Below are 57,671 nucleotides of genomic sequence, written 5' to 3' on the forward strand. Positions count from 1 at the left end.
ATGCGTCCGACCGTCTCTCCAGCCCGTCCCGCCGTCTCGCCAGCGTGTCAGCACCACCTCAGCAGCGCCGGTGAAGGGGGTTCTAAGGTTTACCGATCCCAGCCGCAAGCAGAAAAACCCAGAAACTTGCAAAAAACCGCAAAACCAAACTTTCATAAATTAAAACAGATAATTAGCTGGCATCGAATTGAACCAATCACGTATCTCCGCACAGGCTTCACCCCGAATCTTGGCATTTACACAGAGTTACCCACAGACTCAGCGGCGAGTCAGGCGGAATCGGCCTCATGTGGCCGAGTCAGCAGACCCACAAACGGAATACGAAGCAGCAACAGGCCAACAATCAGGGACAAATAGACCAGCGGTTCGATCTGAAAGCCCTTGGCCAGCATGACATAGTGCAGCCCTCCCAGGATCGCCGCCGGGAAGACAAGACGTTGCAGGCTGCGCCAACGAGGCCCCAGCTTGCGCACAGACAGATTGTTGGACGTCACCGCCAGCGGCAGCATCAGGACAAACGCGGCCATGCCGACCGTTATGTAAGGGCGTTTGACGATATCCGCCCAAATCTGGCCGGGCACCTGCACATCGAGTACCAGCCACACCAGCAGATGCAGACCGACATAGGTAAATGTCAGCACGCCAAGCGCTCGGCGGAACTTGAGCAGGTTCAACCCGAGGAACCGCCGCAGCGGAGAAATCGCCAGCACCGCAATCAACAGCTGCAGCGCCAGTTCCCCGTAACGGTGTTCCAGCGCCTCGATCGGCTCTACGCCCAGGCCACCGGTCAGCGCCTGAAAGAACAGCCAGGGCGCGGGGAGGGCGCCCAGCGCGTAGACCGCCCAGATTGGAACCCGCCGAAAGACTAGACTTAACCGATCCATGATTTTTCCTGATACCAATTCCAAATTAGCTCCAGTTCAAGGGGTTGCTTGTCAAAATTCTGCCTGACTTCTGGGGCATTATACCACTGACAACATTCAAAAATCACCAATCCTGACCATACAAAAAATTGCGCGGAGTAACTTCAGTGTCCCACGATGAGTTAATGACAACCGTTCTGTTGAGCTTTGGCATCGGTATATTCGTAAGCTGGGGGCTGACCCGCTGGCGCAACAGCAAGGGGCGCACATCTGTTTTCGCCAATGACGAAAGCCTGGAAGAGGTTGGAATGTCCTTCATCTCTTCACTGTTCAACTCGTTTTCACCGAACCGGGTGGACGGGATAACTGAATTGCGCCCACCGTGGGGATTGCGTGTTCTGGCCCCCATACTTGCGTTGGCCCTGTTTCTGACAACCGATATGTCTCCGCTGTGGGATTCAGTCGGCGTCCATGACCCGTTGATCCGCAAAGGAGCTCTTATCGCTCTCTGTCTGTTTTTCGGATATTCCTGGTTCATGTTGCTCTTTGTCCAAAAGGTCGTCTACGACGGGTCATTCATCGAGTGCTACGGCGTTGATGCTAGCAAACAGGAACGTAATCTGTCTGATCTCGTCGACATCCGGGTTCACGAGAAACGTCCGGCGCTGGTTCTTTCGTTTGCTCAACAAAAGCCTCTCTATATCCCGAAATTCCTCTCTCACCGGGCAGAGTTCGTCTCCCGTATGGAAGCCATCGCACAGCAGAACCGCAGCAACGGGCTAGCGGCCTCGGCACCCACACTGGCAAACAGGTTCGGGTTTTAAGGCCCGAACCGCCGGGAGTTTCAATAATTCGCGGTCAGATCCATACCATCATAAAGCCCGGCGACTTCCTGTTCATACCCGTTATACATCAGTGTCGGGATGCGCTTGGCGAAGAGACCTCCGCCAATCTGCCGTTCTGAGGCTTGCGACCAGCGCGGGTGATCCACATCAGGGTTCACATTGCTGTAGAAACCGTACTCGCGGGGGTTGGACATGTTCCAGCTGGTGGGCGGCTCATCTTCTGTCAGAGTGATCCGCACAATCGACTTGATTGACTTGAAGCCGTATTTCCACGGCACAACCAGCCGCAGCGGCGCACCGTTTTGGTTCGGGATCGGGCGGTCATAGATACCGGTCGCCAAAATTGTCAGTGGATGCATCGCCTCATCCAATCGCAGGCCTTCGCGATAGGGCCATTCCAGTACCGGGTATTGGACACCCGGCATTTCGTCCGGTCGATAGGCCGTCTCAAATGCCACATATTTCGCCCCTTCCTGAACGCCTGCCATATTCAGCAGGTCGGCCAATTCGAACCCGTTCCACGGTATCACCATCGACCACGCTTCAACACAGCGGAACCGGTAGATACGCTCTTCGATCGTCATCTTGGACATGATGTCCTTGAAGTCATACTCGCCGGGCTCGTCGACCAATCCGTCGATCTTGACACTCCAGGGATCGGTCACCAGCGTATGGGCATATTTTGCCGGATCATCCTTCCGCGTCCCGAACTCATAGTAATTGTTATACGAGGTGATCTCTTCCCAAGTGTTCGGCTCCAGAGCTTCCTGCGCTTCAGAACGTTTAGCCAATCCCGCCAGCCCGACACCGACCAATCCGGCCATCACTTGCCGCCGGTTCAGAAACGCCGCCCTTGGGGTAACGTCGGCATGTGTCAGTGTATTGGTCCAGCGATGCGCCATTTGGGTCTCCGAAAAAAGTTCACCTCGGCAATGAGGTAATGTCTGATAGCACAGAGCCAAGGAAACAGGCGTCACGATTGAGCGAAGTGATTGTAACGAAATCGGCGAACTCTGTTCTGTACGCGTCTGCAGGGACAAATTGTGCGCTGCGCACAGTATCTATCTGGGGCCCATTTGTGTAATGGGCAGCTCGCCAACCATGATCAATAGCCCAAATTTCAAGTAATTGCCCTCTGAAAAAAGGCTCGCTATGGTCCGCAAATGGTTTGGCCCAAGAACACACTTCCAAAATTGGAAAGCGACGCAGACGCCGGTATCGAAGTCACCGACGGGTTTGAACGCTTCACCCAGCGGAATGATATTTTCACCCGAGCATTCTGGGACGAACGCGTCAGAACCAAGGCAACGGACAAGTTCTTTGCCTCATACCGGATGGAGGCAGCGCCGCGAAAAGGCGAAGGTTTTGCACTGCGAGATTTTGCACTGCGCAATGCTGCCTGGCTAATTTCGGATGTCGTTTCGAACCGCAGCGCAGAGAGTGGAAAACGAGAGGGGTTTCAGGCATCGATCCAGCCGGATACCCCAGTGGCCAAGGATGCGCTGGCTATCGACGATCCGGAAAGGATGTCGTCCGAGATCAAGCGTATCGCAAAGTTTTTCGGCGCTGACCTCTGTGGGATCACTGACCTGGATGAACGATGGATCTATACGGCGCGTGTAGACACGCGGGACATGTCTGACGCACCGCACGATCTACCGGAAGGGCTGAATTCTGTTATCGTGCTGGGTCATGAAATGGATCAGGAATTGGTTGCCACCTACCCGTCGGCTCTGGCAGGCGCCGCCACAGGGCGGGAGTACAGCCATGAGGCGGCAATCGTCATGCAACTGGCAGCGTATATCCGCAATCTGGGCTACGAAGCCGTTGCGTCGATGAACGACACCGCTCTGGTCATTCCTTACGCAATAAAGGCGGGCTTGGGCGAATACGCCCGTAACCAGATGGTGATCACACCTGAATACGGGCCGCGCCTGCGGTTCTCAAAGATATTTACAAACCTGCCACTAACGCATGACACCCCCAAACCATCGGGCGTGCGCGCTTTCTGTGACATATGCACTAAATGCGCTGACGCGTGCCCCGTGAAAGCGTTGCCCTACGGTCCGCCGTCGACGGACACGGCCAATATCTCGGCGATCAGGGGGGTTCGCAAGTGGACCTCGGATGCCGAGAAGTGTTTTTCTTTCTGGGCTAAAACTGCGTCTGATTGCGCAATCTGCATGAGGGTTTGCCCGTTCAATCGGGACTTTGGGGCGCTACCGAACCGGCTGTGGTTGAAACTGGCGCTCAGCCCAGCGCGGAAGCTTGCACTGTGGTTGGCCAGAACACATGGCAAAAGACAAAAGCCCGGGGAATGGTGGAAACAAACTCCGTGACTTGCCCCGCCAAAGCCGTCTGCTATACCTCTAGGCGGCATCGGCAGAAGAGACCCGCCAATCGGCGGATCTCTTCGTGAACACCTAAGCTATCAATGCACTACGGCATCATCCGGGCGTGGGCGCTCTGACGTTCCCAACCGGTCGCCAATGATCAGGCCATCCGTTCCAGCGGTCACCGGAACAGTCTCGCCATCCTTGATCTCACCGGCCAACAGCGCTTCGGCCAGCGGGTTCTGCAATGCGCGCTGGATCACGCGCTTGAGCGGGCGGGCACCAAAAACCGGGTCATAGCCTTCATTGGCCAGCCATTCCTTGGCGCCATGGTCCAAAGCAAGCTCGATCTTACGGGCGGCCAGACGTTTCTGCAGACGTGCCATCTGAATATCGACGATGCCATCCATATCGGCCCGCTTGAGCCGATCAAAGATGATGGTCTCGTCCAGACGGTTCAGGAATTCGGGCCGGAAATGGGCCCGGACCGCGTCCATCACATCGCGCCGCGCCTGCGCGCTGTCAGCACCATCGGGCAACTGGCTGAGTGCTTGGCTCCCAAGATTCGACGTCAGGATGATCAGCGTCTGCTTGAAGTCCACAGTGCGGCCCTGACCATCGGTCAGCACGCCATCGTCCAGAACTTGCAACAGCACGTTGAACACATCCGGATGCGCCTTTTCGACCTCGTCAAACAGCACGACCTGATAGGGCCTGCGCCGCACAGCTTCGGTCAGCACACCACCTTCGTCATAACCGACATAGCCAGGAGGGGCACCGATCAGTCGAGCGACCGCGTGTTTCTCCATGAACTCGGACATATCGATGCGCACCATCGCGTTGTCGTCGTCGAACAGGAAATTCGCCACGGCCTTGGTCAGTTCGGTCTTACCTACGCCGGTCGGTCCGAGGAACAGGAACGAGCCCAGCGGGCGGCCTTCGTCGTTCAGACCCGCGCGCGCGCGGCGCACGGCGTTGGCCACGGCAGTGACCGCCGCATCCTGACCGATCACGCGCGAATGCAGATCGTCTTCCATCCGCAGCAGTTTCTCGCGCTCGCCTTCCAGCATTTTCGAGGTCGGGATACCGGTCCAGCGTTCAACCACAGCAGCGATCTGGGTCGGACGCACCGTTTCCTCAGCCATCATGGCGTTGCTTTCGGCGTTTTCAGCCTCGGTCAGCTTTTTCTCAAGTTCAGGGATGACACCATAAGACAGCTCACCGGCCTTGGCGAGGTTGCCTTCGCGCTTGGCGATCTCCAGATCAGCACGCGCTTTGTCGAGCTGTTCTTTCAGATCACGCGCACCCGCGAGCTTATCCCGTTCGGCCTGCCACTGGGCGGTCATCTCGGCGGACTGCTCCTGCAGATCAGCCAGATCCTTTTGCAAGGTTTCCAGACGATCTTTCGATGCCGCATCGTCTTCCAGCTTCAGCGCCTCTTCCTCGATCTGCATCTGCAGGATCTGGCGATCCAACTGATCGAGTTCCTCGGGCTTGCTGTCCACCTCCATCCGCAGACGCGACGCCGCTTCATCGACCAAATCGATGGCTTTGTCGGGCAGGAACCGGTCGGTGATATAGCGATGCGACAGGGTCGCCGCCGACACCAGAGCCGAGTCGGAAATCCGCACGCCGTGGTGCAGCTCGTACTTTTCCTTGATGCCGCGCAGGATGCTGATCGTGTCCTCGACGGTCGGCTCAGTAACCATCACCGGCTGGAACCGACGCGCAAGGGCCGCGTCCTTTTCAACGTATTTGCGGTACTCGTCCAACGTGGTTGCGCCGATACAATGCAACTCACCCCGGGCAAGCGCTGGCTTGATCAGGTTGGCGGCATCCATCGCGCCGTCGGACTTCCCGGCACCAACCAGCGTGTGCATCTCATCGATGAACAGGATGATCTCACCGGCGGCCTCGGTCACTTCGGTCAGAACCGCCTTGAGGCGTTCTTCGAACTCACCGCGGTATTTCGCACCGGCAATCAGCGCGCCCATGTCCAGCGCAAGCAGCTTCTTGTCCTTCAGCGATTCCGGCACGTCACCGTTGATGATGCGCAGGGCCATGCCCTCGGCTATCGCGGTTTTACCGACGCCGGGTTCCCCGATCAGAACCGGGTTGTTCTTGGTCCGGCGTGATAGAACCTGCATCGAGCGGCGGATTTCCTCGTCCCGCCCGATGATCGGGTCGATCTTGCCCTCGGCCGCAGCCTCGGTCAGGTCGCGCGCGTATTTCTTCAGCGCGTCATAGCCTTCTTCCGCCGACGCGGTGTCCGCGGTGCGGCCCTTGCGGATGTCGTTGATCGCCTCATTCAGTTTCTGTGCAGATACGGCACCGGCCTCCAAAGCGTCCTTGGCTTTGGACTTCACAATGCACAGCGCCATCAGAACGCGTTCAACCGGCACAAAGCTGTCGCCCGCCTTGGTGGCGATCTTTTCGGCCTCGTCCAGAACCTTGGCAGTCTGACCATCCATGTAAATCTGGCTCGCGTCGCCGCTGACCTTCGGAATCTTTCCCATCGCGGCATCCAGCGCCTCGACCACGCGGTTCGGAGCGCCGCCCGCGCGTGTAATCAGGTTGCTGGCCAGCCCCTGATCATCATCCATCAATGCTTTCAAAATATGCTCGGGTGTCAGCCTCTGGTGCCCCTCACGCAGCGCAATCGTCTGCGCAGCTTGCACGAATCCCCGTGCCCGCTCGGTGAACTTGTTCAAGTCCATAATTTTCTCCTTCGTCTTAAGCGCCCTGAATGTGATGCACCCGCTTGGCGGCACGCGTCGGTCTGGGCCTCACATTCAATCTGGGAAATATCTTCGCTGCTTCAAGAGGCTAAGGCCCGGAATCCACGATTATCTGCGGGGGACCGAGTAGACGCCGTAACCTCCCGTCTCGGCAACCTTGCGCGCGCCATACATATCCACCAAAGACTGCGCCGCATCGCCACCGGTCGGGCAGGAAACCAGGTCAGCTGCGTCATCCAGAAAATCAATGGTGAACGCTGTTTCTCCGGTCAATTGACACTCATCATCGGTTGCTCGATAGCCGCCCACAAACCTCAGGTCATCATTGGGAGCGGTGACGGCATCTGCCGCCGTCTCCGAGTGTGTTTCCTGACATGCGGCCAATGCAAGACAAAGTACAAAGAGCTTTTTCATTATCCGTCCCTTTCGAAGAATGCCGCGACTTTAGCACAGGAAACGCGCATTGCATGGACAGACGCGCCGCAACCCGTTAGGACGCAGACGTTTGCCAAAAAGGAGCACCCCCATGTCTGACGACCGCCTGATTGTTGCCCTAGATGTCCCGAATGCCCTTCAAGGTCTGGCCATGGCCGAACGGTTGGGCGATTCCGTGTCGTTTTACAAGATTGGGCTTGGCATGTTGACGGGCGGCGGTCTGGCGTTGGCCAATGAGCTGAAACAGGATCACGGCAAGCGCATCTTCCTGGACATGAAGCTGTTCGACATTGGCAACACGGTGGAAAACGCCGTGCGAGGGCTGGCGCAGTTCGATCTGGATTTCCTGACAGTCCATGGAGATCCGCACGTCGTACGGGCAGCTAAAGAAGGCGCTTCAGGTAAGGATTTGAAGATTTTGGCCGTAACAATCCTGACCTCGCTGAACCGCGACGATCTGGATGCAAGCTTGCTGAAGGAAGGCGACGTGCAGGACCTGGTCGTCGAACGCGCGGCCAAAGCGCTTGAGGCCGGGGCAGATGGGGTTATCGCCAGCCCGCAAGAGGCCGCCCTGATCCGCGCCCTGCCCCAAGCCGAAGGCCGGTTGATCGTCACCCCTGGCGTGCGTCCGGCGGGAGCAGCTCTGGGAGATCAGAAACGCGTCGCCACCCCGGCCAGCGCTATTGGAGACGGGGCGGATCACATCGTCATAGGCCGCCCGATCTACCAAGCCCAAGACCCCAAAGCAGCGGCTGAGGCGGTTCTTGCCGAGTTAAATTCTTTGACCCTTCAGTGATCAAACTGACGGAATCACCGAGATTTTCGGTCAGATGTGACGGACAAGCAGTTGACCGAGCGTCAATTTTCACAGAATCCGCGCCAAATCGTCCCTGTGCCCGAAAACACACATTATTTAGGCGAGTTTTAATCGAAGGGCCTAAGCCCTATCGAAAACGACGGATTCGCGCGATTCTTTGGGTGAAACACTCCCCAACGGGCCACTTCTTCCTGAGGTCCGTTACCTCCCCCCGCCGAATTGCGGGGGGTCTTCTTTTCAGACATCCTCAAAAACCGGTGGGCCTTTGATCACCTGCAAAGGGTGCTATAAGGAACTTCCTGTACAAACGCAGAACGCGTGAGGACGCAGATGCCCGGTCTTTGCCGAGATTGCCTGACCCGTCTGACCGACGAACGACGCTGCCCGTCCTGTGGCAGCCCCCGTGTGAAATTGCATCCGGAACTCTTTGACCTGACCATTGCTCATATGGATTGCGACGCGTTCTACGCCTCGGTTGAAAAGCGTGATAATCCTGATCTGGCAGACAAGCCCGTCATTATCGGGGGTGGCAAACGCGGCGTTGTATCGACGGCCTGTTATGTGGCGCGCATTCGCGGTGTACGATCCGCCATGCCGATGTTCCAAGCTCTGAAACGATGCCCGGAAGCAGTGGTAATCAAGCCACGTATGTCGGTTTATGCCGAGGTTTCGCGGGAAATCCGCGCGATGATGGATGAACTGACCCCCGACGTGGAACCCTTGTCGCTGGACGAGGCGTTCATGGACCTGTCGGGCACTCAGCGCCTTCACGGCGCACCGCCTGCGCTTATGTTGGCACGGCTGGTTAAGCGGATGAAAGACGAGCTGGGCCTGACGGGCTCTATTGGTCTGAGCCATAACAAGTTTCTGGCCAAAGTCGCCTCAGACCTCGACAAACCACGCGGATTCTCGGTTATAGGCAAGGCAGAAACGGCAGAATTCCTGTACGACAAGCCGGTGCGCCTGATCTGGGGCATCGGGCCTGCGGCGCAAGAATCGCTGGACCGCGCAGGCATTCGCGCTTTTTCGGACCTTCTGCGTTGGGAGCAGGAGGCGCTGACAGCACGATTCGGCGCGATGGGCTATCGGCTTTGGCATCTGGCACGGGGCCAGGACAAGCGGCGCGTTTCTGCACACGAACCGATGAAGTCGATCAGCAACGAGACAACGTTTTTCGAAGACACCGCCAATCTGGACATTCTGGATGGACATCTGTGGCGCATGTCCGAAAAGGTCGCAGACCGGGCCAAGGCAAAGGGCCTGGCCGGACGAGTCGTAACGCTCAAGCTGAAGCGGGCTAACCATAAGACCATTACGCGGCGTGTTTCTCTGCGGGATCCCACCCAGATTGCCGATCGGATTTACCGCACCGCGCGCGGATTGTTCGACCAAGTGGGCGATCAGGGACCATATCGTCTGCTGGGTTGCGGTTTGTCCGATCTGTGTTCCGAGGAACAAGCCGATATTTCGGGCGACTTGCTGGACCCTGGCGCGGCGCAACGGTCCAAAGCTGAACAGGCCACAGACGAAATCCGGCGCAAATTCGGGACGGATGCTATCGTCAAAGGTCGCGCATTGCGGTGAACTTATTCGGCAGCCAGCGGCAGTTGCTCCCGCCCGATGCAGGCTATGTCTGAGATGACCCGACGCAGAGTTTCCTGAAATTCCCGGAAATTCGCGCTCGGCTCTATCGTGTCTTCATTCATGTAAAGCGCCCGATCTATCTCGATCTGGACCGCATGCTGATACCGCGCGGGCCGCCCGTAGGTCTGCGTTACGTAAGCACCGGCAAATGGAGTGTTGCGGGCAACTTTCAGCCCAGCTGATGTAAATGCCGCTTCGATCTGGTCGACGATCACGCCTGAGGCCGATGCCCCAAAGCGGTCGCCAAGAACAATTTCGGGCCGCTTGGGCTGCGTGCTACTTGCCAGCGACACTGCCTCATGCGGCATCGAATGACAGTCAATCAGAATCGCCTGCCCAAACATTGCGTGCGATTCGGCTAAAAGTGACTTCAAACGCACGTGATAGGGCCGCCAATAGGTATCGATGCGCAGGCGGGCCTCGTCCATTGTCAGCTTTCCGCGGTAAATCGAACGTCCGTTCGCCACAACTCGCGGAATAACCCCCAATCCGGAGGCAACGCGCGGATTATGCCCTTGTCGCTTCGCACCTTGTATCAGTGCCGGATCCAGCTCGTCTGCGCTGCGATTGAGGTCCAGATACGCGCGCGGCATCGCCGCAGCCAGCATCGGCGCGCCAAAGTCCGGAGCCGCGGAAAACAACTGATCTACAAACGCATCCTCTGACGAACGAATCATGCTGCGGTTCAGCACCGAGCGCTGTAATAGAGAATCCGGATACTGCCGACCGCTGTGAGGAGAAGAAAACACCACGCAAGAACTGCGGTTTGCGGGCATTTCCAATGCGTAGGCTGCGTTCGACATGGTCTCTCCTTGCTCAAGACCAACATAGACCGGAAAATAGTTCTTCCAAACCCCTTGATCCCCCAAACGACTCCTTTTATAGACCCCGCTACCGGCGCGGGGTTCCGCGCCCCATTTCGTTATGGGGCAGGACAACGCAAAGGTTCGTGGGCGGTTAGCTCAGCGGTAGAGCACTTCGTTGACATCGAAGGGGTCACAAGTTCGATCCTTGTACCGCCCACCATCGTTTCACTGTTTCGGGTCTGACCCGGGACACCCGCTAACCCAGGCGCTGGCCACGTCCTTGATGAAGGCGCCGCAGATTGGAGACAGACCAATGAAGGTCAAGAACTCGCTCCGCTCGCTCAAGAACCGGCACCGTGATTGCCGGGTTGTGCGTCGCAAAGGCCGCGTCTACGTGATCAACAAGACGCAGCGTAAGTTCAAAGCTCGCCAGGGCTGAGAACGGCACGTGCCGATTTGAAAGAACCGCGCCTTTGGGCGCGGTTTTTTTTCGTCTGGAGATATGCGATATTCGCTTAGCGGACAAATCTGCCTTTGGCTTGCTAAGATAGACTAGCGACCGCGCCGACAAATTCGGTCCACCGCTCGCGATCCACAAACCCATAGTGTCCTGCGCCCGGCCACTCATGCGCTGTGCAGTTGGGAAGCTCTGAGCATAGGTGTCGTGGCATTTCCGGTGAGATAATGTCGTCCGCAGTACCATAAAAAATTTCCACGGGTTGCGCGATATCACTCGGCGAGAAGCCCCAGTCCCAAAGAGCCATCGTCATTTCGAAAACGCCTTCCTCTTGTTGCAGGTAACCAAGGCGAAAGTTCTCTTCGAACAACGCTTGTTGCTCAGGATTGCGGAGTATTGTTTTGGCCTCATTGGGCATTTGGTCAGCTACCGACTCCACATATGAAGGGATGTCTTTCAATGCACTTTTCGCACCGACACGCTCTGCCCAGCGGATCAGTAAGGTCAGATGGCGCAGTTTCGCGATAGTCTTCAGGTCCTTCATTACTAGCATTTTGGTAACGCCGGGCTCATCGAATGGAGCCACAGGAGAAGCGAGCGCTACCTTGCGCACACGTTCGGGCATGTGAAATGCCACCGCTAAAGCGTGGGGTCCGCCTCCGGAATGGCCCGCTACATTGAAGGCATCAAGGCCAAGATGGTCAGCCAAATCCTCCATATCAGCGCCCCAATCGACCATTCTCCGATCCTTCTTCGGACTCGACCCTCCGACACCTGGTTCGTCGGCTGCAATCCATCGCACACCAAGCGAAGCAGTTAGATTGTCGTCGGGTTGACGAAGTATGTGAGAGTCGGAAAACCCATGGCTAAAAATCACTGGTGTTCCATTTGGGTCACCGTATGTGCTGAATGCGAGCGTTCTACCGTCCCTTAGAGTTATATGTTTGGTCAAGTTTTTCTCCTAAAGCGAAATAACATCGAGTCGTGAGTTCATCAGGCTGCTGGAATAAATTTATTTCAAAGATACGAGCCGCACTCGTTATTTCTGTACCATAACTTTTGATCCGCACAATGAAACGCGGATATCAGTTTGGGTTCAGACCTGACATTGCGTGGTGGAGCGGTTAGCGTGATGCGCACATTAACCAAGAAACAAGACAAGAGGGCTCCATGCGTTCCTTCGTTGCCATTTCACTCAGCGACGAGGCAAAAGCGGCTCTTGCACCATTCCAGCGCGCGTTGCCGGCCGGCCGGCCGGTATCGCCTGAAAACCTGCATCTGACACTGGTTTTTCTGGATGATCAGCCCACAGAGGCCTTGGAAGCTTTACATGAAGAGCTTCTGACGCTTACAGGCTCGCGCTTCAGCGTCGCATTTTCAGGGATCGAGTGTATTGGGCGCGTGCTGGCAGTCGGGGTAACCGATTGCGCTTCTCTTATTGCCCTACATCGTAAAGTCCAGACCGCAGCGCGACGAGCCGGGATCGTACTGCCCCGCCGGCGTTTTCGCCCGCACGTAACTATCGCTCGTTTAAAGCCGGAGCAACACGGTGCGATTCAGCCTGTTCTGAGCACCGGCATGACAGTTGCATTGCCGGACATGTTGGTCACCGGCTTCACCCTTTACCAATCCACCCTACGTCCCGAAGGCGCCCGGCACGACGCATTGGCGCATTATGCACTTGGATGAACGGCCACCAGAGCAACCTAACCCGGCCTTCCCTCTTGATTGAGCAAAACGTCTGCACATCGACTTGTTCTGTTAAGCGCTCTTGGAAGTCGCCAGTGCCAAATTCAGGGGAAAGCGGGAATATTCAAATCACTCACGGGTCGCAGCAGCGACCATTTGGCCGACTAAATTTGTCGGATTTCCTTGCATCCACCTGAGAATCGTTTAATTGACCAAATCAGTCGGGTTCCAACCCGTGCGAATTCTTAGTTTGGGAAACATCATGCTGAAATCCTCCTCCTGCATTGCCGCCGCCCTGACGGCCCTGATCGCGACTTCTGCCGCCGCCGAAGGCGAGCTGAACCTGTATTCCTCGCGCCACTACGACACGGATGAGCGTCTCTACTCCGATTTTGAAGAGGCCACCGGCATCACGATCAACCGTATCGAAGGCAAGGCCGATGAGCTGATTGCCCGCATGGAAGCCGAAGGCGCGAACTCGCCCGCCGACATTCTGCTGACCGTCGACACCTCTCGTCTGGCGCGCGCCAAGAATGCAGGCATCCTGCAATCTGCGGAAAGCGCCGTTCTGGAAGAACGCATCCCCGCCAACCTGCAAGATGTAGACAACCAGTGGTTCGGCTTTTCGCAACGCGCACGCATCATCTTTTTCGACAAAGCTGAAGTGGCGAACCCGCCCGCGACCTACCTGGACCTGGCCAAGCCGGAATATAAAGGTCTGGTTTGCATTCGTTCGTCCAGCAACACCTATAACCAGACCCTGCTGGCCTCGATCATCACCAACCACGGCGCTGAGGCTGCCAAAACATGGGCCGAAGGTGTTGTGTCCAACATGGCGCGCGAACCGCAAGGCGGTGACACAGATCAGCTGCGCGGCATCGTGTCGGGTGAGTGCGAGATCGCCGTTTCGAATTCCTACTACTTTGCGCGCGCTCTGCGCAAAGACGTCAAAGGCCTGAGTGCCGAGATCGACATGATCGGCGTGCAATTTCCGGCCCAGGACGCCGAAGGTGCACATATGAACTTGTCGGGCGCAGGTGTCGCGGCTAATGCTCCCAACCGCGAAAATGCCGTCAAGTTCCTGGAATATCTGGCCAGCGATCAGGCGCAGGTTTACTTTTCGAACGGCAATGACGAATTCCCCGCGGTTGAAGGTGTCGCCCTCGCCGAGAACGTCGCTTCTCTGGGCGAGTTCAAGGCAGATGACGTGAACCTGTCCGAGGTTGCCAAGAACATCCCTGAAGCGCAGAAAATCTTTAACGAAGTGGGTTGGAAGTAATTCCACCATATATTCGGGCAGTCGAAGGGCGCAGAGTTTTCTGCGCCCTTTTCTTGTTGCAATTCGTTAAAAATTAATCAATGCTCTCTTATATGAATTTTATTCCCAAATTTGAACGATGCTAGATGACCTTTCGAACCGCCTCGCCAGCCGCCTGAACGAACTACGTCAGGGACGCGGCTGGTCGCTGGATCAACTGGCTGATCACAGTGGCATCAGCCGAGCGACCCTGTCGCGGATGGAGAAGGGTGATGTCAGCCCGACAGCTGAAACTCTGGGTCGACTCTGCGCTGCCTACGGGTTACCCATGTCCCGTCTGCTGATGATGGTTGAAGACAGCTTTGACCCAAAGGTCCCGTTTGAACGCCAGCCGGAATGGAGCGACCCCGAGACCGGATTCACTCGCCGGTCAGTCTCTCCCCCGGCTGCCGGTCTGAGTGGAGAGGTAATGGAAGGTCACCTGCCGCCCGAAACCGTTATCTCCTACGACACGCCGCCAAAACCCGGGCAGGAACATCATCTGATCGTACTGGACGGCGCGCTGACCCTGACAGTCGACGGGGTCGACCACTCGTTAAGTGGCGGCGACTGCCTTCGATATCATTTGTCCGGGCCCACACGATTTGAAACCGGGCGTATGCGCGGCGCGCGGTATCTTCTGGTGTTGATATGATCACGCGATTGACCGATGCCTGTTTTGACAACGCAGTGGATGACCTGACCGGTATCCTGCATTGCTGTGTTCACGCCGGAGCCAGTATCGGCTTCATTCTGCCCTATTCGCCCGAAGACGCGCGCGTCTATTGGCAGGACCGGGTTCGGCCTGACCTGCGCGCAGGAAAGTTAGACCTGTTCGTTGTAAATGATGAGGAGCGTATTCAGGGTACCGTGCAATTGGTCCCGGCTGCGATGCCAAACCAACCCCATCGCGCCGATGTGGCCAAACTGTTGGTTCACCCCGAAGCCCGACGGCGGGGTTTGGGCCGTGCCCTGATGGGCGTTCTTGAGGCGCGCGCATTAGAGCTGGGAAAAACATTGCTGGTACTGGATACGCGCAGTTCTGATCCATCCCGCACGCTGTACCAGTCGCTTGGATTTCAGATTGCCGGAGAAATCCCGAACTACTGCCGCAACCCGTTCGAGGACAGGCTGGAACCCACCACCTACATGTTCAAAGACCTCAGCTAGTTTGCCATTTTTCGAACGTTGGCGGCAAAGCAATAGCCGATGCCGTGTATGGTCTTGATAAACGTGGGTGCAGCGGGATCGGGCTCGATCTTTTTGCGTAGACGCAAAACATGCACGTCAATTGTTCGGTCTCCAACGATGGTTTCGCGACCGCGCGCCTTATCCAGCAACTGATCGCGGGAAAAGACCATATGCGGGCTGGTCACGAACGCGTGCAGAACGTTGAATTCTGTCGTGGTCAGAGGAGTTGCCTCAATGCCACCCTTGGTCGTCAGAGTGCGTTCGTTGACGTTCAGAACCCAATCACCGAAAGCGATCAGTGGCATGTCAGCGCCCTGCAAGGGTTTGTCATCAGGTCGCGCGCGGCGCAGGACCGTGCGGATGCGCGCCAAAACCTCGCGCGCTTCAAATGGTTTGGTGATGTAGTCATCCGCGCCGAACTCAAGTCCGACGACCCGGTCAAATATCTCGTCCCGGCCCGACAACACGATAATCGGAATGCTCGAATTGACCCGCAACTCGCGCGTGATGTCAAAGCCATTACGTCCGGGCAGGCCGATATCCAACAGGATCAGGTCCACTTCCCCCTGCGCCAGAACGGCATCCATCGCGTTTCCGTCTGCTGCGCACGTCACCCGACACCCCTGCTTTTCGAGGTATCTTTGCAAAAACGACGTAATCTGCGGATCATCGTCGACCACAAGGATATGTTCTTTAACCATCTAGGTTTCCGAGCGCTCAGATTTGCACGGCGCGGAACACTTGTAACCGCCGGTCCCTGGCTCATGCAAGGTACGGACCGCACCAAGTATAGAGTCAGTGCGGCCCATCAAAATCTCAAAAGGCTCAGTGACTGACCCACACACATAGTTTCAGTTTCAGCCGGAATGACGGCCAGACCATCCGCCTCGGCCAGCAGAGCCACGCGCCCGCTGTAGGATGCAGCCATCAAGCGCAGCTGAGGGGTGCCATCTGGTGACGAACCCACGATACGGACCGGTCGATATTCCTGACGCCCGGCATGCCGTTGCAGGGGTTCGGCCAAGACGGCCTGTTCCGGCATTTGGGTCACTCGGTGCAAACCAGCGCGACGGGCCATCATTTGCGATCCAATTATCTGCCACGTCACATAAGCCGACACCGGATTGCCTGGCAGCCCAACATAAAGTGCCTCGCCACGGCGACCGAACATGATTGGCTTGCCGGGTTTCATCGCCACTTTCATCACATCCGTCTCGCCGCCGATTTCGCTGAAAAGCCGTGGCATGTGATCCTCATCCCCAACCGAAACACCACCAGTGGTGATGATCAGATCGGACGTATCGCAGGCGTCGCGCAATACCTGCTCCAGCAACGCCGGGTCGTCGTCGACAGGACCTTTGTCGGTCAGCTCTATCCACGGTTTGTCCAGCAGGGCCAAAAGCATAAACCGGTTCGAATTGTAGATCTGCCCGGGGCCCAATGCTTCGCCGGGCTGGCGCAACTCGCTACCGGTCGAAAAGATCGTGACCCGCAGCTTGCGATAGACGGAGACCTGACCGTAACCGGCAGCGGCCAACGCGGCAATCTCTCGTGGACCGATCTCACAACCCTGGCGAAGTATCGGAGCACCGGCCTTCAGGTCTTCGCCCGCCCTGCGAATGTGCTGACCGGTCTTGGGGCGGCGGTTGAACCGGATTCCGGCGTCGGTAACCTCGCAATCCTCCTGCATCAGGACCGCATCGAAATCGGCAGGAACTGGTGCGCCGGTAAAGATACGCAGCGCAGAACCTTCGGGGGCTGCATGCGCACCGCTGTCGCCTGCGGCCACGCGCCCGCCGATTTTCAGGTCGTAAAGCGGCCCTTCCCCCAAATCGGATAGCCGAACGGCATAACCATCCATGGCCGAGTTGTCGAAGGCCGGCATGTCCACTTTGCTGACGCAATCCTCGGCCAGAACGCGACCTATCGACTGTCCCAATGGCAGGGTCTCGGTATCAGAAATTGGCTGGGACACAGCCAGTCCCCGCTTCAGCGCTTCTGAAACCGAAAGATACAGATTGGTTTGGCGATCACAGCCGCAGCCATCAGCCATGTTGTGCCTCCAGTTGCTCGAACAACTCTTCAAACTCTTTGCGCTCGGCCTCACTCAGCTTGGGCAAGTAGGCTCGCGCCTCTTCCAGATTAGAGCTGGGGTCACCGACAATCAGCAGCATGACCATACCATGGCGGCCGTGAACGCGGCACCGGACGCCATATACACCCTCTTTTTCGAATGTCAGGTCCATCTCAGGCTTGCCGCGGATCTCGAAGGCGCGCGCGCCAACCGGGATCATGCGCAGGATCGACGTCACGGTATGTCGCCCGGTCGAGCCTTTGAAACGGACGGTCGAATCCGCCGGGACATGTAAAATCTTCGGCTCGAACCGGAATGCATGCGCCGGAGTATCTGCGTTCAGGTCGATGATCTGATGCACAACGGCGACCTCTGGCACATCTTCAGCCCATGCCGCAGGCGCCAATGCCATCGATCCTGCAAGCGTCATGGCCACAACGGCTCTGCGCGAAAACTCCATCTGTACCTCCGGGTTCAGACCGCCCGATGGGGTCTCCCCAACAGATCGGCCAAAGCGCTGATCATCACCGGCCATTGCGCACGACAGTCTTGGTCACGCAGTTCGGCCAACAATTCGCGGCCAATGGACACCACTGCGGGCGTGCTGTCATTGACATAGGTCACGATTCGCTGCTCGGGATTGGCCAGCAGAAAAGGCACGATGGCCGCTCCGGCCTGATCGGGTGCAACCTGTGAAAGCAGGCGCATCGCCGCCTGCCGTACTGGGGCCGAGACGTCATCCAACAGGCTGCGCGCCACGTCCGCAGTACCGTCCCATTCGGTCAGGATATGCATGGCATCAATGCGGAAGGGCGTGTCGCCGGTTTTCAGCATTGCGCGCAGCTTGCCCCGCAGCGTGTCCTGAGGCGGCAGATCGGATTGCTGTAGCAGTTTGAGCGCCTGCAGTGACAGGCCCGAGTCAGTGTGCGAGAGGCCCTGAGTGATCAGGTCGACCAGTTGATCTTCACTCAGCTCTGCGCCATGACGCGCGACTGAACCGCCCAGCGCCGACAAGGCCTGCTGTGCGATCTCGGTCTCGGGGTCCTTTGCGATCTGGGCGAGCATAACCTGCATGCCCTTCACCTCTCCCAACAGTCGGATCGCGGACATGCGGGTTTCCCGATCCAGAGCTTCGGCATCATCATCCAGCGCGACACGGCGGCGCTTGGGGTGCCGGGTTGCCTTGGCCAGCAGCGCCTGCTCGCGCGGGGTAAGGGGCTGCGTCTCGTCCTCTTCCGCCTCCTGCGTCATTTCCGCGGCTATGGCGTCATGGCCAAGAATCGCACCGAGGCTGGAAGTCGGGCCATTTTCGCCTCCTTCCGAGACATCAAGACCTGCCTCTTCCAACGCGGCTATATCGTTTTGCGGAACCTCTGCTGCTACTTCTTCCTCAGCAGCAACCGGCATCGGCGCCAGCGCAAAGGACAACAGCAACTCGCGACCCTGTTGCTGGTTCACGTGCGGGCGTGTTTCGTCGGTCACGATCATGGCCAGCGACGCCACCGCTTTCAGCCGAACCGACCGGAAGGGCGAGCGGCAGGCGCGTTGCAACCACTCTGCCGCTTCGCGCAGCGGCGAGGTCGCCAGTGCATCGACGACAGCCCATTGCAGGCGCTCGGCCTTTAGGTCGTCGCCATCAACCGAGAACAGTGCGTTCAGGCGATCTGCGATTTGCTGTGGCGCTAAGGCAGCCAGCAAGCCCAGAGCCTGCGCCGAGACTTCTGGCTGTTGTCCGGTAGCCAGGAAATTCAGCACCTGCCATCGCAGGTCCTGCTGATCTGCGATCGGCGTGTCCCGCTCCAACCGGTCGATCAGGGCCAACTGCACCTTGGCGCCGGGGTCGCGCATCATGCGGTCCAGCAATTCGGGTTCCGAGAAACCCGAGAGCTTCAGTGCCGCGATGCGGATCTCTTCGACTGCATCGGTCAGAGCCTGCTCGATCAGGGCAGGATCACCGGGCATCAGCGCTTCATATGCCAGCATACGGATGGCACCGTCTTTGTCGGTCAGGGCTTTGCGCAGAATGACTTCGGCCTCAGCTCCGCCAATCGCAGCCAGAGTTCGCATGGCGCGATGGCGCAGACGGCGGTTCGAGGATTGGGCAAACACACCCAGCGTCGGTACCGAGGGTTGGCCGATCTGGCCCAATGCCTCACACGCGACATCGCCCAGTTCCTGCCCATCCTCGTCCATCAGGGCCAGAACTATGGGTTCAATCGCGGCCTCGTCACCCATGGTGCCCAGCGCCTTGATCGCTGCAATTTGAGCGTCAAGCCAATCGTCCCATTCATCCTGATGCAGCTCGTCCTCGTCCCAAGTAATCTCTTCCCCACGTCCAGTGACAAGAGTACGCAGGTAGGGCGCGGCGTCTTCGGCCTTCAACTCGGCCAGTGCGGTCACACAAGCCAGTTTCACCTCTCCACAGGGATCGTGGATCAGGTTCTCAAGCAATTGCGGTGCTGCTTCTTTCACGCCCAGCGCGCCCAGCGCTTGGGCTGCGTCCTGACGGACATCTTCATCGTCATCCAACAGCGCCTCGACCAGTGCAGGGCTGTGCTTGGCGCCAATCGCGGTCAACGCCTGAATGGCGCGCAATCGGATCACGTCATATTCGGATTTTGCGTATTCGGAAAACAGGCCGGTGGCCTCATCGCGCAGGGCGGTATCGGAGTGAATGTTCATATCTGATCTGCCATGTTCCAGTTGGGAAGGTTGGGTGAAAGTGGAAGGCAGGTTTCCCAACCGAAGCCTGCCTTCCATGTGAACCGGGGGGGCCGGTTCAAGGGTCCCTTCTGCAGTGGAACCCCGTCCCGGGGGCCGACATGGCGTCCGCCCCCCGGAATGCTGTCATCAGGCGATGTCGCGCGGCGCGAAGGACATCGTGCGGAACGAGGTCTTATAGGGGCTCGGCCCCAGTTTGCGGACCTTGGCAACACCCATCTTGTAGTTGTAGTTGCCGCTGATCCAGTCGACGATCCGGCCCTCGAGCGCATTCGCTGGCTGCTGCATATGCAGAAAGTCCATATAAACAACGCTCTTCTTGATGGCAGGCGTGACCATGGCGACGGCGGTGATGGCCGCCTTGGTCAGTTCGATATGCCCGTTCTCCATCAGTTTCGAGAACTGGAAGTCATCGCCTTCCACACCCAGCAGCGTGGTCTTGTTGCCCGGAACACGTTCCGAGTAGACCATCACATAGTCACCGCTTTCGATGCCACGTTCAGCCGCATCGTCGGGGTGGATTTCGACCCAGTTTTCCGGCCAGCGCTGCACAATATACGGGCGGCGGCGGTCGTCGAAACCGGACTGCCAGCGTTCGTTGATCCGGCCGGATGTGGCCCAGAGTTCGCCTTCGTCCTTGTTGGGTTTCAGCCATTCCCAATAGTCCGAGAACAGACCCCAGGGCGATTTCTGGATGTTGCACTTGCCGGTCTGGCTGTTGAAATGCGTCAGCTTCTTGTTGAACACATCCTTGCCCGCTGCACCGGTGTCGGGCAGCTTACGGGTTGTGTCATGCAGACGCTTTGTTTCAATCAGCGTGACACCATCGGCATCCAGCATCACCGGACATTGCACCCCGTCGGTTCCGAATTCACGGACCTTGGCATGCAGGGTCTTGCCCTCGGCTTTGGCCAGACGGTGCACCGCGTGGAAGTCCTTGCGCGACCCGCGGGTAAAGCGCACGGCCTCTTCTGCCACTTCGTTCGAGTTCTGCCAGTCGAACCCGTCAAAGCCCATCCGCGTGGCAAGCTGCGCAATGATCCACCAGTCGGGCTTCGCCGCGCCCGGTGCGTCATAGAACTTCTGATACAGACGCAGGCGGCGTTCGCCGTTGGCGCGCAAAAAGTCCTCTTCGCCCCAGGTCGCTGCCGGGAACACGATGTCGGCGTAGCGGTTGCCGATCGGGTCCTGCAGATAGATGTCCTGATTGATCACCACCATACCGCCGCTGTCAGCGCGGGCCTTCAGCGTGTCGATCATCTCTTGCTTGTCGAAAGAGGCGATCTGGTTCGGGTTGCGGACGGTCAGTTCCTCGAACTTATCGGCCAATTGTTGCGAACCGCACATGGATTGAATCCATGTGGTGCCGATCACGTGGGCCATTCGAGTATGGCCTGCGATCAGATACCGGTCGGTATCCATGGCGCGGCGACGGCGACCCGGCAGTTTCTCGGGCGACTTGTTGCGCGGGTATTTCCCGCCCTTCACGCCACCCCGCTGGTGACCACCGGCCCGGCCGATGACCTGACCCGGGCGTCCACCACAGCCGCAGATGATGCCCAAAGCGGAAATCGCCTGCGTGTTGCCTGTGTTGTTAGACCAGTAGAACCCTTTCTCGATCATGACCGAGGTTTTCGGGCGCGAGCCGTCCTCTTTGGGTTTGGCGAGCCATTCTGCAGCCGTATAGATCTTCTGCACGTCGATCTCGGCCATGGCGGCAGCGTTCTCAGGCGCAAATTCGTCCTGCGACAGCAGCCACTCTTTCCAATCCTCGAAACCCTTGGTCTGGAACTTGCCCCAAGTTGTACGCCACTGCCATGGCGTGTTGCGGGTGCCCTGACCAAAGCCAGACGAGCTTTCCCACTTGTTGTTGACCCATTTCTTGATCCAGTCGCTGTCTTCCCAGCCATTTTCTACGATGACACGGGCAATGGCGTTGACGACCAGCAGGTCGGTACCGGGTAGAACGTCGATATGCAGACCGCCCATCTTCTCGGCATGGGCCACACCGGCGGACCGGCGCGGGATCAGATAGATTTCCTTCTGACCGTTCTGCATCCCCTTCATCATCCACTGGGTATAGAGGATGGTCTTGGTCTCATACGGGTCGGTGCCGCAGACAAGAAGGGTTTCCGCATCACGCCAGTCCTCATAAGAGGGACCGAAATTGTCGAAGCCCGCATCCCGGAAACCGGGGGTCGAGGTCACGTCGGACGGCGTGTCGTGGAAGGTGAAGTTCGCGGTGTTGATATGGCGCAGCGCGTATTTCGAGATCGCATAGGTGTTCTCGATATACTGATAGCTGAAGGTCTTCACGCCATAGGCATTGGTGCCGTGCTTGGCGATGACGTGGTTGCCCACCTCAGCCGCCACATCCAGCGCCAGATCCCACGGTACCGGCATCAGCGTGCCATAGATCCGCATCAGCGGGGTCTTCAGGCGGTCGCGTGTGGGGGTCTGCGGGTTATAGCATTTCTGCGCGATACAGCCGCCGCGCAAGGAGCTGTCACCATCAGTATTGACAGTCTGATTGTCCTTGTCGGGGATGATCACCACGTGGTGCGGCTGGCCCTTGTGCAGAACGATATTGTGCTGGTTCGGTGCCACCCATGCACCCAGAGGCGCAACGGGGAAGTCCTCACCAAATGCGTTTTCATCCGCGCCGGGACCGCCCGATTTGGCCGTCACGGGCCACCGGTAGACTTTGTAACCACACGCCACGATGCAATAGTCGCAAGCAGTCGAGATGACCTCGGCGCCCTTGGGCGGCAGCGGAACGTTGGTTTCGGGTACGTAATACGGGGTTGCCATTGTCAGTCTCCCCTCCCCTTATGCAATGAGATTGTCGTAACGGCCGTAGATCAGGCCGAACATGCCGACGGCGTAGATATCGTCACCATCGAGTTCCAGAAGGACCTGCGGCAGCGACTGATACGCCTGACCGGACACAAGAATTCCGTGCCGTGTCACGTCGTAGGTCGACAGGTGCAGCGGGCATGGGCCCAACACCTTATGCTCAGGCTTGTAGCTGTCAAACATCGAACCGCCCTGATGCGTACACGTCAGGTTGAACGCCACCACGTCCTTTTGCGGACCGATGCCGCCGCCGCTTTCTACGCCGGTCTTGACCAGGATCGAGTCCGAATAGTCGCCCTCGTCCGGGTAGTAGAATTCGACCGGCACATCCTGTTCCAGCTCGGACAGTTTGCCGATCAGCTTGCGCGGATAGGTGGAAACAAGGGCGGGAACCTGTTCGGCCTGACCGTGGCGGGTGGGCATCGCCACCATCACGGCAAAGGTCGTGGCACCCGAGGCAAACAGGAACTGGCGGCGGTTCACGGTGCAGGCCTTCTTGGCCTCACCCGAACAGCTGCATCCGGTTGCGTTATGATCTGCCATAGCGCTTACTCCTCTGCTGCAACCGCTGGAAGCGGCTGGTAATCCGGCAATTCAGGTTCCTCGATCAGGATCTCCTCGCCGGACAGGGATTTCAGGAAGGCCACCAGATCCGCCTTTTCCTGATCGTTCAGGCCAAGGGGTTGGATCAGCTGGGTCTTGTTGGCTGCGAACTCGTTCTCGCCGCCGCCCTGGTTGTAGAATTCGACCACATCCTCAAGCGTCTCCAACATGCCGTTGTGCATGTATGGTTCGGTATAGAGGGTGTAGCGCAGGCTTGGCGTACGGAACTTGCCCTTGTCGGCCTTTTCCTTGGTGCGGAAATAGAAGCCAGGGTCGTCCTTAGTGTGGCGATACATCTCTTCGGTCGAGCCTTTGGCATAAAGCTCATACCGGAAGGTGACTTGCGCCAGACCGTCATCCTGCCAACCATCATAGGCGGGCACGCCGGTGTTGTAGTATTTTTCATCCGACAGCAACGCGCCGTTATGGCATTCGGAACATTGCGCCTTGCCGGTGAACAACTCCAGTCCGCGTTTCTGTTCCTCGGACAGCGCCGCATCATCCCCACGCAGGTAGTTATCAAAGGGCGTGTCGGTCTGTACGATAGTGCGTTCAAATGCAGCGATTGCGCGCCAGGCGTTACTGATGCGCGGCCACTGATCGCCAAACACGTCGTTGAAACGCTCGACATATTCGGGAACGAAGGCCAGACGGGCCTCCATCATGTCGGCTTCACCGTTACCGGCAACCGCACCGCCCGCGGCGGATTTGGCCTGACTCTCGAGGCTCTTGGAGGAGCCCGCCCAGAACAGCTTGCCGTAGTAAGCCGAGTTCACGATGGTCTGGCTATTGCGCCAGTGGGTCGTGCCGGGGTAGCCGAACGAGATCGGAGCCTCGACATCCCAACCCACGTCGGGGCTGTGACAGGCCGAACACGGTGTCGACGGGTTGCCGCCCAGACGCGCATCGAAGAACAGCATCTTGCCGAGTTCGACTTTTGCGTCGGTCTGCTTGTTGTCCAGCGGGATTGGAGGCTCGCCCAGCGCCACCAGTGGCGCATCCGGGTCGGGATCAGCCCCGCCGATGCCAGCCTCAATCTCCATGCTGTCCGCGGCGATTGCCTGTGAACCGAGAGCGGCAAACAGGGCAGCGGTGGCGATTGTGCCTTTGAGATAAGACGAAAGGTCTTTCATGGGTCCACTCCTCAGTTTGTCGCGTCTTGCCAATTTTCGATCGGCGCATAGTCCGTATCGATTTCCTCGGCGACGAAGTCGGGGCCGGTCAGCGGATCACCTGACAACGCCTTGAGGAAGGCCACCAGCTGTGCTTGCTCGGTCTCGGAAAGGTTCAGCGGCTTGATACGTGGATCCTTGTTTTCATCGTCACCGCCACCGGCGTTGTAGAAGGCCACAACATCCTCGAGCGTCGCCAGCGTACCGTTGTGCATATACGGCGCGGTATAGGTCAGCTCACGCAGTGTGGGGGTCATGAAGGTGCCGAACGTGTCGGCGGTATGGGTGCGGATGTAAGCGCCCGGATCGGCACGCAGGTTCATGTAGTTCGCGACGCCGAGGAACTTCATCATCGTCACAAAGGTGATGTGACGTTCCGGTTCGGCCCAAATATCGGGGTTGTCGCCCACGCCGATATTGTGCGGCAGATCATCGGTGAACCTCTCGCCCGAGTGGCACGAATTACAGCCGCTGACCTTGAACAGTTCGTAACCGGCCATTGCCTCTTCGGACATCTCACCTGTGTCAAACGGCGCCCCGCGCGAGATCAGCGTTTTCAGATATTCCGGTATCGCGTTGCGCACGCCGCCATTCGACGGCTCGCCAAATCCGGCGGCTTCGAACATTTCGACGTAGACCGGGTCCTGCTTGATGCGCTCCTGCATCAGGCGCATGTCCATGTTCATGGAATAGGTCTCGGTGATGCTTTCGCGGGTCACGTCGTTGAGGTTGGTGCCGATCCGACCGTCATGGAACCACGCCTTGCGCTTGGCGCTATTGATCAGCGTCGGCACGTTGCGGAAATGCAAGTTGCCCGCATAGGCGTCTGACAGGGCCTGCCCGTCGGTAAAGCCGTTTTCAGGTTGGTGGCAGCTGGCACAGGCCAGTTCAGTATCGCCCGACAGGCGTGGATCAAAAAACAATCGCTTGCCAAGGGCCGCCTTGGCTGGGTCGAACTCTATGGCTTCAACCGGGCCCGGCTCATCCGCCTGGGCCTGGTGAACCGGCAATACAACGCTGATCGTCAGCAGCGAAACTGTCGACAGCGCCGAGAACCATGTTCTGGCTTTGGTCATCATCTAAAAGCCCCTTTAATCGCTAGCCCGGTCTCTCCGGTTGGCCGGGGACCGGCAGGACTAACCATAAGGGGGAGTTGTTTCGTGGTGATTTGACCCAGATTAAAGTCTGTGAAGACTTGTTAAGAAATGTAACGAAATCTAGGCAACCAATGAGCGGATAATGCGCGCAAGACTTTGAATTTCTAATGGTTTCTGTACCATCACTGGCGAAACCCCGGTTACTGTCATCTCGGCATCGTCAAAGTAGCTGCTGATCAGAACCGCAGGCATATCCTCGCGCAGGGCCCGGGCGGCCTCGATCAGACCCGTACCCCTAAGTCCGGGCATCATCAGATCAGTGACCAGAACGTCATAGCCTTCCGGTGATTTCCGGAATGCCTCCAGTGCCTTTTGTGGATCGGAATAAGCCTCGACCTGGTACCCATAGCGGGTCAGCAGTCGGCGTGTGACAAACAGTATGTTCTCGTCATCGTCGACGAGCAGCACATGTTCATCTCCAGCCACGGCAGTAACCTCGGCCTGTTCTTGATGACTGAGGGCAGGCATCAGCGGATAGAACAGACTGAAGCGCGTACCTTTCCCAGGCTCCGAGTGTAATTCGACCCGGCCATGGCATTCCTCAACACTGTTGTGAACGATTGTCAGGCCCAACCCGGTCCCCTTGCCGACAGGTTTGGTCGAGAAAAAGGGTTGAAACACTTTTTCCTGCAGGTCCTCGGGCATTCCGGGACCAGTATCGCTGACGTCAAGTTGGATGACGCCAACAGCCTCGTCCGGCAGATCATCCAGTACGTCTTTGTTTGCAAGACCGATCCGCAAAACCACTTCACCGGGTTGATCGTCCATCGCCTCGAATGCGTTGTGGCATAGGTTCAGCAGAGTTTGAAAAAACAAGGTGCCATCGAATTCGGAAAACGCTTCGTCCACTTCGACATCGAAACGCGTTTCGACGTTTGGCGGCGCCGAAACACGGATCAGATCAAGCGCCTCCTGCGTGGCCTTCACCATATCGCCACGCCGGGGATTTCGCGGCCGCTGGCGGGCAAAGGTGAGCATCTTTCGCACCAACGCCTGAGCGCGGCGCGCGGCGATGCGGATTTGATTGACTGAGGTTTGGATATCTTCGTTGCCATCCGAATCCAGCTCGATCAAATCCGCATTACCTGTCACGCTCATCAGTACATTGTTGAAGTCATGCGCCACGGATCCGGCCAGGATGCCTACCGCCTCCATCTTTTGAACCTGCGCGAATTGTTCATGGGTACGGCGGGTTTCAGTCAGGTCCTCGCCGATGCCGATGTAATGAGTGATCGTTCCGTCCTGCCCCACCAACGGAAAAATCGCGGTTGAAACCCAATAGTGCGTACCATCCTTGCGCAGGTTGCGAAACACGCCGTACCAGCTTTGGCCTTTTTCCAGATTGCGCATGAGGTCCCGATAGACTTCCTTACCCGAATGCCCGGACTGCAAGAAGCGCGGCGTGTGGCCATAAACCTCATCGGTGTCATAACCGCTGAGGTCAAAGAATTTGCGATTGGCGTATTCGATCCTGAGATCCGTGTCCGTGATGATGATTGAGGTCGGACTTTGTTCGACCGCACGCGCCAATTTGCGCTCGGCCAATTCAACCTGTTCGCGCAATTCAAGCTCGGTTTTCAGGCGGTGATTGGTTCGCAATATGTTGGCAATCAACAAGGTGGTCAGGATTGCGATCATGCCCACGACCACGACAAGGCTCACAAGAATAATCGAGAAATTGCGGACCAGGCGCTCACCTTCGGAGAATGCGCGCACCATGCCTGAAAGGCTTTTGTCCCGTTCTGCGATCCATAGATTTTCCAGCGCGGCCAACGCGGTCAGCGCATCACTATCATCAACCCTTACAAGCGCATCAATCTGCTCAGCATTAAAACCAGAGGCGATGCCGGATTCGATAATGGGAACATTGCCAATATACTCATGTGCCACGCCCTCAATCAGGTGCAGTGCCTCAAGCTCAGCCACGGTGGGATTTGCAGCCCGGTAAGCAGCTATCGTCGCCAGCAGGTTGCGCGACTGCTGACGCAGAACCGGCCCGTAGGACGGATCCTGGCGCAGCACATAATTCTTGAAGTTGTGGATCAGCCCGCCATAGCCGAAATACTCACGAATGTCTGAAATCCAGTACCCCCGCGGCGTCGTCTCGACCGAATAGCTTTGCCAGGCCTGACGCATATCTCCGATACGGTTACTGGTTTCCCGCGACATGTACAGAAACACCGACAGGATGACGACCAGGGCGACACCGATTCCAAAGGCCGCTGCCAGCAGGCGTCGGGGATAACGTTCGGGTACGTCCTGATACGTGGTCATTCGCGATGCCTGTTGCCGGGGCTAAACGTCGATATCCAGTGCCAGTGCGTGAATACGCGGCACAATATCGCCGAGCGCGGCATGAACGGCCCTGTGACGGGCAACACGGGACTGCCCTTGAAATGCAGCTGCCCGTATACGCACATTGAAATGGCTCTCTCCTCCGTCGCGATACCCCGCATGGCCGCGATGGCTTTCGCTGTCGTCGATCACGTCAAGCTCACGCGGGTTGAACGCCGCCTGCAGGCGGGCACGGATATCTTCGGTTATGGTCATTTTTTTGCTCGACGGCAAAAATATTGCCGCTTCCCTCTTCTACTCTCCGGTCCTTACGTTAAACTGCCTCCTCCGAGTCGAAAAGACGCGTTTGCAGGAGCAGGCCCATGGTAAAGTCAGACCCTTTCGGATTCGATATGTCCGTATCCACCTCAAAGAAAAAGAATCCGCGCGGGCGTCGGGGTATGTCGGGTGCGTCGGAAACGTCGGTACGAATCTGCGATCACGACGGGTGTGAAGAGGCTGGCAAGTTCCGCGCGCCCAAGGCCCCGGATGTTCTTGATGATTTCTTCTGGTTTTGCCAGCAACACGTGCGCGAATATAACCAGAAGTGGAACTTTTTCGACGGCACGACCGAGGCCGAGCTGAACGCGCAACGCTCCAAGGACAAGGTGTGGGAGCGCGAAACCAAGCCTATGGGCGACCCCGAAGCCCGCGCCTGGGCGCGGCTGGGCATCGAGGACCCGCATCAGGTTCTGGGGGCGAATGCCACCAAGAACCCCGGTCGCACCTCTGGTGGTGGTGGCCGTCGTCTGCCTCCCACCGAGCGTCGCGCCGTTGAAATCCTCGAAGCCAAGGACAACTGGACCAAGGCCGAGGTGCGCAAGGCCTACAAAAAGCTGATCAAGGTTCTGCACCCAGACATGAACGGCGGCGACCGATCTCAGGAAGAGCAGCTGCAAGAGGTCGTCTGGGCCTGGGATCAGATCAAGGACAGCCGGAACTTTAAGTAGGTCTAGCTGACTGCCGCTTGGACCGGAATGGAAGATTTGCTGAGCGGTGTAGCGGTTCCGCCGACGCCGTGTTCTACAACTTGCTAGATTGGACATAAGAGCCTTAACCGGACATCGCCGAGTGATCTGGTAACTACAGGTGCTCTAGGCTGCTTACAGCACATTGCGACCTTGGCCCCAAGGTGCCCTTCGAGTGTCTGAGTGAATGATCGGACGTCTGCTTTGAGCCCATAGGGGAACACTTAGTCACTCTGCCTGTAGAGGCCCGATTCTAAGTACGGTTATACTGACATTGCAGCACGAATAGAAATCTTCGCTGGTGATAGTCAATCCGCAGGAGACCGATATGAGAGATCGCGACATTCAGCATTTACGCGAGACAATCCGGATTGCAAAAGAAAGCCGTCAGGCTGGCAATCACCCTTTCGGTGCGACACTGGTTGATCCCAACGGAGAGGTCCTCATCCGCTCCGGCAACAGCTATCAAGATTATAAGGGGTTAGGCCACGCCGAATTGAACGTCGCACGAGAGGCGAGCCGTCTTTATGATCCTGAATTCCTTGAAAAATGCACACTATATACTTCGGTAGAACCTTGCTGCATGTGCGCGGGAGCTTGCTATTGGGCGGGGATCGGAACAGTCGTCTATGGTATGACCGAAAAGCGTTTGGCCGTCTTGACCGGTGACAATCTGGAAAACCTGACACTGGATTTGCCCTGTGAGACCGTCTTCAGCGTCGGTCAGCGCCACGTTGAAACCCGTGGACCCTACTCTGAAATCGAGGATGAAGTTGCCGAGGGGCACAGGGGCTTTTGGCAATAGAAGGCCATCTTCCAATCAAAGTAAAAAAGCTGGAAATCAAAAAGGTGGGGCGTTCCGGAACAATGTCCACTGCGTCCGCTAGGCCGACCTTGATGCCATCTGAACCGGCACGATGCCCAATCGAAACTGTCAGATGACCGGTTTGAGCCTATGGCGGTAATCCCGCTGACTTGCGAATGAAGCTTAGTTGCGCGGGTAGTCGTTTGCGATCCAAGCTGACCAACCATCGGCGTAGTAGACTACGTCCTCATAGCCCCAAGAGACGGCCATCGCACTCGCCCGCACCGACCTGTCACACTCAGCATCAGAACAATAAAATACAACCATTTGGTCTTTGGTTACGTGCTCTGACAGGCTTTTCTCATTCAATGCCGAATTAACATCCAAATTAATCGCACCGGGTATGTGAGCGAGGCTAAATTGGGTGGACCGTCGTACATCTACAAATGTCTCGCCAGCCTCCATAAGTTCAAGGGCCTTTGGCGCGTCAACTTTATTCGCACCTTCTACATTGAACCCAACTTCGCTTTGCGAAATCAGCCTTTTCCAATCATCTTGTGCAACTGCGCTTATCGTCACGAGCAGCACAAAAAGCACCGATAATGCAATCTTCATAGCTCTCTCCATTGTACTATTTTTGGCCTCTGCGAAGCCTCGAGAGCAACAAAAGCATGACCGCTTCACAGAACGCCAAACCTCTAAAATTGTCGTCTTAATTCTAAGTTGCTCACCGCTCTGTATAGCACGGTATTTTCTGTTCGCTTACAGTTTCAAGTTTCTCGGTCGCTCAACTAATCTAATGAGCTATCAATCCACTGGACAGTATGTCTGCGTTGTCCGCGTTTCGGACCAAGGCGACGTGTTTAAGCTTTGGAAGAAATAGAACACACATATAAGCGCCCGACTGTTCAGGTCGAACGCTTGAAAATTCGTTGCGGTGTGAATTCTCACCGGTTGCACCCTCGGTAACCCAGCTCCAATAGTGAGAGCGCGATTCAATCAATGACAAACGGGGGCACAGAGCTGCCATTTCCCACTAGCGCAGCATTGATCACAACAAACGGCTGCAATGCGCGGGTATCTGTTTTATGGGTACTAGTAGTTGCTCGGCGGCAAAATGTGCCGCCGAATCTCTAGTCTATTGCCAGCTTGAAAAAACGTCTCGGGTCTGTTCGCTTTCCGGTCGAAGGTTTTCGATTCCCTCATACGGAACACCCTTTCCAAGCGGCAGATGCGGATGTTCGGCAATGGTTGTTTGGTGGCGTTTCACCATGTCCTGGAACGAAGCACCTGACCACAACGAGTAGCCAACGAGGGGGTGCTTTTCGCGCGGGTCGCGGTAGACATTGAACACGGGCGCGGCGGCACCGGGTTGACCGGGGGCTGGCATATGCATCTTGTATTCCTGCTTGACGACCGACCGCAGAACCGGCCCCTCGTACACATAGACATAGTCTCGGCGAGAGTTGCCCTCGCCTTCCAGCAGTAAGGCTGTCTGGTCAATTCCGTCGATGACTCGGTCGCGGGGAATGCGGTCGGTTGCGCCTGCAATCCGGGCGAAGGTTGTGAACAAGTCCGAGACGTGGACGATATCCCCAGCGGCGCTTCCGGGTTCAATCACACCGGGCCAACGGATGAAAGCATCCGTACGCACACCGCCTTCCAAGTGCTGAGTCTTTCCGCCGCGATATATCAGCTGGTTCAGACCGGATGTACCTTCGTAGTGGTACATCAAACCGTTGTCAGCCATGATCATCACAATGGTATTGTCTGCTTTGCCGGTTTCATCCAGCTTGGCCAGAACGTCCCCTATCCATCCATCGAGAACCTGCAATTTGTCAGCGTGAAAGCCACCGTTCCGTGAAACAGCCTGATCGGGATACGCGAAGTTCAGAGGATAGAGAGGCCAGTATTGCATAAAAAACGCCTCGTCCTGAGCGGCCAGAAGCTCTAATTGTTCCAGTGCCTGCCGCTGATAACGCAGGTTCATCTCTTCATATTTGGCTTGTGTCCACTCTTCTCCTGGCGCCATGTCTACTTCACGCGCCGGTCCTCCGGCTTCACCTTCCACACCGGTTACGAGACCATAGGGTTTGAACCGTTCGTCCAATTGGAACTGGTTTGACTGACCGGATGGATGGAAGCCAAGCATGTTGTTGGCGACCATCGCGTCACGTGTCATCAGGCTCAGCTGCACTTGCTGATGCAAAGGAAAGGCGGCCCAGTCAAAGCCTTGATTGTGCGGGTAGGACTGCTCGATATCGCCTTGGTGCCATTTGCCAACATGCGCGGTGTTGTAGCCTTCCTCCTTCAGAATTTCAGCAATCGTGACCTCCTCGGCGGCGAGGCCTTCTCCAACCAGCGCAACCTTGACCTCTTCAACGCCGGCGCGCACCGGGTGGCGACCGGTCAGCATCGCCGTCCGTGTGGGTGTACAGGAAGGCTCGGTATACATCCGCATCAGAGACATGCCTTCGGTGGCAAAGCTGTTGATGTTGGGCGTATCAAAACCGGTGACGTAGTTCATCGTCCGGTTGCCCATTTGCCCAAAGCTTACATCGTCGATCAGGATATAAAGGAAGTTGGGAGGCTGACCGCCATTGGCTTCCCGGAGTTCACTTAGCCTGGCGTCGATCTCAGCATCCTGGGCATCCCAACGCTCGCCGAACTGGGCCCGAAGAAACTGAAATTCTCCGTCATGAATAATTGACGCATCTTGAGCGTGACTCATACCCGAAAACAATAAAAATGCAGAAGTAACCCTCAGCAATGATTTCATTGGTAACCCTCCCCAGATTTCTGTTTATGGCTCTTCCGCGCTTATCAGCGCTCGTGTGATTTCTTTTTGAAGACCGTCCAGTGTTTCTCGAATGTCGTTAATCAACTTACCCGCTTCTCTTTCCGGCCCGTTTGTCATGGATTGGTATTCGTCGGTAAGAAGCAGAAAATCTTGACAGATTTCATCGAACTCGGGGTCATCTGCTCGAAGTTCTGCAATTGCTAAACGGTGGTCGGGAAACAGGTTGTCTAAGACGTGTTCTTCCAACTCTGCAAACCCTCGCATCAGAAAAGCGACTCTGACTTGCATGATCGTCGAAGTTTCTTTTCTTGTAAGGTATATTGGGGCATTATACGGTGAAATGAGGGGGCTAACTTACTGAAATCATGAAACCTCCCCGAGATAACTCGCAACATTCGGATGAATGCATGCCTCCCGCCGAAAACGAGGTGCGCGCGGCAATTCAGCGATTGGCGACATCATCAACCTTTGCGGGTTCGCAAAGATTGCGGGACTTTCTGAACTACGTCGTTAATGAAACACTCAGTGGCCGTGCAGACGACATCCGCGCCAAGACCATTGCAATAGATGTTTACGAAGGGACATCCTCAGAATTGGCGCGACGCGAGAATGTTGTGCGGGTGGATGCCGGACGGCTACGACGAAAACTCGCAGAGTACTACTTGGCGGACGGTCGTAATGAGAAGATTGTTTTTGCTCTTCCTAAGGGTGGGTATGCACCCAAAATAATTCTTCAGAAAAGAGATTCAGAGCGCTCTTTAGCAAAGTCTCAAGCATTGAGATCAATAGCACTTGGGCTCGTCGGTGCGCTCCTGCTTTTCGGAATTGCAATAGCTCTCGGTTTTCGGGCGGCAGACCAGGACGTGGCGGTCAAAAAGCCAGTCGCCGATTTAAACAGCGATGAACGCGGTGCCATATTCGATGCCTCACCTATGCGGCTTCAGGCCGTCAATCTCGCCAACGGCGGTCGAGACCTGATTTTCCCTGCGGTAGAACCGGCGCGACTTGACGCAGCCTTGCTGATATTCAAGGCGGCAATCGACAAAGATGAAAGCTATTTTGGCGGCCATGCCGGTGCTGCACAAGTGGCTGCTACGATTTCTCTGATGACACCGAGCGCTGATTTGGCAGCAGAAATGCTGAGTTACGCCACAGAGCAGGCCGAAATAGCCATGGATTTGGCGCCGGAAACTGGATGGAGCCAATCAGCCAAAGCCTGGGTGGAATTTGCCAAAGGCAATTGGGCCGAGGCATTAGAATTCTCAAATAGGGCCAGACGTTTAGCGCCCAATGACGTGCATGTGTTAGAGTTCGTGTCACTGATATTGTTGTATTCAGGTGAATTCGAGCAAGTCGTGGCCCTCAGCGAAGATGCTCTGTCAAAAATCAACCTGGATCGAGGTTACGTGTTTCAAAACGCGATGGGATCGGCAAAGTTTCACCTTCAGGACTTCAACGGCGCGGTTGCTGCAATCGAAGATGCGATGCAGAAAGGTGGGCCTGTCGGTCCAGTTTCCGTTGCATACCTGATGGCTTCTTACCAGATGATGGGCAATGAAACTGAAGCTATAGCGCTGTCCACCAAACTTTCAGAAGAATGGCCCAACAGCCGGGTGGATACTCTGTTTCAGAGGCTGTTTGCAGACCCCGAACACGGAATAGAACTTGGAAAAGCTATGAAACAAGCGGGTTGGGTTCCTCAGAAGTAGAGACTCAGGCCCTTGTTCTTCCCCCTTTGAATAGGTTCACCCGTATAGTTAGGAAGCAGAGGATCAAGGGTTTAGGAATCTCACCGTGCCGGAATTCAACATACGACGACGGATCTGACAGGCGCTAACGACAAATTTGGGCTAGTACAGTGAGGCAGGATTCGAGTCACTGACCGTCATACTTTGGATGGAGAGAGACGTCGTTTTATGGGTCTTAAACTTCGACTTCCAGTCTTTAACCGCCCACGTATACTCCGCTCCTTGGCCGATAAAAGATCTTCTGATCATGAAGCCGCCCCAGAAGGTCTTGAATGCGACGTAGAGACTCTTCCCTCTCCGCTTTTACGTCCTCATCCTCGTTAGCCAACTCGTGAGACAGCGAAGACAGGGCGCGCCGCAAAGAGACTTCTATAAGGTCTATGTCCTCGACTGAAAGTTCGAACATATCGTTGTACTGGGGCATCCTGGGGCCTCCTACCTGGGCGTAGACCCCAAGATTGCCCCACCTTTGGCCGGTTTTCCAGCTTTACCAAAAGAGGTGGTTTCTTTTGGACCAGTCTCAAGCCTGCGCCAGCCGGAAAGGAGCTGCAGGCTAAACAGGTTGATCACAAGCATTTATGCGGCCTTTGGTGGCAACCTGGAACCAACCAAGCTGATCGCCAGGGTTTCCGGTTGGTTACCAATCGAAAATCAACTGTGATGCGGGTCTTTCCCTGAAAACCTGTTGGCTGTTAGCCTTAGCCGCTTAAAGCTGGCTCCAGAACACGGCCATGCTGGGACACAACCACCATAACATCGGTCGTTTCGAACACAGTCGAAAGGTCTGAACGCAGCTGTAACGTAAGGTTGTCAATATTTGCGGCCGAACACGGACGAAGCGGGTCATAATACGCAACGACCGTGTAACCGCGACCCAGTTTGGAAACGGACAGGTCGATCAACGAACCACCGTCAGCCCGCAGCGTATCCCGAACTGCTCGGCGAACGGCCGCAATGTGCTGAGGCGCAGCAGTGACGCCAGCCAGCTCTCGCAGGCCTGACATAAAGTCCCTGAAATATTGCGCGATGACGGTTAAACACAAGACAAGCACGATGATCGAGTCACCAATAGGAGCGATCGGGGCCAGAATGCCATCCCTCAGGAAGTGAATACCCAGCAATCCGACTGCTGCGGCCCCTGTGATGACACCGTCAAAGGCAGCTGCCTTCTTTTCCAACCTGAGGACGTCACTTTGCCTTCCAGTTTTCACCCACGACCGGGCGTGGAACGCCCAAAGAAGCAAACAGGTCAGGCCAATAATGACGAAATAGCCCACCATCGGAGCGAATACCAATTCGGGCTGAGCTTCCCCGTTCAGGTAGCCCACTATGCTCAGGACCGCGTTGGAGATCGCAAACACCACTAGTCCCAAAAGTGAAAGGGAGCGAAAGGTCGTAAACAGGGCTTCGTCGCCAGCATATCCAAATGGGCGGAGTTTATCGGGTTTCTTCTGTACGTTGCGCGACACGCGTTTACCGAATAAGGCCGCCGTGAAGCCGATCAGCGAAAACAGACCGTCCACCAAAATGGCCTGAGAATGGGACAAATACGCGGCTACGATCCCCGCCATCGCCATGAACAGGTTACCTGCCATTCCTACGTTCATCGCGCGGCTTTCCAGCCTATACCGATCTTCAGGTGTCGTGGATTTCATAATCTGATCCCGCGTTTGTCAGTGATGCGCCTAATGGGCAATATTGCCTTAGTTTATTCGATGCTGAAACAATTCGGCTATCATCAAGGCTTGGCGGAACGCAGATGTCCCGCTCCTTCACAAAGCATTGCCACAATTCCAGATGCATTGGGAAGATCTCGGGGAAGCACAATTGAAGCCGGACCCATTTGTACGCGTCAAATCTGGGTATCAATCCAGCGTTGGAGGAGTAATTTGCGATCTCGAACAGTCCTGGATCAGGCGGTCGTTCATTGACACGAAAACTCGTCCGATATGTTCCACACCGTCACTTCAGCATCTTACCCTTTGCAGGAAACTCTGGGTGTAGAGGCCTGCTGTGCGGACATTGCCTAGCCTCGTAAAACGGCCCTTTGCCAAATTTGTTCGGCTTACGTCAATGGGTCGAGTTCAAGCACCACGCGCCTCGTTCTGAACAATGTGTAAATGACTCCCATACCCAGATAAGTTCACGTCCAATAACACTTCCAGCTTGACCACCGTAAGTAGACTCGGGGACTAAGTGACCGACCGCCGCGCACTGGTGACCATAAAGCCCGGCCCGGCAGTCCAGGCATCCGGATTGCGAATGATTGAAAGCGCTTCAGTCACCATAGTTTCTGACATAAATCCGCCTCCGATCAACTGAGGAGCCAAGGTCGCTAGTGTCAAAGACCATGTCTGTGCTTCTGCCGATCCTGCCGTGTTTCCAGACAAATTCAGAATAGGTTGAATGTGCCGCGCGTCGATTTCAGTGAAGCCGGTTTTGTCAAGAATGCGTGGAAGCGCGCCACCAAACCCAAGCTCCCATCCCTGAGCTGCCGCAAATTCCAGATATGCGGTCCAGAATGTCGCCCAAAACCGGCTGGGACCAGAAGCGATACGATCGAAATCCATTTCAGTTGCAACAAATGCACCGCCTGGTTTGAGCGACCTCAAGATACCAGACAGAACCTCTGTACGGGTCGGCAGAAAGCACAGCACCGCGCGACAGTGGACAAGATCATACACTCCTGAACCGAGATCCTCGCTCCGCAGATCGATTTTTCTGAGCGACAGATTGGGTAAGGTGTTTTCCTTCACGGATGATAGGTCCAGATCGCTTGCGGTTATGTTGGCGTCTGGGAAGGTCTCGGCAAGCCAAATCGCGACGCTGCCGCGCCCGGTACCAATATCCAGACAGTCTGCATTCGCGGGAAGGTTCAGCCTATCAATGGTTGAAAAAGTATCCGGGTCATGCGCGTGCGCCATTCGATCGAGCCGCTCAGCCTCTGTGGGCAAGGTGTGAGGTAAGAGATCTTCGTACATCTAACGCCTCCAGGAACTGCCCGAAAAAATACCCCAATTTCTGCAATGTTAATACCCAAGGGGGCAATTCAGTATTTTGTGGTAGGATCGGGCAATTTCACGCTTCAACGATGATCCAGTTGTTCAAGGAAGCGCAAGTACCATGAACAGACCTGTCGCACTCGACTATGTATTGTTGGTTGGGATCAGCCTGATCTGGGGATCGCAGTTTGTGTTGAACGAACTGGCTATTCGCAGTTTCACACCTTTGATCGTTGCAACAGGAAGAGTGGTGATCGGCTTTGTAACGCTGACGATCATTGCCGCGCTGATGCATGGAGGGTCAGTTCGATCCTCTTCGGGCACTGGTGCGCAACCTTGGATGCTTTATTGCGCGATCGCGGTCGCTGAGGCGATACTGCCCTGCTTTCTGATCCCTTGGGGGCAGCAGGATGTCGACAGCAGTATCGCAGCCATTCTACTAGCGACCGTGCCGATCTTTACCCTGATTCTGGCCCCATTTTTTGTGGATGACGAACGTTGGAGCCTGATCGCTGCATTTAGCGTCATTGTTGGCTTCGTCGGCATTTTGGTACTGATCGTTCCAAGCATCAAAGGAAGTTGGCTGGACGATATCATTGGTGAACTGGCGATACTGGGTGGTGCGTTGAGCTTCTCATTGAGCCTGATCATGATGAAACGCCTATCTGGTGTTCCTCCGGTTCTGGCAATGCGCAACGTCTTTATGATTGCTTCCGCAGTGCTTGTCGTATTGGTTCTGTTACTAAATACGCAGTGGCACTTGCGCCCAAGCTTGAACAGCATTTCAGCCTTGTTAGGCTTGGGCGTTTTCTGCGGCGGTATTGCTTACGTTCTCTTCATCTACATGGTTGGTCGAACCGGCCCGACCTTTACTGCCCTCACCGGATATTTGATAACCCTTGTCGGCGTGTTCATCGGCATCGCGTTCCTTGGAGAGCGGTTGCAGGCGAATGACATACTTGCACTTGTTCTGATCATTGCAGCGTTGATCATCGGCAAGTTCAAGCCCTAGGCAATACGCGCTCGGTTCCGAAGTGTAATAATCCGCTTGAACGATGTTCCTGTCGACGTGGTGCCCCGGAAGCAACCATGAGTGCAATCGCTGTTAAAACCCACTTACCTGCGTTCAAAAGTTTCTGGAAACCTGGACTTTAAGTGTTCGAATTGAGCTGTGAAAAATAGCTTATAGGAGGGGCAGGCAAAGAACGGTTCGAGAGCAATCCGACCAAGCCATACAGCGACCATGATACTTTATGCTCGAAGAGAAAACTTGCTGAATTGAATGACGTGGGCAATCATGAAGCACCTGCTTCGTCCGAATTCAAGAAAGGCGATGGCCGTGAACGGCACAGGAATAACTCTAGCGATTACCTATCGACCAGCCGAACTCCAAAAAGAGAAGGTTAAGTTATGGATGATACCGCAGAACGTGACGCCCCTCCTGGTGGGCCTCCATGGATAGTGCCTGAGATTCAGCAAAAGATTGAATGGCGCGACGGCGACATAGTTGTTTCCGTACCAATTAAAAGCGGTACGACATGGACGATGAACATCGTTTTTCAGATCCTCAACGGCGGGGTGGCAGACTTTCGCGATATTTATGAAGAAGTTCCTTGGATCGAGTTCTTGGGTTACCCGGGTCAGCCACATCAAGAGGTCCTGGATCGCGTCAACGCGATGCCCGTCGACCGCCGCGCATTTAAAACGCACTCTGCACCTCCCGGCGTGCCATTCATAAACGCCAATTCGCATCAGGACGTGAAGTACATAGTCGTTTTCCGCAATCCGGAAGAAGCAGTGGTCTCTTTCCGCCCGTTTCTCGAGAAACATGCGGATGAATGGTTCGACCTTTGGGAGGTCCCAAGAGAGGCATTGTGCCGCGATGACTTCCCTTCATTTTATTCGGACATCGTCGATGCTAACGGAATGCAAGGGGCGTTCTTCGGGTTTTTGGCGGCTTGGTGGCCTCTCAGAAACGAGCCAAATGTTTTGTTTATTCACTTTTCTGATATGAAACGCGCGCACGAAGAGTCCATTCGAAAGATAGCGAAATTTATTGGTGTGGAGCCCCGCTCCGAAGATTGGCCTGCGATCCTGGAATACACGTCATTCCAATGGATGAAGCAGCACGAGAACAAGTTTGAGGCTGGCACCGCCGGCAAAGTACCAATTCTCAAATCCGGTGCGATGATACGCCAGGGTGAAGTCGGAAAAGCAAAATCTGAAGGGATGACCGATGACATTTCCCGACATCTTCGCTCGGTCGGTGAACAGATCTTTCCCAACATCGCCGCTGTCGACTGGCTTTACAGTGGTGGCAAGCTTCCTTGACAAACCCAGCTTGGTTTTGGATCGCCTAGTTCAAGTTCGGCGCACAGCGCAGCTACTAGCCGGATGCAATGTTGGGCGATCATAATAGTGGCCTGGACGCCGAATTACAGAGAATTCCTGCTTGGTTCGTTAAGCGGACGTACTCTAGGTCTGTCGACCGCTCGATCTGCTGAAGCCGTCCGAAGCGAAGAAACAAATATGCATCGCGCGATAATATAAAACTTTACGCGCAGAAAATACTTGATTTGGTGTATTTAAGATTCAAGTATACGAATGTGACCCGGCTTATGTATTACCTCGGCTGGAGTCGCGACCCGTCAAACCCAGGGTCCACCTCCCGTCTATCGAAGTGAGTGTCGGTAGTCGGGAGGTTACAAAGCTCTAATTCGTCATTCGAATATGGATTTTTCCACTATTCGTCGAACCCGACGAATGCAGACGTAGTGCCCACATTTTGCGGCGACGACCGGATTGGGATCTTACCACCAGCCTGAACGCACCGCAGAGTTTGGCTGGAACGAGCCCTTTTCAACACTCATTTGTTATCCACCCGAGGTTTGCCAAGGTGTTTCGGGGATAGGGTTCAAGGTGCTTTCAGTGAGAGCCTGACCTCACGGAAAACAATCATTCAACGGAAAACCAAAAGTTCGACCTTACGCCGGTCTTTAATCCTGCATTTGATCCCCCGCCGCCTGAAATGTGGGTAGAGCGTTTTCAATCATTTCGTCAGTGGCAGTTAGACAAATACGAAAATCCGTAGGTCGGTCGAATACCGTTCCAGGCATCACATAGACACCCTTCTTTTGCAGGTGTTCAGCGAAGGTATCACTGTCGCCGCCCGGAGCCCGACCCCACAGGTAAAAGGTGCCCTCCGGCTGTGTCATCCTGTAACCCCACTGCCCCAAAGCACCAAGCATGCGTTTGCGACGCTGTGCCAACGCGGCGATATCGATAGATACGTTTTCCAGATCCGGCAGTGCATAAATCAACGGAGCATCCGGGACATTCCAACCATCCGCCATCTGCACCGCGAAACGCAGCGCGCGCAGCTCTTCGCGTTCAGCTGCCGGCAAGGTTGGGGAAATTGCAAGATAACCAAGGCGCAAGCCGGGCGCGAGGAGAATTTTACCATAAGAATAGTCGATCAGCGTATGCGGATAAACCGCGGCCGGGGTCGTAAATCCAAGACCATCAAATCGGATGCGACGATAGGGTTCGTCTGATAAAATCCAAATGCGATGCCCGATCTCTGCGGACTTAGCCTCAAGCAAATCAGCAAGCTGTTGCAAATCTGAGCGCGTGTATATGCGGCCGGTCGGATTGTGAGGTGTGTTAACAACCACGATTCTGGTACGTGGTGTTATGGCGCTGGCGATGGCGTGCAGATCCAGGTCAAAATTATCAGGGTCCAGGGGTACCTGAACTTCTTTGGCGTCGGCCGCGGCCAGCATTGGTCCATAGCAGAACCAGCCCGGCAGCGGCACGATGCATTCATCGCCAGGTTCAAGCAGCATCGTGAAAGCCATCTTGATCGCGCCAAAGGCACCTTTGGTCAGCGCAATGTCCTCCGGCTCGAACGGCAGCCCCAGTTCTTTCGACAACGCGTCCGCCAGAAACGCGCACGGGTCCGCTTCGTTGGTTTTATACGCAAACCAGTCGACACTCTGAGGTTCGGCATGTGTTTTCAGCGCATCAACGACGTTAGGCAAAGGCATTTCGTGCGGATTACCAAACGTGAAATCAGCGACCGCGGGTGTTTCCTTCACGGCAGACTGGTAGGATTTAAAGAACGCTTCGACTTTCCGAATGGAATACGCGGCAGCGTGTGCTCGGCGGGCAGTTGCGGGCATTGAACTCTCCCTACTACAATGTCGGCTGTGCGAGCACAGCAGGAACCCTGTAGTGTCGAACACGATATGGGTACCAAACCTTTCGGCTTATTGCAGCTTATTTCGTCATTTGGTTGGTGCAGCACTAATGCCTACAGTTTGAAACCATTTCCGCACTTGGCGCGAAACAGGCACCCATCTCAGTAAACAGCCTCATACTCTGCGGGACAGAATTGGCGCCACCGTCGCGGGAGTCTTGGTAAGCGAAACTCTAACTTTTTAGGACAACTAAGGGACTGCGATCCGGTTGAAGGACGCATTCACCAAATCCAAGTCACTCAAGATCTCGCTTATGAAGCCCAGCCCAGATGATCTCGGTGATGGCAACGGCGTTAAAGATTCTCTTGTCACATACGAATGACTGCTTGGTCCCGGATGGCAGACAATAGTGCCTCGAATGAACCCGGAGCGACCTGAGGAGTACTGCCAATTCCGACAAGAAGCCGGAGCCGTTTCTACTGATCAGGTCGAGTTTTGCAAAATGTCAGTCCCATACTAAAATACCACTTGGAGAGGTGCCCATGGAACGCCGACTTGCCGCAATTTTGGCCGCTGATGTCGTGGGATATTCGCGCCTGATGGGTGCCAACGAGGAAAGCACCTTAGATACTCTGAAGTCCCATCGAAGCTTTATCGACGCGCAGGTTGCCCACCATGATGGGCGAGTTTTCGGGAGCGCGGGTGACAGTGTGATTGCCGAGTTCGCGAGCCCGGTTGAAGCCGTTCGCTGCGCGGTGGAAATTCAACAGGAATTCGAGAACCGCAACAGTGAACTTCCGGACGACAAGCGGATGCGCTTTCGCATTGGCATCCATCTTGGAGACGTTATCGCAGAGGGTGACAATCTTTTGGGGGACGGAGTAAATGTCGCGGCACGTCTAGAGGCGTTCGCGCCACCGGATGGTATCTGTATTTCTAAATCTGTTGCTGAACATGTTGCCGGGAAAGTAGATGTCGATTTTGCAGACACTGGTAGCCACAAGCTGAAGAATATTGCGACACCTGTCGAGGTTTGGACTTGGCCACCGGACCTTGCGAGAAAACCGAATAGGCTTGCAAAGTCACGTCGAACAGTTGTTGTTTTTTTTGGTGCGGCAGCGGTTCTGGTCACAACCGCTTTCTATACGTTTTTTTCGACTAGCGAGAGGGATTTGCCGACCGGAGCGAGGGTATTGATCATTCCCTTCGAAAATGCCGGTGACGATCCGGAAGATCGGTATTTTGCCGCGGGTTTGACCAGAGACTTGAATGCGATGTTGGCGAGGTTCTCGAACCTTTTCCTAATTGCCCCAGAGTCTGCGGCTGCATTGGGCGACGATCCGTCCTGCACAGAGATCCGCGAGGAGCTTGGCGCCGATTACATTTTGACTGGCACCGTGCGGCGCTCTGTCGATCAATTGCGGGTCACAACGACCTTCACAGACGCAGAGACCTGCCGCCAACTGACACCGCCAGGCCCATTCGACATGGATCTGAGCCTCGCGAACGTGTTGGATATACAGATTGAAATTGCGAGGAAGGTCGCGGCGCAGATTGGGTCAAGCGACGCGCCTTTGTTTAATGCAGCGATTCAACAAGAGATCCGCAACAAAGCACCGGAAAACCTGGATGCTTACGAATGCTATTTGGTCGCCCATTGGTACTATCAGTCTTTCAGCCTCGGGGCGCACCGCAAGGCCCGGGATTGCCTCCACAGGACTGTCAAAGCCGAACCCGACTACTCATTGGGCTGGTCGCGGCTGGCATTCAACTACCTTGAGGCCAAAAAACGTTCATACGACACGCCGCCAGACTGGGCCCGGCTGGCCAGTGAAGCGGCTAACAATGCCCTTAACGCTGATCGGGACAACCCCGACGCTTACTATGCTCTTGCTATTCTCAGCAGGATGCTGGGCGAGGATCTGGATGTGTATCGAGAGTTCGCCAAGCGGGCGATCGACTTGAACCCAAACGATTCATGGATTCTCGCTGATCTCGGTGTTTTTCTGGCCTATGCCGGCGAGTTCGAGGAAGGAAAGGAATGGATTTCCCAGGCAAAGGCTCTCAACCCGAGGCTTCATCGCGGTTACGATAATGCCTGGCATTTACATGCCTACCTTCAGGGGGACTATGAAGAAGCCCGAAATATCAGGCTGAACATGGGGCCAGTTAGAAACTATATGGGCATGGCGACGCTGACGGCCAGTTACGCGATGAATGGTGAGCAGAAAAAAGCAGAAGAATTGCTGCAGCGAATTCGCGAAGAGTTCCCGGACGATCTGAAAGACCCACGCGCGCAGTTCAAAGCGCGGGGCATGCCGAAAGAGCTGGTCGAAGGACTGATGGAAGGGTTGCGAAGAGCGGGTCTTGATGTGCCTGAAGAAAGCGCTGAAGATGGTATCTCGCCGGACTGATAGTCCCGCTTTTGCGTCGCGGTGCAAATCTGAGCAACGCACTTACGCGATTGCAAATGGGGACTTGATGGCAAATCGCATCTCTGTGCTCAGGCGGGATCGCTGACGACAGCGTGTTTCTCAATTTTGGGGTCAGCCAACGCCTCTTTCCTGCTTGCGTTGAGCGAACCAAAACAGCCACAGTAAACTGTTCGCAAGGTTAAAAATTTGATGCAGGCCGGCATTTCGCTGCAAGGATTCGACGGAAAAGGAGACGAAAGTGCGATACATCGTAAGGGGTAGTTTGATTTGTGGTGCGATCGTGCTGGTCCTTGTTATCGCGGCATGGCTATTCCTGTCGTCCTCTGTGTTTTCTTCATTGAGGACTGCATTTGTCGAAAAACTTCTCTCGGACGAACTCGGTCAATCAGTATCTATTGATGGTGATGTGAGGATTGGGATCGGGCGCGCATTTGACGTTTCAGCAACGGGATTAGCGCTGCCCAGTACTTTAATGTCAGACGTTGACCTTGCGCAAATTGACAGGCTTGGCTTTGAAGTTTCTGCAAAAGACCTGTGGAAAGGTAAGTTTTCCCTGAGTAACTTCTCAATAGCAGGTGTTCGACTAAACCTTATTACGTCCGAAGATGGTGTTACCTCTTGGCAGCTAAGTGCCACGCCCCAAGCTGACGCCGGAAAATCTGACAATTCGGTCCAAAGTCCGATCTCTGGCATTCTTACGGATCGAAGAATTGAACTTGCTGACGCAGCGGTCCTTTATCAGAACGCGCAAAACGGCTTGGACTTCGATATGCGCCTCCCTGAATTGGTGTTGAACCGCAGAAGCGAGACGGAAGGTGCGTCCGTGGGTGGGACCGGTTCCTTAAACGGAGAAAAGTTTGAGTTGAAGGGGGCCTTTCCAACCGAAGAACCTTTCCAGTTGACGATCGCATTCGAACAAATTTCGGTTACCGTCGACGAAGTAAAAACGCCGTCGGGATTGGAACTTAAGACCTCAATCAAAGTTGCTGAGCTTGGTCAGCTGCTGGATGTTCTGAAACTGAACCGCGTTTTGGAGGGATCAGGGGACGTAAGCGCAACATTCAAGACTGCAGATGGCGTGTCGCGACTTGATGACCTCAACGTAGTAGTTGAACTGGACGGAGGGCAAAGCCTCGAGTTGACGGGGCAACTCGGTGAACTCGCTAACCCGGCCGATGTTTCGTTGACGACCCGAATTCGACTGTACCCAGAGGATGCCGAACCAGCACCCGCGGACTCTCGCTACGACCTTAAACTCGTCGCGGTTGATATGGTCATGGACAGCGTGCCGGGTCAGGTTCCTCAACGACAAATGGTGATAGAGACCAACGGTTTCACATTGGACACGTCCGGGGAAGGGCCACCACCAGTCAAGTTTTCAGGGTTGTCCAGAACGTCGGATGGTGCTTTGCGCGTGGGGAATGTCAATCTGCGGATCGGGAATCCATCGCAACCATTCGTCATACTGAATGGTTCTGTTGACGACGCCCTGCAGTTACAAGGCGTCTCAGCGGAAGGGCTGCTGGACATTCCTGCAAGCAGCTTGATTTCACCTGAGCTTTCGGGGCCGGGTGACAAGCTTGGAAAGTTCTCGGGTGATTTTCATCTGAATGGAGACATCAATGAGCTTTCTCTTACAAATCTGGATGGCCAAACAAGTGAAACAGACGTTTGGAATCTGGAAGTTCATGGTTCCGTCAAAAACGTGCTTAAATTCGAGAATCTGGATCTTGGAATTGATGTCGACGTCCCTTCGGGCGCAGATCTTTTGCAAGCATTGTCGTTGGAGCCTGTGGACACAGGGCATGCCGGGTTCGAAATTAAACTGACCAGCCAGGGCACTGACTGGAACACCGATGCCAACGTTACGGTCGCCGACTCGGGACTGAAACTCTCGGCCGATCTGGACGATGCGACCTCTGATCCCGTGCTGCGAGGAAAAATCGAAAGCGATCTGATCAGGATCGACCAAATTCGCAGCATCGTATTGGCCGTTGCGCAATTGAGAAAATTGGGTGGTCCCAATGCTGAAGAAACAGCTGAGACGAATGGAGAAGATGAAGCCAGCCCTCTCAGAGATGTGACGCTTAAACCCATTGGACGTTCGATTCTTCTGTCTGGCATGAACATGGATATCGACATTGACCTGCGTCATATCGAAGGTGCCAAAGGTGTCAGCAGCCTTCACAGCGAACTGACGCTGGACGAAAGCGAACTGAAAGCCGGGCCGCTGAAATTTGAATATGGTGGCGCCCATTTTGATGTGAATGGCCTCATGGACCTTTCGAACGATGCGCATCTGCTGACGCTTAGCGGTGAGGCAGGGGGATGGCAGTTAGACGACGTCCTTCACAATTTGAAGTTCCAAAAAGGTGCGAGCGGAACAATCTATGCCGACTTCAATGTTACCGGCGGGACCGAGTCCGTTAAACATTTTGCCAGTTCCCTGAGCGGGAACGCCACTGTTTCCTTGCGTAATGGCTCAATTGAAACTCAGCTTTTGGACCTGGCAGGTCTTGGGTTGCTGCCATGGGTATTTTCCAAGGAAAAGCAAAAGGTCGCTCCGATCGTTTGCCTGCGTGCGCCGTTGCACATATCCAATGGCAATATCTCAACAAAACAGACCACGCTGGAAACGGATCAGGTGCAAGTCGTTGTCTTTGGCGGTGTCGACCTGAACAACAAGGTTCTGGACCTCAATCTGCAACCTCGAAAGATCGGCGATCCTCTCGCGCGTAGCCCGTGGCCGGTCACCGCGAAGGGGCCGCTGACCAAACCGAAAATCAAGGTAAAGGATGGCCCAAAACGGCTAAAACGTTCGGACGGCGCCGATCAAATGCCGGCAAAGCGAAAGATTTGTGTGCCAGACATCCTGCAACTTCAATAGGTCTTGGCTTAGGGTGCGCCAGTCAAATCGCGAACACTTAATGGGCGCTTTGACGCTTTCTCTCTGGCCAGAACTCATCCACCACGATGTACGCGACGATTACAAAAATCGCCGCACTGGCGACTTGCAATACGCGGGTGATGCTTTTGACGTCAGCTTCATCCGAAAAGGGTGAAATCGATCCGCCATATACAATCAGCGCTGTCGTGATTGCCGACCCTGCAGCAGCAGCCAGCGGGGTGCCGGATTTTCCGAGAACGCCAAGTGTCAGGCAAAAGAAAAAACACAGAAAGATAGGCGTCAGAACAACGGGCGCGATGACATTTATTTCGAAGCAGATGATAGAGACGGCTGCCCCCAACAGATTTGCTGTCAGCATGGCTTTGGCGACGGTCTTGCCCGCAGCTGGCATCGCCGCAAGCTGTTGGCTGAGAAGAGCCACAAAAAACAAAACAAGCAGAGCCGATGCACCGGACACAAAGAATGCTAACGCAAATGGAACCGTAACCAAAGACATCCTGACAATGCGGCGATGCGGGTCAAAATCCTGCGCTGATGAGGCTTTTTTCTGCGCTTCGGTTGGTGCCTCGGCCGGGATAAGCACAAACATCAGCGTGGACACAACACCTGCAAAGAACAGGTTCATCGGAATCCAGAACACTAGCACCAAGGCCAGATCCTGTGATTGCAGTACCAGGTTCGGGATCATCAACGCGCCCATGAGCGCGATAACACCAGGCAAAACCCCCGCCCCTGAGACCGACCACATGAACGACAGGATTATTCCAATGGCAACAAGGATAAGAAATACGACCGGGTAAGGTGCAACGACCGATGACAGCAGAAACGAGATGAACATCAACCCGATGGAAAACACAAATAGCTTGCCAAATGCCCCCAATGGCAAGGCTATAGGTGCCTGCAGGAACAATGCCGTAAACACGGCACCGATGACAGCCAGTGGCCAGCCAAGAAATAGCCCGAGCGCGAAAACCCCCGAGACTCCGAATGCGAGCCGTAAAACTGAACGGCGATCTTCAGTACGCATAGGACAGGATTGACACCACACGGATATACGTGCGGCCCACCAGATTCAGAAGTGAGTTATCGCTGAGATACATGATCACATCTGCCTGCCCGTTTAACTGAAAGCGTAGATCATCCTCGGTGCTGCCAGCTTCGTAGCCCGGTAACACAATGCGCACAGGGAACCTCTCGGGTTCGCGCAAGAACCCTTTTGTATTGGGCGGGCTAGCCAATTGGCCGGGTTCGTCCCCACCGCTCAAAGACACGGCAGCACTGAAACTTTCGATTACACCCGGAATGATCTGACCGGGGTGCATATCCAGTACCACATCGACAGGAGAGCCCACTGCAGCCCGGCCAAGATTGTTCTCGGTGAAATAGGCCTCGATCCAAACATCTGTCGCGTCAAGAAACGTCAAAAGATCCTGACCGGAACGCGCATAAGTTCCCGGTGCAATTAACAGGTTGGAAATCACACCCGTAGCCGGAGCTCGCAACTCGGTCCATTCAAGATTCAGTTCCGCATCCGCCAAAGCCGCAAGCGCCCGCTGAATCTTTGGGTTTTCAATACCCTCATCGCCAAGCCTTTGCTTCGCCTTTTCCAGATCAGCCTTGGCGTTTTCCAGATTTGCCTCGGACTCTGCCAGCTGCCCGCGGGCGTCATCAGCACGCGAGACGGCGACCAACCCTTTCTTCTCGAGCGCAAAAACACGCTCCGTCTGAATACGCATCGTGTCGAGATCACTTTGTGCACGAGCCAATTTCGCCTGAGCGGCACTTACTTCTGCCGAAGATGCGCCCACCTCTTGCGTGGCTGCCTCTAGATCTGCTTCGGCTTTTGCCTTTTCGATCTCATATGGCCTGCGATCAATTCGAACCAGCACATCACCGGCTGTTACGACCTGACCGTTTTCTACCAGCACCTCGGTTACGGTCCCAGTGACCTGGGGAACAATCTGGGTTGCAACAGCCTTTACTCTCGCATTGCCTGTAAACGGCGTTTTTCTATCCGCGATGAGATACCAGACAAGGAAGATGAGAATGATTGCCAGTGTGGTCCATATCGTCTTTCTCATTCCCCCGCACCCTCGGCCACGTCCGCAGTATCCGGTGCCGCGTCGATCCAGACTTTGAACAATTCGTAGAAGACGGCAAACAGAACTGGGCCCATGAAGATGCCGATCAAACCATAAGCCATCATGCCACCGAGAACGCCAATTAGGATCACGAGCATTGGTGTCTCCAAGCCCTTGGAGATGAATACAGGACGCAAGAAGCTATCCATAATGGTCACGGGTATTGCGAGGATGGTGAAAACCAGGGCCATTCCACCTGACATGGAACTCCACGCATAAATGATTACTGGCAACAGAACCAATCCCGGCCCGATCTGGATAATGGACAATATCAGGCAAACAAAGGCGAGCGTTGCTGCAGAGGAAATTCCAAACACAATCAGCAGCAGCCAAACGACAACGGCCTGTATTGCGGCAACGCCAATCACGCCCTTTGTAACGTTACGAATAGTGGCGCCTGCCAGCGTAATGAACTCACCCCCACGAGGGGCAAACACGCGGTTGGCAAACCTTTGCAATCCCTCAACCAATTGCGGTCCTGGGCTAAATAGTGCGCCCATAATCAACACAGACAGTGCAAGTGCGAGAAGGCCAATTCCAATACCCAGCACTTTCCCGAACAGCGATTTGGTAATTTCAAGAATCTGTGTTCCGTACTTGGCAAGCGCGCCATCCAGATTCCGTTCGAACATCGTCCAAACGTCGGCGATCCTGGATCCGATCAGGGGCAATTCCTTGAGACTATCTGGCGCCGGTGGGATTTTCAGTTCCCCCCGATCTGCTTGTGCGGCAAAATCCGACCCGAGTTCCGCCGCACCTGACACCGCAGTGGCAATCGGCCCTAAGGTGAGTACTAGTCCCAGCAAAACCAATATCGTAGCGGCCAGCGACTTGCGCCCGCCCAGTTTGCTTTGAAGCCAGTCAAATAGGGGATACAGCGCTACACAGAGTATGGTCGCCCATATAACGACACTAGCAAGCGGAGCGATCATGACGAGCGCGCTGTAAAGGAATATTCCAAGGAAAAGCAGCCGTATTGCGAGATCAACAATTCTTGCGTCCTGGGTCTTTTCCATTCCATCCCTCCACAGTGTTGTTTTTTAAAAGGTTAATTCAAAAAACATAATATGTACATTTTTTTGGGCGGCCGCCGTTTTTCTGTTCCGTAGCTGCAACAGGAATTCGCGAAGCCGCTCGAGGCTGCGCAAGAAACTAATCATCGGTGGTTCGAAAAAGCGTAGAAAAGACGCCAGTCACTTGCCTTTGTCATCATCGCCTTGAGAAAGGATCGTGTCTGCTATCGTAGTAGCCGCTGTTACGAAGACACCCAGGCCAACGATGATATATAACATTGTGAAAATCTTACCTGCTGCGGTTTCGGGTGAAAAATCGCCAAACCCCACAGTCGATATCGTCACGACAGAAAAGTAAGCTGAATCGAGCCAGGACCACCCCTCAACGTAATGATAAAAGACTGATGCCCAAAAGATCATACCGACCGTAAAGGCAAGTAGCCCCTTTACTCTGCCGTCCCTTAGCGCGACGGCAACCCCTCGTGTTATTCTGGTCAATGAGTTCATGATGGCCCCTTTGTATATAGAGAGAACCTCTACCAGAGTTTTTTGTTTTTCAAAAAAACGCTCGTCTCACATGCAACCAGTCGGAACCTTGTCCATTTGGGTTTCGCCAGAAAATTGCCGCTAAATCGGGGCAGTAAGCTATTCGAAATGGGTGCAGGACACCAGGCGGCTCGAAACCCGCCGAGATGGTCGGCACGGAAGACGCGCAGCGGATGTTCGACAATTATGTCCAACCACCTATCGACCACAACATCCGAGGACCCCTCGACGAATTCGTCGAAAAAAACGGATGGAATATCAAAACTAAAGAAGTGACTATTGCGAACACTTGCGCTCAAACAGAACAGGATCACGCATATGGCTGACATCTCGACAAAGACACTCTCACTTGACGAGGTCAGAACCATTGCCAAATCCGTCCTGGTGTTGGTGGGAATGGACGAACACGGCAGTGACGTATTGGCCAATCTTGTGATGTTGTCCGAACGTGACGGACCGCGCAGCCATGGGTTGCGCATGTTGCCGGTTTACGCACAAAGCTTTTCGTCGGGATATGCCAACCCATCGCCCAACCCATCGATTAAACGCCTGGCACCAAGCGTTCTGCATGGAGACGGGGATAACGGCTATTACCAGATAGCCGCGGAGAAAGCTCGGAACGAGCTGATCGCAGTGGCGCGCGAAAATGGAATTGCCGCATTTACCTGCAGCAATTGCCACCATTTGGCAGCACTGCGGTTTGACACTGAACCTTTGGCACGGGCCGGGTTGGTTGCGCTGGGTGTCGTGAACTCGTTGTCGATGGTGGTGCCGCAGGGCGGGATCCGGCCAGTATTTGGTACAAACCCGATGTCATTTGCCTGCCCGCGCGACGGAAAGGAACCGATCGTATGGGATCAAGCGTCTTCGGTAGTGGCGTTTATGGATGTCAAAATGGCGGCAGCCGAGGGGCATGATCTGCCCCGTGCAGGTGGGTTGGATACGACGGGCGCCCTGAGTACCGATCCCAATGCTATCCTTGAAACACGCAGTCTTTTGCCCTTTGGCGAGCACAAGGGCGCTGCCATCGCCTTTTTGATCGAGGTTCTGGGCGCGGCGCTGGCGGGGGGCACGTTGTCTGTCGACAACACCGATCGCGAAGCCCATGGCGCATTGAACATCAAAGGCGGCGCAACCCTGATTGCCATCGATCCAACCCGATTTGGCAACCCCGCATTTGGTGATTACGTCACTAGGATTTGTGCCGAGATCGAGGGCAATGGAGATGCCCGTGTACCGGGAGATGGCAGGCTTGGAAAGCGAACCGCCGCCACAAACACCGGCGTCTCTGTCAGTACGGAACTGCTGGCCCAGCTCGACCAACTGCGCCAGTGATCACGGCGTAGTTTGCGTTGCCAGGATGGGTTACAGCTGTTCGACCTTCACTGAATCATCTGGATAGAAGGCCAGATATTCCTTGATTTCGGCGACCGAGGGGATCGGTTCCTCATAACTCCAGACCGCATTGGCGGTCACCGAGGACTTGTTGACGATCGAAAAATGTGCCGCGTTGCCCTTGTGGGGGCAGTGCGTCACCTTATCGGTCCTGTCCAGAAAGGCCATTGCGACATCGGCACGCGGGAAATAGATCACAGGTTCCAGATCACCCTCAAGCAATTCCAACGCGTTGGTGGTTTCGCCCAGAATTGCTCCGCCCGAGCGGACGGTCCATTTGCCTGATATCGGGCGGATCGTGATGTGATCTGTCATTCCCTCGGTCTCCTTCGTCGTGTTGGGGTCCCGTCTGGTGCCCCCTTTTTGTAACAACCCGATGTCACACCGGGGCGGTTGCGGCATCCAACCACAGTTGGGCGTCAGGTCCCAGCCTTGGCCGCAGTTTTTCCGCAACGTCGCGGTGATAGTCGTTCAACCAGGCGCGCTCCTCTGCGGTCAGCATGTCAACCACGATCAATCTCCGGTCGACGGGCACATAGGTCAACGTGCGCCAACACAGCATGGCACGCTCTTCGTCGCCACCTGGTTTAGCGGCGGCTTCTTCGACCACCACCAGATTCTCAAGGCGAATACCAAATGCTCCTTCCCGATAGTAACCCGGCTCATTCGACAGGATCATGCCGGGTTCAAGTGGGACATGGCTCACCCGCGACAGACGCTGCGGACCTTCGTGTACGCTCAGATAGGTGCCCACACCGTGGCCCACACCGTGATTGAAATCCTGGCCAGCCAGCCACAGGGGCACCCGCGCGACACATTCAATGTCGCGCCCGGCAAGGCCCACGGGCCAGCGCAGCATTGACATGGCAATCATGCCTTTCAGAACTCGCGTGAAGCAGGCTTTTTCTTCGTTCCCTGCATCCCCGATGGCAATTGTCCGGGTGATATCAGTGGTTCCGTCAAGATACTGCCCGCCGCTGTCCAGAACTAACAGATGACCGTTTTTCAACCGACTGTCGGTTTCCTCGGTCACTCGATAATGCATGATGGCGCCGTTAGGGCCAGTACCGGCAATCGTGTCGAACGAGATATCCTGAAGCGCGTTATCTTTGCGACGGCATTCCTCTAGCCGGGTGACCACTTGCGTCTCGGTCAGCGTTCCGGGGGCTTGCGCGTCCAGCCAGCGCAGCAACTCGACCACAGCCACTGCATCACGCAGATGGGCCTCGGCACTGCCTGCGATTTCTGCCGCATTCTTGCAGGCCTTGGGCAGGGCGCAAGGATCGCCCCCGTCAACCATCCAATCACCCAGAGCATCCGCAACGATCTGTGGCACAGTTCCGAGGTCGACCTGAACCGTGCCCTCAAGTTTTTCGAGTGCGCCCAGAAAAACATCGGGTTCGTGCTGAGTCACCTGCGGTCCCAGGTGGTCCCCCAGCTCTGTCAGTTTGGCAGCTGCCATAAACAGGTCTACCCGTCTGTCACAATGCAAGATGGCGAAACCGTGCGCGACAGGGTTATAGGAAATGTCCGATCCGCGAATGTTCAACAGCCACATGATGGAATCCGGTAAGGTGATGACCGCGGCCGCATGCCCGGCTTGGCGCAGGTCTTCGGCCAGGCGGTCAATCTTGCTATCGGAGGTTTCACCGGCAAATTCAATGGGATGTATCTTGGTGGGATTCATGGGAGGATCGGGTTGATCCTGCCATATCCGGTCTACCAGATTGTCACTGCGAAGCAGTTCGATGCCGCTGCCCTGAAGGTCTTTTTGCGCGCTGGAGATCTGGCCGGCCGCGTGCAGCCATGGATCAAATCCAACCTTGCCGCCATCCGGCAATTGGTCTTTCAACCATGTGCTCAGACTGACATCCGGCCATGGCACCGGAGTGTAATCACTGGCTACCTGCGCCTTGACTTGCGTGCGATATCGCCCATCGATGAATACCCCGACGATATTGGTCAACACGGCGCAAAACCCGGCAGAGCCGGTGAACCCGGTCAGCCAGGATAGCCGTTCATCTCGCGGTGCAACGTATTCACCCTGGTGTGCGTCCGCACGTGGAACCAGAAACCCGTTCAGCCCTTCGCGCGCCAGTTCCTGGCGCAGTGCAGCAAGTCGCGGCGGCCCCTGTTCCGGGCGCGCAGTTACTTCGAAAGACTGGAACATGGTGGCCTCATTCTTGTCTCGATGCGATGGAACCTGAGGCCTGCGACGGTAAATGTCCAGCACCCTGACGCAGTGCTAGTCCGAAGCACTGAGGAAGCTTTGCAGCGCCTCGATGTAAGTCTCGTAAACGTCGTTTCCGGGCAGTGGGATGTGGTTTGCTGTTTCCAGAATCAGCAGTGACGCATCGGGAATACCTGCCGCCAGTTTTCGCGCCTCGGATAGTGGGTGAACCGAGCTGTTGCGCCCGTGCAGAACCAATGTTGGGCATTGCACTTGCGGCAGCAGATGTAGAACCGAAGCCGTGTTCCCGATGTCCCTCTGATACAGCTTTTGCTCGACGGAGTAGAGCGCCTGCATCTCGTCTACAATCTCGCGCACCGTCTCAAGCGGGCCCTCAGGGAAATAGCTCAGCACCGAGCCGACAGCGTAGCCACTACCCGGATCTTTCCAGCCTTCCATGATCAGGTTTCGGATGGAATCCGGTCCGGCCACGCCGTCCCGGTGATCGCGGCCCTCGGCCCAGCCGCCGACGATGGCCAGTCTGCTCACGCGTTCCGGGTATCGGGCGGCAAATTGAAGGGCCGAGAAAACGCCACCGAATTCTGAGACAATGGCAAAGCGGTCAAAGCCAGCGGCTTGAGTAACGGCCAGAATGTCCTCTACCAATCCGTCGTAGTTGCCACGGCAAAGATCGTCCCAACGGGGCAGGTGCTGTTTGTTGTAGCGCAGCATCGTGAACTTTGCGTCCATTGCTTTCAGGTATGTGCGTTCTGACGCCAACCGCCATTCTGCTTCCAGATCATAAACAATCGAGCCCACCTTCAGAACCGGAGGACCGTTCCCTGATACCGCGAATGCTATTGCCTGACCGTCATTGCCCCGAGCATATTTCAATTGCTGAGTTCGCCGGTCACGATCCGGTGCAGGGTTGGCATCACGGCTGACATTTGCCGCCATTTGCAGGCCACGCCGCACGATCGTGCGGATAATCCGTTGCGTCTTGCCATCATCGCCAACTGCTTTTCGGGCCGCTGCGATACGGGCGCTGATCGTCGATTCAGATACAAACCGGCCTTTCCAGACCCGTTCGATGATCTCTTCGCGTGCCACCAGCTTACCGGGGCTTTCGGCCAGCAATTCCAACAGGTCAAACACCTGCGGTTCGACCGGTACAGCCTCACCATCGCGCAGTAGCACGTGACGGTCCACGTCCAGAACACAATCTGCAAACTCATAGCGCATGGGCCGAATACACTCCGTTTCGACAGGAGCCACAAGGTTCAATGGCTTTCCCAAGGGTTTCTCGAGAGTTTCTCAGGACGGTCTTCAAGCAGCCGAGTAGCCCCATAACCACATTAGAGGCAACAGACAGGAGATCCCCAATGATGCCGCCCTTTGATACAGCTTTGTTAAAACACTTGGCCGTTCGTCACACATGTAGGACTGCCGGACCTCGAATGGAACCACGAAACAGGATCAGGACGATCGTGCTCGGGTGGCTTTCGAGCTTCGCCTTTCACCCCGCAGGTCAGGGCCAGCATTCCTAACTGGCCCGCTTCATCCCCATAACGCGCGCCCGAGCGCGAGGGTCGCTGTCAAACAAAGCCGCCAGTTGCTCGGTCATTGCACCTGCAAGTTGCTCAACATCTGTGATGGTCACAGCACGGTCGTAGTAACGTGTCACATCATGGCCGATGCCGATCGCCAGCAATTCCACGACTTTGCGCTTTTCGACCATGGCAATCACATCGCGCAGGTGTTTCTCCAGATAATTGGCTGGGTTTACGCTGAGTGTTGAATCATCAACCGGCGCACCATCCGAGATCACCATCAGGATCTTACGCTGCTCGCGCCGCGCCAGCATTCGCCGATGCGCCCATTCCAGCGCCTCGCCGTCGATGTTTTCCTTCAGCAGACCTTCTTTCATCATCAGACCCAGATTGGGTCGCGCGCGCCGCCAGGGCGCATCGGCACCTTTGTAGATGATGTGGCGCAGATCGTTCAAACGGCCGGGTTGTTGAGGGCGGCCATCATTCAGCCACGCCTCGCGAGCCTGCCCGCCTTTCCACGCCCGCGTGGTAAAGCCCAGAATCTCGACCTTCACGTTGCAGCGTTCCAGCGTCCGCGCCAGAACGTCCGCGCAAATCGCCGCGATGGAAATCGGGCGGCCCCGCATCGAGCCCGAATTGTCGAGGAGCAATGTTACCACCGTATCGCGGAACTCGGTATCCTTCTCGACCTTGAAGCTCAGCGGCGTCGTCGGGTTCGCCACCACCCGCGCTAAGCGTCCCGCATCCAGAATGCCTTCCTCGCGGTCGAACTCCCAACTGCGGTTCTGCTGCGCCTGCAAGCGGCGCTGCAGCTTGTTTGCCAGACGGCTGACGGCACCCTTCAGAGGTTCCAGCTGCTGGTCCAGGTAGGCCCGCAGCCGTTCCAATTCGGCGGGTTCCGCCAGATCCTCGGCGGAGATCTCCTCATCGTAGGTGTTCAGGTAGACCTTGTAGTCCGGATCTGCCTCGGATGCAGGCGGCGGGGCGGGTGGCTCCATCGGGGCTTCACCCTCGGGCATCTCGGCCTCATCGCCCATCTCATCTTCGGCCATCTCGTCCATCGAGACCTGAGCCTGAGATTGATCCTGCTGTTCTTCCTGCGTCTGCTCAGGCGTCGCGTCGGCGTCCTGTTCATCCTGATCATCCTGGCCGGTGCTGTCGGGATCGGGCTGTTCTTCGGCGTCGTCCTCGGCCTGATCTTCCTGATCGTCGTCCAACTCATCCGGGTCGTCGCCCAACTGGTCGCCGTATCCCAGATCCTTGATCATTTGGCGCGCGAATTTGGCGAATTCAGCCTGATCCGAGAGCACCTCATCGAGGTTTTCCAGAACGCCACCGGCCTGTTCTTCGATGAACCCGCGCCACAGGTTCATTACATTCTCAGCCGCGGGGGGCAGATCGCGCCCGGTCGCCAGATGCCGGATCAGATAGCCTGCGGCCACTGATAAAGGTGCCTCGGCCGGTTGCTTGCACTGGTCATAGCCGCGCCGGATCGCCTCATGACCGATTTTCACGTCGATATTGCTGGCAGTCCCGGGCATATCGCGCGCGCCCATCGCCTCGCACCGGGCAACCTCCATCGCCTCATACAGATCGCGCGCCATATCGCCCGGAGGCGCATAGCGATTATGGGTGGCATCGTCATGATACCGGCGCTGCAAGGCCAAGGCGTCCGCCGTACCCCGCGCTAACAGAACCTCTTCTCGGGTCATCCGACGCGAAACCTGCGGCAGCCGCATCGACTCGCCCGACAAGCCTGAAGGATCGACGGTATAGCTCACTGACAGCTCAGGATCGTCCGCCATCACCTTGGTGGCCTCGGCCAGAGCCTTCTTGAACGGATCAGCAGGGTTGTCGTTTGGTTTACTCATGCTTCTATTTCCAATCCGTCGTACTGGCCTTCAGAAACCCACAAAAGATGCCATGCTTCGCGATATTTCTCTAGCCATCCCGCAACAA

At 55.7% G+C, this 57,671-nt stretch carries 49 protein-coding genes and 1 tRNA gene (1 of these 50 running past the window's edge); 18 read left to right on the forward strand and 32 right to left on the reverse strand.

Annotated elements, in window-relative coordinates:
• Positions 1-269: 269 nt before the first annotated feature.
• A complete protein-coding gene (gene msrQ / locus AC2TCY_RS21715; RefSeq protein WP_480850681.1) occupies positions 270-884 on the reverse strand; it encodes a protein-methionine-sulfoxide reductase heme-binding subunit MsrQ in 615 nt (204 codons plus the stop codon).
• Between the two features lie 164 nt (positions 885-1,048).
• Between msrQ and AC2TCY_RS21720 the strand changes: the two genes are divergently transcribed.
• On the forward strand, positions 1,049-1,687 hold the full coding sequence (locus tag AC2TCY_RS21720) for a hypothetical protein (RefSeq protein WP_480850683.1): 639 nt from the start codon (positions 1,049-1,051) through the stop codon (positions 1,685-1,687).
• Between the two features lie 20 nt (positions 1,688-1,707).
• On the opposite strand, the gene msrP is transcribed toward AC2TCY_RS21720, so the two are convergent.
• Positions 1,708-2,610, reverse strand: coding sequence for a protein-methionine-sulfoxide reductase catalytic subunit MsrP (gene msrP / locus AC2TCY_RS21725; RefSeq protein WP_480850685.1), 903 nt, complete (start codon positions 2,608-2,610; stop codon positions 1,708-1,710).
• A gap of 261 nt (positions 2,611-2,871) precedes the next feature.
• On the opposite strand from msrP, the gene AC2TCY_RS21730 reads away from it, so the two are divergent.
• Positions 2,872-4,047: a reductive dehalogenase gene (locus AC2TCY_RS21730; protein WP_480850687.1), complete on the forward strand. Its 1,176-nt coding sequence runs from the start codon at positions 2,872-2,874 to the stop codon at positions 4,045-4,047.
• A gap of 92 nt (positions 4,048-4,139) precedes the next feature.
• On the opposite strand, the gene clpB is transcribed toward AC2TCY_RS21730, so the two are convergent.
• Complete coding sequence (gene clpB / locus AC2TCY_RS21735; protein ID WP_480850689.1) at positions 4,140-6,758, reverse strand: ATP-dependent chaperone ClpB; 2,619 nt, start codon at positions 6,756-6,758, stop codon at positions 4,140-4,142.
• 129 nt (positions 6,759-6,887) lie between these two features.
• Positions 6,888-7,193, reverse strand: a complete 306-nt coding sequence (locus AC2TCY_RS21740) for a hypothetical protein (RefSeq protein ID WP_480850691.1) — start codon at positions 7,191-7,193, stop codon at positions 6,888-6,890.
• A gap of 112 nt (positions 7,194-7,305) precedes the next feature.
• On the opposite strand from AC2TCY_RS21740, the gene pyrF reads away from it, so the two are divergent.
• Together pyrF and AC2TCY_RS21750 are read left to right on the forward strand one after the other, a co-directional pair.
• Positions 7,306-8,010: an orotidine-5'-phosphate decarboxylase gene (pyrF, locus tag AC2TCY_RS21745; protein ID WP_480850693.1), complete on the forward strand. Its 705-nt coding sequence runs from the start codon at positions 7,306-7,308 to the stop codon at positions 8,008-8,010.
• Between the two features lie 351 nt (positions 8,011-8,361).
• Positions 8,362-9,615, forward strand: a complete 1,254-nt coding sequence (locus AC2TCY_RS21750; RefSeq protein ID WP_480850695.1) for a DNA polymerase IV — start codon at positions 8,362-8,364, stop codon at positions 9,613-9,615.
• A 2-nt stretch (positions 9,616-9,617) separates the two neighbouring features.
• On the opposite strand, the gene AC2TCY_RS21755 is transcribed toward AC2TCY_RS21750, so the two are convergent.
• A complete protein-coding gene (locus tag AC2TCY_RS21755) occupies positions 9,618-10,478 on the reverse strand; it encodes an N-formylglutamate amidohydrolase (protein WP_480850697.1) in 861 nt (286 codons plus the stop codon).
• A 148-nt stretch (positions 10,479-10,626) separates the two neighbouring features.
• Between AC2TCY_RS21755 and AC2TCY_RS21760 the strand changes: the two genes are divergently transcribed.
• Together AC2TCY_RS21760 and ykgO are read left to right on the forward strand one after the other, a co-directional pair.
• A tRNA-Val gene (locus tag AC2TCY_RS21760) sits at positions 10,627-10,701 on the forward strand.
• A 93-nt stretch (positions 10,702-10,794) separates the two neighbouring features.
• Entirely contained in the window at positions 10,795-10,920 is a 126-nt protein-coding gene (gene ykgO, locus AC2TCY_RS21765; protein WP_005648635.1) for a type B 50S ribosomal protein L36, read from the forward strand.
• A gap of 103 nt (positions 10,921-11,023) precedes the next feature.
• Here ykgO and AC2TCY_RS21770 read toward each other — a convergent pair whose 3' ends face one another.
• Positions 11,024-11,815, reverse strand: coding sequence for an alpha/beta fold hydrolase (locus AC2TCY_RS21770; protein ID WP_480850767.1), 792 nt, complete (start codon positions 11,813-11,815; stop codon positions 11,024-11,026).
• Positions 11,816-12,108: 293 nt separating this feature from the next.
• On the opposite strand from AC2TCY_RS21770, the gene thpR reads away from it, so the two are divergent.
• The 4 genes from thpR to AC2TCY_RS21790 all read left to right on the forward strand — a co-directional run bounded on the left by thpR (position 12,109) and on the right by AC2TCY_RS21790 (position 15,094).
• Positions 12,109-12,627: an RNA 2',3'-cyclic phosphodiesterase gene (thpR, locus tag AC2TCY_RS21775; protein WP_480850699.1), complete on the forward strand. Its 519-nt coding sequence runs from the start codon at positions 12,109-12,111 to the stop codon at positions 12,625-12,627.
• A gap of 262 nt (positions 12,628-12,889) precedes the next feature.
• A complete protein-coding gene (locus AC2TCY_RS21780) occupies positions 12,890-13,906 on the forward strand; it encodes a Fe(3+) ABC transporter substrate-binding protein (protein WP_480850701.1) in 1,017 nt (338 codons plus the stop codon).
• Between the two features lie 118 nt (positions 13,907-14,024).
• Positions 14,025-14,579: a helix-turn-helix domain-containing protein gene (locus AC2TCY_RS21785; protein ID WP_480850702.1), complete on the forward strand. Its 555-nt coding sequence runs from the start codon at positions 14,025-14,027 to the stop codon at positions 14,577-14,579.
• Positions 14,576-15,094: an N-acetyltransferase family protein gene (locus tag AC2TCY_RS21790; protein ID WP_480850704.1), complete on the forward strand. Its 519-nt coding sequence runs from the start codon at positions 14,576-14,578 to the stop codon at positions 15,092-15,094. The genes AC2TCY_RS21785 and AC2TCY_RS21790 overlap by 4 nt, the downstream gene beginning before the upstream one ends.
• On the opposite strand, the gene AC2TCY_RS21795 is transcribed toward AC2TCY_RS21790, so the two are convergent.
• The 10 genes from AC2TCY_RS21795 to AC2TCY_RS21840 form a co-directional block, all read right to left on the reverse strand.
• Positions 15,091-15,816, reverse strand: a complete 726-nt coding sequence (locus tag AC2TCY_RS21795; protein ID WP_480850705.1) for a response regulator — start codon at positions 15,814-15,816, stop codon at positions 15,091-15,093. The genes AC2TCY_RS21790 and AC2TCY_RS21795 overlap by 4 nt on opposite strands.
• Positions 15,817-15,923: 107 nt before the next feature.
• A complete protein-coding gene (locus AC2TCY_RS21800) occupies positions 15,924-17,168 on the reverse strand; it encodes a molybdopterin molybdotransferase MoeA (protein ID WP_480850706.1) in 1,245 nt (414 codons plus the stop codon).
• Positions 17,161-17,649, reverse strand: a complete 489-nt coding sequence (locus AC2TCY_RS21805; RefSeq protein WP_480850708.1) for a cupredoxin domain-containing protein — start codon at positions 17,647-17,649, stop codon at positions 17,161-17,163. The genes AC2TCY_RS21800 and AC2TCY_RS21805 overlap by 8 nt, the downstream gene beginning before the upstream one ends.
• 14 nt (positions 17,650-17,663) lie before the next feature.
• The gene (locus AC2TCY_RS21810; protein WP_480850710.1) at positions 17,664-19,871 is read right to left on the reverse strand and encodes a HEAT repeat domain-containing protein; all 2,208 of its coding nucleotides are present in this window, start codon (positions 19,869-19,871) and stop codon (positions 17,664-17,666) included.
• A 168-nt stretch (positions 19,872-20,039) separates the two neighbouring features.
• Positions 20,040-22,721 carry an arsenate reductase (azurin) large subunit gene (locus tag AC2TCY_RS21815; protein WP_480850711.1) on the reverse strand — a complete coding sequence of 894 codons (2,682 nt, stop codon included), beginning with the start codon at positions 22,719-22,721 and terminating at the stop codon, positions 20,040-20,042.
• Between the two features lie 18 nt (positions 22,722-22,739).
• Positions 22,740-23,309: an arsenate reductase (azurin) small subunit gene (locus AC2TCY_RS21820; RefSeq protein WP_480850713.1), complete on the reverse strand. Its 570-nt coding sequence runs from the start codon at positions 23,307-23,309 to the stop codon at positions 22,740-22,742.
• A gap of 5 nt (positions 23,310-23,314) precedes the next feature.
• Complete coding sequence (locus AC2TCY_RS21825; protein ID WP_480850715.1) at positions 23,315-24,502, reverse strand: cytochrome-c peroxidase; 1,188 nt, start codon at positions 24,500-24,502, stop codon at positions 23,315-23,317.
• Positions 24,503-24,513: 11 nt separating this feature from the next.
• Complete coding sequence (locus tag AC2TCY_RS21830; protein WP_480850717.1) at positions 24,514-25,617, reverse strand: cytochrome-c peroxidase; 1,104 nt, start codon at positions 25,615-25,617, stop codon at positions 24,514-24,516.
• A gap of 141 nt (positions 25,618-25,758) precedes the next feature.
• Entirely contained in the window at positions 25,759-27,972 is a 2,214-nt protein-coding gene (locus tag AC2TCY_RS21835; protein WP_480850718.1) for a hybrid sensor histidine kinase/response regulator, read from the reverse strand.
• Positions 27,973-27,993: 21 nt separating this feature from the next.
• Entirely contained in the window at positions 27,994-28,248 is a 255-nt protein-coding gene (locus tag AC2TCY_RS21840) for a BolA family protein (RefSeq protein ID WP_480850719.1), read from the reverse strand.
• A 107-nt stretch (positions 28,249-28,355) separates the two neighbouring features.
• Between AC2TCY_RS21840 and AC2TCY_RS21845 the strand changes: the two genes are divergently transcribed.
• Together AC2TCY_RS21845 and AC2TCY_RS21850 are read left to right on the forward strand one after the other, a co-directional pair.
• Complete coding sequence (locus tag AC2TCY_RS21845; RefSeq protein WP_480850721.1) at positions 28,356-28,982, forward strand: DnaJ domain-containing protein; 627 nt, start codon at positions 28,356-28,358, stop codon at positions 28,980-28,982.
• 346 nt (positions 28,983-29,328) lie between these two features.
• A complete protein-coding gene (locus AC2TCY_RS21850; RefSeq protein ID WP_480850722.1) occupies positions 29,329-29,805 on the forward strand; it encodes a nucleoside deaminase in 477 nt (158 codons plus the stop codon).
• Positions 29,806-29,988: 183 nt separating this feature from the next.
• On the opposite strand, the gene AC2TCY_RS21855 is transcribed toward AC2TCY_RS21850, so the two are convergent.
• The 3 genes from AC2TCY_RS21855 to AC2TCY_RS21865 form a co-directional block, all read right to left on the reverse strand.
• The gene (locus AC2TCY_RS21855; RefSeq protein WP_480850724.1) at positions 29,989-30,420 is read right to left on the reverse strand and encodes a rhodanese-like domain-containing protein; all 432 of its coding nucleotides are present in this window, start codon (positions 30,418-30,420) and stop codon (positions 29,989-29,991) included.
• 523 nt (positions 30,421-30,943) lie between these two features.
• On the reverse strand, positions 30,944-32,584 hold the full coding sequence (locus AC2TCY_RS21860) for a sulfatase-like hydrolase/transferase (RefSeq protein ID WP_480850725.1): 1,641 nt from the start codon (positions 32,582-32,584) through the stop codon (positions 30,944-30,946).
• A gap of 24 nt (positions 32,585-32,608) precedes the next feature.
• Positions 32,609-32,893, reverse strand: a complete 285-nt coding sequence (locus AC2TCY_RS21865) for a hypothetical protein (RefSeq protein ID WP_480850726.1) — start codon at positions 32,891-32,893, stop codon at positions 32,609-32,611.
• Positions 32,894-33,054: 161 nt separating this feature from the next.
• On the opposite strand from AC2TCY_RS21865, the gene AC2TCY_RS21870 reads away from it, so the two are divergent.
• Entirely contained in the window at positions 33,055-34,314 is a 1,260-nt protein-coding gene (locus AC2TCY_RS21870; RefSeq protein WP_480850728.1) for a tetratricopeptide repeat protein, read from the forward strand.
• 235 nt (positions 34,315-34,549) lie between these two features.
• On the opposite strand, the gene AC2TCY_RS21875 is transcribed toward AC2TCY_RS21870, so the two are convergent.
• The 3 genes from AC2TCY_RS21875 to AC2TCY_RS21885 all read right to left on the reverse strand — a co-directional run bounded on the left by AC2TCY_RS21875 (position 34,550) and on the right by AC2TCY_RS21885 (position 37,334).
• On the reverse strand, positions 34,550-34,777 hold the full coding sequence (locus tag AC2TCY_RS21875; protein WP_480850729.1) for a hypothetical protein: 228 nt from the start codon (positions 34,775-34,777) through the stop codon (positions 34,550-34,552).
• A 274-nt stretch (positions 34,778-35,051) separates the two neighbouring features.
• The gene (locus AC2TCY_RS21880; RefSeq protein WP_480850731.1) at positions 35,052-36,008 is read right to left on the reverse strand and encodes a cation efflux transmembrane domain-containing protein; all 957 of its coding nucleotides are present in this window, start codon (positions 36,006-36,008) and stop codon (positions 35,052-35,054) included.
• A gap of 537 nt (positions 36,009-36,545) precedes the next feature.
• Positions 36,546-37,334, reverse strand: a complete 789-nt coding sequence (locus AC2TCY_RS21885; protein ID WP_480850733.1) for a class I SAM-dependent methyltransferase — start codon at positions 37,332-37,334, stop codon at positions 36,546-36,548.
• Positions 37,335-37,476: 142 nt separating this feature from the next.
• Here AC2TCY_RS21885 and AC2TCY_RS21890 point away from each other — a divergent pair, with 142 nt between their 5' ends.
• On the forward strand, positions 37,477-38,367 hold the full coding sequence (locus tag AC2TCY_RS21890; RefSeq protein ID WP_480850735.1) for a DMT family transporter: 891 nt from the start codon (positions 37,477-37,479) through the stop codon (positions 38,365-38,367).
• Positions 38,368-38,765: 398 nt separating this feature from the next.
• A complete protein-coding gene (locus tag AC2TCY_RS21895) occupies positions 38,766-39,686 on the forward strand; it encodes a sulfotransferase domain-containing protein (protein ID WP_480850737.1) in 921 nt (306 codons plus the stop codon).
• 665 nt (positions 39,687-40,351) lie between these two features.
• On the opposite strand, the gene AC2TCY_RS21900 is transcribed toward AC2TCY_RS21895, so the two are convergent.
• On the reverse strand, positions 40,352-41,536 hold the full coding sequence (locus AC2TCY_RS21900) for an aminotransferase class I/II-fold pyridoxal phosphate-dependent enzyme (RefSeq protein ID WP_480850739.1): 1,185 nt from the start codon (positions 41,534-41,536) through the stop codon (positions 40,352-40,354).
• Between the two features lie 560 nt (positions 41,537-42,096).
• Between AC2TCY_RS21900 and AC2TCY_RS21905 the strand changes: the two genes are divergently transcribed.
• Together AC2TCY_RS21905 and AC2TCY_RS21910 are read left to right on the forward strand one after the other, a co-directional pair.
• Positions 42,097-43,968 (forward strand): adenylate/guanylate cyclase domain-containing protein, encoded by a 1,872-nt coding sequence (locus AC2TCY_RS21905; protein WP_480850740.1) that lies wholly within the window; start codon positions 42,097-42,099, stop codon positions 43,966-43,968.
• A gap of 259 nt (positions 43,969-44,227) precedes the next feature.
• Positions 44,228-46,876, forward strand: coding sequence for an AsmA family protein (locus AC2TCY_RS21910; protein ID WP_480850742.1), 2,649 nt, complete (start codon positions 44,228-44,230; stop codon positions 46,874-46,876).
• A gap of 37 nt (positions 46,877-46,913) precedes the next feature.
• Here the strand turns inward: AC2TCY_RS21910 and AC2TCY_RS21915 are convergent, their stop codons facing one another.
• From AC2TCY_RS21915 to AC2TCY_RS21930, 4 genes are all read right to left on the reverse strand, one after another.
• Positions 46,914-47,924, reverse strand: coding sequence for a DUF2955 domain-containing protein (locus AC2TCY_RS21915; protein WP_480850743.1), 1,011 nt, complete (start codon positions 47,922-47,924; stop codon positions 46,914-46,916).
• A complete protein-coding gene (locus tag AC2TCY_RS21920) occupies positions 47,914-48,978 on the reverse strand; it encodes an HlyD family secretion protein (RefSeq protein WP_480850744.1) in 1,065 nt (354 codons plus the stop codon). The genes AC2TCY_RS21915 and AC2TCY_RS21920 overlap by 11 nt, the downstream gene beginning before the upstream one ends.
• Positions 48,975-50,054, reverse strand: a complete 1,080-nt coding sequence (locus tag AC2TCY_RS21925) for an AI-2E family transporter (RefSeq protein WP_480850746.1) — start codon at positions 50,052-50,054, stop codon at positions 48,975-48,977. Before AC2TCY_RS21925 ends, AC2TCY_RS21920 begins: the two co-directional genes overlap by 4 nt.
• 177 nt (positions 50,055-50,231) lie before the next feature.
• A complete protein-coding gene (locus AC2TCY_RS21930; RefSeq protein WP_480850748.1) occupies positions 50,232-50,558 on the reverse strand; it encodes a potassium channel family protein in 327 nt (108 codons plus the stop codon).
• 357 nt (positions 50,559-50,915) lie between these two features.
• Between AC2TCY_RS21930 and AC2TCY_RS21935 the strand changes: the two genes are divergently transcribed.
• Positions 50,916-51,932 (forward strand): Ldh family oxidoreductase, encoded by a 1,017-nt coding sequence (locus AC2TCY_RS21935; RefSeq protein WP_480850749.1) that lies wholly within the window; start codon positions 50,916-50,918, stop codon positions 51,930-51,932.
• A gap of 30 nt (positions 51,933-51,962) precedes the next feature.
• Here the strand turns inward: AC2TCY_RS21935 and AC2TCY_RS21940 are convergent, their stop codons facing one another.
• From AC2TCY_RS21940 to AC2TCY_RS21960, 5 genes are all read right to left on the reverse strand, one after another.
• A complete protein-coding gene (locus AC2TCY_RS21940) occupies positions 51,963-52,307 on the reverse strand; it encodes a DUF427 domain-containing protein (protein WP_480850751.1) in 345 nt (114 codons plus the stop codon).
• Between the two features lie 64 nt (positions 52,308-52,371).
• A complete protein-coding gene (locus AC2TCY_RS21945) occupies positions 52,372-54,162 on the reverse strand; it encodes an aminopeptidase P family protein (RefSeq protein ID WP_480850753.1) in 1,791 nt (596 codons plus the stop codon).
• 75 nt (positions 54,163-54,237) lie between these two features.
• Complete coding sequence (locus AC2TCY_RS21950) at positions 54,238-55,404, reverse strand: alpha/beta hydrolase (protein WP_480850755.1); 1,167 nt, start codon at positions 55,402-55,404, stop codon at positions 54,238-54,240.
• A 301-nt stretch (positions 55,405-55,705) separates the two neighbouring features.
• Entirely contained in the window at positions 55,706-57,583 is a 1,878-nt protein-coding gene (gene cobT / locus AC2TCY_RS21955; RefSeq protein WP_480850757.1) for a cobaltochelatase subunit CobT, read from the reverse strand.
• On the reverse strand, positions 57,580-57,671 hold the 3' end of the coding sequence (locus AC2TCY_RS21960) for a hypothetical protein (RefSeq protein ID WP_480850759.1). 337 nt of this gene lie beyond the right edge of the window; 92 of the gene's 429 nt are visible here — the last part of the coding sequence; its start codon lies beyond the right edge, outside the window; its stop codon occupies positions 57,580-57,582. The genes cobT and AC2TCY_RS21960 overlap by 4 nt, the downstream gene beginning before the upstream one ends.

This window comes from Ruegeria sp. HKCCD7181 (assembly GCF_057221055.1).

What these genes read in the sequence shown, in the direction of transcription:
- msrQ (WP_480850681.1), bottom strand. Translation starts at nt 884, where the DNA reads ATGGATCGGTTAAGTCTAGTCTTTCGGCGGGTTCCAATCTGGGCGGTC.
- AC2TCY_RS21720 (WP_480850683.1), top strand. Translation starts at nt 1,049, where the DNA reads ATGACAACCGTTCTGTTGAGCTTTGGCATCGGTATATTCGTAAGCTGG.
- msrP (WP_480850685.1), bottom strand. Translation starts at nt 2,610, where the DNA reads ATGGCGCATCGCTGGACCAATACACTGACACATGCCGACGTTACCCCA.
- AC2TCY_RS21730 (WP_480850687.1), top strand. Translation starts at nt 2,872, where the DNA reads ATGGTTTGGCCCAAGAACACACTTCCAAAATTGGAAAGCGACGCAGAC.
- clpB (WP_480850689.1), bottom strand. Translation starts at nt 6,758, where the DNA reads ATGGACTTGAACAAGTTCACCGAGCGGGCACGGGGATTCGTGCAAGCT.
- AC2TCY_RS21740 (WP_480850691.1), bottom strand. Translation starts at nt 7,193, where the DNA reads ATGAAAAAGCTCTTTGTACTTTGTCTTGCATTGGCCGCATGTCAGGAA.
- pyrF (WP_480850693.1), top strand. Translation starts at nt 7,306, where the DNA reads ATGTCTGACGACCGCCTGATTGTTGCCCTAGATGTCCCGAATGCCCTT.
- AC2TCY_RS21750 (WP_480850695.1), top strand. Translation starts at nt 8,362, where the DNA reads ATGCCCGGTCTTTGCCGAGATTGCCTGACCCGTCTGACCGACGAACGA.
- AC2TCY_RS21755 (WP_480850697.1), bottom strand. Translation starts at nt 10,478, where the DNA reads ATGTCGAACGCAGCCTACGCATTGGAAATGCCCGCAAACCGCAGTTCT.
- ykgO (WP_005648635.1), top strand. Translation starts at nt 10,795, where the DNA reads ATGAAGGTCAAGAACTCGCTCCGCTCGCTCAAGAACCGGCACCGTGAT.
- thpR (WP_480850699.1), top strand. Translation starts at nt 12,109, where the DNA reads ATGCGTTCCTTCGTTGCCATTTCACTCAGCGACGAGGCAAAAGCGGCT.
- AC2TCY_RS21780 (WP_480850701.1), top strand. Translation starts at nt 12,890, where the DNA reads ATGCTGAAATCCTCCTCCTGCATTGCCGCCGCCCTGACGGCCCTGATC.
- AC2TCY_RS21785 (WP_480850702.1), top strand. Translation starts at nt 14,025, where the DNA reads ATGCTAGATGACCTTTCGAACCGCCTCGCCAGCCGCCTGAACGAACTA.
- AC2TCY_RS21790 (WP_480850704.1), top strand. Translation starts at nt 14,576, where the DNA reads ATGATCACGCGATTGACCGATGCCTGTTTTGACAACGCAGTGGATGAC.
- AC2TCY_RS21795 (WP_480850705.1), bottom strand. Translation starts at nt 15,816, where the DNA reads ATGGTTAAAGAACATATCCTTGTGGTCGACGATGATCCGCAGATTACG.
- AC2TCY_RS21800 (WP_480850706.1), bottom strand. Translation starts at nt 17,168, where the DNA reads ATGGCTGATGGCTGCGGCTGTGATCGCCAAACCAATCTGTATCTTTCG.
- AC2TCY_RS21805 (WP_480850708.1), bottom strand. Translation starts at nt 17,649, where the DNA reads ATGGAGTTTTCGCGCAGAGCCGTTGTGGCCATGACGCTTGCAGGATCG.
- AC2TCY_RS21810 (WP_480850710.1), bottom strand. Translation starts at nt 19,871, where the DNA reads ATGAACATTCACTCCGATACCGCCCTGCGCGATGAGGCCACCGGCCTG.
- AC2TCY_RS21815 (WP_480850711.1), bottom strand. Translation starts at nt 22,721, where the DNA reads ATGGCAACCCCGTATTACGTACCCGAAACCAACGTTCCGCTGCCGCCC.
- AC2TCY_RS21820 (WP_480850713.1), bottom strand. Translation starts at nt 23,309, where the DNA reads ATGGCAGATCATAACGCAACCGGATGCAGCTGTTCGGGTGAGGCCAAG.
- AC2TCY_RS21825 (WP_480850715.1), bottom strand. Translation starts at nt 24,502, where the DNA reads ATGAAAGACCTTTCGTCTTATCTCAAAGGCACAATCGCCACCGCTGCC.
- AC2TCY_RS21830 (WP_480850717.1), bottom strand. Translation starts at nt 25,617, where the DNA reads ATGACCAAAGCCAGAACATGGTTCTCGGCGCTGTCGACAGTTTCGCTG.
- AC2TCY_RS21835 (WP_480850718.1), bottom strand. Translation starts at nt 27,972, where the DNA reads ATGACCACGTATCAGGACGTACCCGAACGTTATCCCCGACGCCTGCTG.
- AC2TCY_RS21840 (WP_480850719.1), bottom strand. Translation starts at nt 28,248, where the DNA reads ATGACCATAACCGAAGATATCCGTGCCCGCCTGCAGGCGGCGTTCAAC.
- AC2TCY_RS21845 (WP_480850721.1), top strand. Translation starts at nt 28,356, where the DNA reads ATGGTAAAGTCAGACCCTTTCGGATTCGATATGTCCGTATCCACCTCA.
- AC2TCY_RS21850 (WP_480850722.1), top strand. Translation starts at nt 29,329, where the DNA reads ATGAGAGATCGCGACATTCAGCATTTACGCGAGACAATCCGGATTGCA.
- AC2TCY_RS21855 (WP_480850724.1), bottom strand. Translation starts at nt 30,420, where the DNA reads ATGAAGATTGCATTATCGGTGCTTTTTGTGCTGCTCGTGACGATAAGC.
- AC2TCY_RS21860 (WP_480850725.1), bottom strand. Translation starts at nt 32,584, where the DNA reads ATGAAATCATTGCTGAGGGTTACTTCTGCATTTTTATTGTTTTCGGGT.
- AC2TCY_RS21865 (WP_480850726.1), bottom strand. Translation starts at nt 32,893, where the DNA reads ATGCAAGTCAGAGTCGCTTTTCTGATGCGAGGGTTTGCAGAGTTGGAA.
- AC2TCY_RS21875 (WP_480850729.1), bottom strand. Translation starts at nt 34,777, where the DNA reads ATGCCCCAGTACAACGATATGTTCGAACTTTCAGTCGAGGACATAGAC.
- AC2TCY_RS21880 (WP_480850731.1), bottom strand. Translation starts at nt 36,008, where the DNA reads ATGAAATCCACGACACCTGAAGATCGGTATAGGCTGGAAAGCCGCGCG.
- AC2TCY_RS21885 (WP_480850733.1), bottom strand. Translation starts at nt 37,334, where the DNA reads ATGTACGAAGATCTCTTACCTCACACCTTGCCCACAGAGGCTGAGCGG.
- AC2TCY_RS21890 (WP_480850735.1), top strand. Translation starts at nt 37,477, where the DNA reads ATGAACAGACCTGTCGCACTCGACTATGTATTGTTGGTTGGGATCAGC.
- AC2TCY_RS21895 (WP_480850737.1), top strand. Translation starts at nt 38,766, where the DNA reads ATGGATGATACCGCAGAACGTGACGCCCCTCCTGGTGGGCCTCCATGG.
- AC2TCY_RS21900 (WP_480850739.1), bottom strand. Translation starts at nt 41,536, where the DNA reads ATGCCCGCAACTGCCCGCCGAGCACACGCTGCCGCGTATTCCATTCGG.
- AC2TCY_RS21905 (WP_480850740.1), top strand. Translation starts at nt 42,097, where the DNA reads ATGGAACGCCGACTTGCCGCAATTTTGGCCGCTGATGTCGTGGGATAT.
- AC2TCY_RS21915 (WP_480850743.1), bottom strand. Translation starts at nt 47,924, where the DNA reads ATGCGTACTGAAGATCGCCGTTCAGTTTTACGGCTCGCATTCGGAGTC.
- AC2TCY_RS21920 (WP_480850744.1), bottom strand. Translation starts at nt 48,978, where the DNA reads ATGAGAAAGACGATATGGACCACACTGGCAATCATTCTCATCTTCCTT.
- AC2TCY_RS21925 (WP_480850746.1), bottom strand. Translation starts at nt 50,054, where the DNA reads ATGGAAAAGACCCAGGACGCAAGAATTGTTGATCTCGCAATACGGCTG.
- AC2TCY_RS21930 (WP_480850748.1), bottom strand. Translation starts at nt 50,558, where the DNA reads ATGAACTCATTGACCAGAATAACACGAGGGGTTGCCGTCGCGCTAAGG.
- AC2TCY_RS21935 (WP_480850749.1), top strand. Translation starts at nt 50,916, where the DNA reads ATGGCTGACATCTCGACAAAGACACTCTCACTTGACGAGGTCAGAACC.
- AC2TCY_RS21940 (WP_480850751.1), bottom strand. Translation starts at nt 52,307, where the DNA reads ATGACAGATCACATCACGATCCGCCCGATATCAGGCAAATGGACCGTC.
- AC2TCY_RS21945 (WP_480850753.1), bottom strand. Translation starts at nt 54,162, where the DNA reads ATGTTCCAGTCTTTCGAAGTAACTGCGCGCCCGGAACAGGGGCCGCCG.
- AC2TCY_RS21950 (WP_480850755.1), bottom strand. Translation starts at nt 55,404, where the DNA reads ATGCGCTATGAGTTTGCAGATTGTGTTCTGGACGTGGACCGTCACGTG.
- cobT (WP_480850757.1), bottom strand. Translation starts at nt 57,583, where the DNA reads ATGAGTAAACCAAACGACAACCCTGCTGATCCGTTCAAGAAGGCTCTG.